This is a genomic window from Pseudoteredinibacter isoporae (assembly GCF_011602085.1).
GTDB classification, from domain to species: Bacteria; Pseudomonadota; Gammaproteobacteria; order Pseudomonadales; family Cellvibrionaceae; genus Pseudoteredinibacter; species Pseudoteredinibacter isoporae.
The window spans coordinates 57,672-115,342 of sequence record NZ_JAAONY010000005.1 but is presented as its reverse complement, the minus strand read 5'-3'; the positions used below and the strand labels follow the sequence as shown (position 1 = coordinate 115,342).

Here is a 57,671-nt window from a genome sequence, read left to right as displayed (position 1 = left end):
AGAACTCAACATACCATATTCCTCTGACGACTCAGGAAAAACCCGCTTTAAACACTGCATCCATAAATGGAATTTACAAATAGGTTAAGCAAGGGAGGCTATCGTTCTCAAGGTAAAAACCGAAACAACATTGAAAAAACATACGAAGATATGAGTTAACAATAAGACGCTGAAATATTTCTCTTCAAGAACAAACTATAGTGTGACTAAAAAACATCGAATAATTACTTTACCTTGAAGAAGGTAGCTTTACAGTGGACAAAAACCGTCAGGGCAGCGGGCTCATCAACCAGTCTGTAACAATTGAGAAACCATATTCGTCTAAGGAAAGTCTTGCTCCAACGACAGGCAGTACTGGGAACACAGCCGCTGAAACCTATCAACCAATATAAGTTCAAGGTAAGCACAATGAAAATACATACAGCGATCCTGCTCGCACTTAGCGCTTCATGGAATTCAGCAAAAGCAGACATTCACACCAAGAATACAAATGAAGAACACACAATGAATATGATGACGCAGGTTGTGAAGGATTATCACTTGCCATCATTCTCCGTGGCGATTGGCATTGGGGATAACGTCGTTTTTGCGGAGGCAGTTGGGTATGCAGACATTGAGAACAATCGGTTTGCAAACATCGAAACGCAATACTCAGTAGGCAGCTTGGCAAAGCCGATGACGGGCCTGGCACTCGCCAAACTTGTCGACAGTGGCAAAGTCCACCTAGATGACAAAGTGAGCAAATACCTCAGCAATCCAGCTTACACAAATTTGTTTACGGTAAAGGAGCTGGCAAGTCATATTGCCGGCGTTCCACATGATACGAAGGAAAGAGACGTTGCTGAATTTGATGCGCCTCGGAATCACGAAAGTCCTTTCGATGCTTTCCATGTTTTTGAGTCGCATCCACTTCTGTTTGCACCGGGCACAGATTATAAGTATTCCTCCAATGGCTACATTCTTCTGTCAGCCGTCATCCAACAATCAGCCGGTATGAGCTACGTCGAATACCTAAAGGAATCGCTGTGGTCTCCCTTTAACATGAGTCATACAGAACACGATACGTCTTTAGCGGGAAAAGAACATGAAGCCAGCTACTACGCTGAACGGCGAAACGATGGAACATACACCCGCGCAACAGCTCAGAGGGATCGAAGCTTTCTATTCGGCGGAGGCGGCTTTCTCTCCACGCCGTCTGATCTGGTTAAGATGGCACAGGCCAGTTACGACAACAATTACCTCGCCAACACAAGCCGAAAAGCACTCTTTGAACCAGCCAAACTGAGAAGCGGAGAGGCAAACCCCGGAAAATATTCTCTGGGCTGGAGAGTAGGCAAGATAAAACTGGACGAGGCCAATAAAGGCAGCTGGACAGCCCTTCATCATGGCGGTGTTACCGATAAGGCTTCAACGGCCTACCTGTTGGTGATTCCGGAATGCCAGGCATCCATTGCTTTTGCGAGCAATTATGTTCCTGATAAATTCTGGAAGATACGTGGCATTGCGGGTCGAGCACTAAAGAAATATATACCAGCAGGCTCCTGCTCAAAGTTAACCAAGCCTTCGAGCTAGCCATTGGATTTGCAGGTCACACCCGCAAACAAGGCGGTATTGCTGACTGATGACTTTTCTTTGAAGCATTCAAGGTATATGATATGTAGCACATTGCTATAAATCATACTCAAGGCTATTCTATGGGCATTGTCAAAATTTCAGACGAGCTGCACGAAGAAGTTCGAAAGAACAGCGCAGTCATGGAACGCTCCATTAATTCACAGGCTGAATTCTGGATCAAAATCGGGCGCTTAGCCGAACAGAACCCCACGCTGACCTTTGAGCAAATTATTGAACGCGAGAAGCAGCTGCAAAACGTCACGACCATCAGGCTGGCCAATGAATAATATCCAGATCAAATCCACCGAAGACATCGAATTGATGCGGGAATCCGGGCGCTTGCTGGCTCAGGTTTTCTCCGCACTGGATGCCTATATACACCGTGGTTTGTCGACAATGGAGATTAACGATTTTGTAGAGCGCTACATTGTTCATACGCTTCATGCCCGCCCGGCCAGCAAAGGCCAATACGGTTATCAATATGTACTCAATTCCTCAGTCAATGAAGTGGTTTGCCACGGTGTCCCCTCTCCGGCTAAAAAGCTTCGGGAAGGTGATATCGTGAACATTGATATCACCCTGGAGAAAAACGGCTTTGTCTCTGACAGCAGCAAAATGTACTGTATTGGCCAAGTATTCCCGGCTGCCAGACAGCTGGTTGATGTGACTTACGAATCGATGTGGAAAGGTATTCTCGCGGTAAAACCCAATGCCACGACCGGTGATATTGGCCATGCCATTCAGACACATGCCGAAAAGCATGGTTATAGTGTCGTGCGCGAATACTGCGGCCATGGCATTGGCCGCGAAATGCATGAAGAGCCACAAATTCTGCATTATGGTATACCGGGCACTGGCATTACGCTGCAAGAGGGCATGACCTTTACTATCGAGCCGATGATCAATCAGGGTACGCATCGCACCAAGGAAAAACGGGACGGCTGGACCGTCGTCACTAAAGATAAAAAGTTATCGGCCCAATGGGAGCACACCATTCTGGTCAGCTCAACCGGGTTTGAGGTATTAACTCTCAGGCCTGAAGAACATATCCCAAAGCCTTAACCGGAGAAGTTTGAATGCAGTTAGTCGTCGGTACGGATTCCACCTGGTCGCTCAGAGCCTGGATATGCAGCCAGATTGCAAACCTTGATATTGATCTCACCGTGATCGATTTGACTCGGGATAATTACAAAGCGGAAATCTGTAAACGTTCAAAAGCGGGTCAGGTTCCTTTTTTGCTGGATGAAGATATCGTCATCCATGATTCACTGGCAATCGCTGAGTATTTCAATGAGATTTCCGACGGTGCCGTGTTTCCCGTATCAAGCTCTGAACGCGCCCTGGCTCGAAGCTTGTGTGCCGAACTCCACTCCGGATTTATGCAACTTCGTTCGCGCTGCCCATTTACACTGAAAGCGACAGAGCCCTTGCAACAATTCGACAACGGTATTCAAACAGAGATCGATCGGCTTGCGTCGATATTTGAATCAGCAAATGGGCCGTTTATGTTTTCCAGAGCCAGCGCAGTGGATGCATTTTATTCCATTCTCGCTTTCAGGTTGCAAAGCTATGGCATCAAACTCGATGGCAAGGCGGGAGAATACCAACAGAACCTTTTGAACTGGGATTTGCTCAACGCCGCCATCCATCAGGCACAGCGTTGGAACCAGAGCACGAATACTTAAAACGCGGAATAAACTTGTGAGCCAGCGCAGCTTTACATCCAAAGACGCCGCCTTGACGATTAATTATATCGGCTTTGTCTTCCGCACTCTGGTGGCCGAAGGTTACGCGGCAGAAGCGCTTTTAAAAAATACAGCACTGAGTGAAGACGACTTATTAAACCCGGACTTTCGCTGCACTTTCGAGCAACATAAAACCTTTGTACTGAACGCCATTAATCTAACGGGCGATCCACACCTCGGCCCACGCATGGCGGCGCGCTTTAACCCTTTGAACATCGGCCTGCCCGCGTCTGCGGCCCTGAGCAGCGATGTTTTTTCAACGGCACTCGATGTGCTTCGACAGTTTGTTTCCCTGAACTTTTCCATCTTGTCCTTTGATTATGAGCAGGAAGGCGAAGAGCTCGTGATTCGCTGGCAACCTGCGGTAGATGTTAGTGATATCGAATATTTTGTGGTGGGCAGCAGCATCGTTGTGACAGAAAACTTCTGGAAATTGCTGCTCGGTGAAGAACAGATAACACTTTTTGCGGAACTGGCCCTGCCTGAACCGGAAGGCTGGGCGGAGTTTGCACCCTCACTGAATTTCCCGATACGTTTCGATGCGCCTTTCAGTCGGGTCGTCATGCCAGCTCATTATCTTCAAAGGCCTCTGAGCGGAACCGATCCGGTATTGCATCAAAATATGCTTCGTCTGTGTGAAAAGCAGCGCGCTGAAAGGTTTTTTGAGGAAGGGCTGGATGCCCGGCTACGCAATTTAATCGTAAAACACCGCTATCAAAACCTTCCGATTGAGCAAGCCGCCGAAGCCTTGGGCTTGTCTGAACGCAGCCTGCGTCGACAACTCAGTCAAGCTGACAGCAGCTACAAGAAGATTGTCGATGAATTGCGCCAATCCCGAGCTCGAGAACTGCTTGCGGTCTCAGGGTTGCCGGTGAGTACAATTGCCTACGACCTGGGTTTTAGCGACCCATCCAACTTTGCTCGCACGTTTAAACGCTGGGCCGGCATGTCACCACTGGAATACCGCGAGCAGCTTGCGGGCAATCGCCAAAACTGACCTGTAAATGGCCGCCAATGATCGGCCAAACACCGTTAACTGCGTTAAGATTGTCTCCTGATCACAATCAATAATAAGGAGATCTATCGTGTCTGCCGTTGTCGATGTCTTTTTTTCCTTTCGCAGTCCCTATTCTTATCTGGTCACACCTGATCTACTGAAGCTCCGGGATGATTACCATGTCGAGGTTAAGCTGCGTCCAGTACTTCCCATCGCGCTCCGCGCCAAAGAAGCCGTGTTTGACGATCCTCAGGGGCAAAAGAAGGTCAGCTACATCCTCACCGATGCCTTTCGCCGAGCTGACTATTTGGGCATGAAAATCACCTGGCCCTCACCCGACCCCATCGTACAAGATCTCAGTACCTTCGAGGTTGCCGAAGAGCAACCCTACATTTATCGATTGAGTGCGCTAGGCGTAGCCGCTGAGCGACTCGGCAAGGGTATTGATCTGGCCTATGTCATTTCCCACTTGATCTTTGGTGGCACTGAGGGTTGGGATAAAGGCGACCATATGAAAAAGGCCTTGGCGTCGGTCGATATCGATCTGGACACACTGGAAGCAAATCTGGACCTTGAGGAATGCCTGAAGGAAGTGGAACACAATCAAACCCTGCTGGACGAATCCGGGCACTGGGGAGTACCCACAATGGCATTCAATGGAGAACCGTTTTTTGGCCAGGATCGTATCGACACCTTGCGCTGGCGATTGGATCAACATGGCTTAAATAAAAACCCATAAAAGGTTAATGCCTAATTAGCAGCCAAGACCAAAAGCTCAAAACAATAAGCACCGTAAGGAGCAAGCGATGGATCTTCAAATCAAAGGTAAAAAAGCACTGATGGCCGGCGGCAGTGCGGGCATGGGGCGCGCAACCGCAGAACGCTTGGCTGAAGCCGGGGTAGAACTGTATATCAGCGCTCGCCGGGAAGCGCGATTAAAACAAGCCGCCCAGGAAATCTCTGAACGTTACCATATTGCCGTTACACCGATCGTGGCTGACTCTTCCACAGAAAGCGGGCGCGAGGCCCTGTTTGCAGCCTGCCCGGATCCGGATATTCTTGGCATTACCATCAAGCCGCCGGCACCCAATGGAGACTTCCTGAAAGTAACACCGGAAATGTGGCGAGATTCCATTGAAACCACCTTGCTCGGCCCGATCGAAATCATGCGTCACTATATTCCTGTCATGAAGGATAAGGGCTGGGGGCGTATTGTGAACATTGCGACCTTTTCCGCCAAGAATCCCATGATTTGGAGATTAATGTCCGGCCCGGCTCGCTCCGCCTTAATTAATTACACGGCGAGTGTTTCCAGGGAAGTGGCGCGTTTCGGGGTAAACATCAATAATCTGCTGCCCGGCATGTTTCAAACAGAAGGGATGAGTGAAAGTCTGGAACCCTACGCCGATGCTTTCGGTTTGGAACCCAATGAAGAAGTCGTGTTCACACACTTTTTGGAAAACAATAAAATCCCGGCAGGCTTTCTGGCCGAAGCCGATGACCTCGCGCCCATGGCGGCATTATTGTGCAGCCCTTTATCCCGTTTTATCGTCGGACAAAACATTGTGATTGACGGCGGACAGCATCATTCATTGTTCTAGGAAGCGTTTTGAAGAGGAATACTGTCGAGCAAATGCTTTTAATGTATTGCTTTGACAGTATCTCTTTAGGCCCAAGCCAAGCCTAAAGAGATTCTTTGCTGATTAACCCACCGACTTTGAGTAGGAATCAATAGCACTCACCACCTCGCTGGAAGCGGATTCAATTTTTGCAATTACCTCACCCGTTTCATTGGCAAGCTCCACCCCACGCATCGCCTGCTCCAGAGTCGTCGCCATGCTATTGGATGCAGAAGAGGTATCTTCCTGAATTGAGTGAATCATGCTGGAAATTTCTGATGTGGATTGCGACGTTCTCGCCGCCAGCTGGCGAACTTCATCAGCCACCACTGCAAAACCACGGCCTTGATCACCTGCACGGGCGGCCTCGATAGCGGCGTTCAGTGCCAGCAAATTAGTCTGGTCGGCAATTTCCTGAATCGTGCTGATGATGGAGTTAATCTGGGTCGACTGCGCGTTCAGGCTTTCAATGTGTTCGGATGATTCTTTCACCGAATCCGCGATATTGGTCATTTCCTTGGCGGCGTTGCCAATCACTTCTCCACCCTGCTGTGCAATGGAATACGTTTCTCCGGAAATTTTGCGCGCGATAACCGCGCTCTCTTCGGTTCGCTGGGATTGTTCGGTCTGCTGAGTAATATCCGAAGCAAATTTCACCACCCGGAATAAACGCCCTTTCATGTCGTAAACCGGGTTATAGGATGCTTCCAGCCAAAGTGTTCGGCCGGAAGAATCAATCCGCTTAAATTGTCCCGCAGCAAACTCGCCGGTGTTCAATTTTTCCCAGAAACGAACGTACTCTTCGCTATTGGCCAGTTCGGGCTCACAGAACATGCGGTGGTGCTGTCCCACAATCTGATCCTTGCTATAGCCCACCGCTTGCAAGAAGTTATTATTGCAGTCAATGATGGTGCCATCGGGTTCAAATTCGATGATTGCCGAAGAACGGCTGAGCGCATCAACTTTCGCGCGAACATTTTGCTCGTCGAGAACCCGGCTGGTGATATCCGCGGCAAACTTAACAACCTTTTCCACCTGGCCTCCCGCGCCGCGAATTGGGTTATAGGTCGCCTCCAACCAGATCACCTCACCGTTTTTATTAACTCGATCGAATTGCCCTGAAACTACCTGACCGGAACGCAAGGTATTCCAAAACTGCTTATATTCCTCTGAGCGGGCGTATTCGGGGGCACAAAAAATCTCATGATGCTTGCCCTGAATTTCTTTAAAAGAATAACCCGTCGTGGACAAAAAGTTCTCATTGGCTTTTAGTATATGGCCGCCGGTATCAAACTCGATAACCGCCATTGAATGATCCAGAGCGCTCAAAATAGCCTGACATGCACCCAATTCCGTCTTTAACGCATTATTTTCATTTTCTAATTCTGAAGATCCAAACCATGACATGGCGATATACCCTGTTAGCCAAATGATATTGACTTAACTATCGTCTAAATTTGCAAAGACTTTAGACCCAGCAAATAAAGTTTGTGCATTTTTTGCTCTGCGACACAGTGGGCTGGAACATTATGTTAAAAACCAGCTAAACCCTTTGCGGGCTGCGGCATAACGTGGACTTATGGCTGGCATTCCCGAGAAGAAAAGTACAAAAAAAGGCCGCAATATTGCGGCCAAGGGTCTTAGGGTGTTCGGTGCGTAAACCAACAAACTTTAGCGGTAACTAACATTGTGCTGAGACTACTATGTGCCAGGCAATGAAAGTTACCCATATAGATTATTGATTTGAAAAAAGGTTCAGCTGATGATCGCCTTCACCGAGGTCTTCCATTTCGTTGGATTCTGTCAGCAATTGATAGGCTCTTCTCGGGGTAAGATAAACCCCATCACTCGTTGGCCCTCTCAGGCATTCGCCGCTGAGCAACCAACAACGCTGCTGAGTATTGTGTGATTCCGCTTGGTCGGCCGTGGAAACTTCTCTCACGCCATAAACCACTTCACCTGTGGTCACATCCATAAATACCGCATGAAATTCCATGTCCTGCACTCCTTTGCGAGGCCGTTCAGCTAGACTACCAAGCTATATCAGGAATCTTAAATATTAGTTAGAAATATCAGCCGTCAATTTATAAGCCTTGGTTATTTTTAAATGCCCGATCAAGCGTATATTTCCAGGAAAATATTACCGAGCAAACATCATTGCTGATTTTTATTGTAAGCATTACAGCTAAAGTTATTCATTCAGCGAAAGTTTTATGACACTTTTATGTCAACAATGCACGGAGCCATGTAAAACAGCAGCAAAGGAAAGGGGAACAATGCAAGGATCAAGATCAGAGTTCAGCTGCGAAGAAAACAATCGGAACCCTGATAGACGTTTAGGCAGATATTCAAGATAAGCGACTATAGATCTTTCGCCATGGAAAGGATAAAAGAGCCGTCACACCAGCTATCGCTTCCACCACACTCAGTTTGATTAAGATCGGTATCGTAATAACCTAAACTGAAATTGATTCCCGAAAACGACTTGTTCAACGTGATATTGTAATCCGTATAAGAGTCGGCATTGCCTCCCAGAAAGACCGCCTCACCCGGTTTGGCGTTCGAGCGGCGGCGATCAAAATCGCTAAAGCCATAATGCAATGCCAGTGAAAAACCTTCAGCGATTTCAAACTCATAGTCACCATAGACATAGAACGCCTCACCGGTTTCATTGTAATAATCGTCACTGTAGTTCCCACCCAGAGTAAACCCCTCAATAGAAAAGCTTGCATACACTTCCGCGAAGTCATCATTACCGGTCGTACCGGGATAGTCGTAGTACAGATACCCGACATCAAAACTCACAGACTCGGATACATGGCCACTGAAACCGGCATAGATGTCCAACTCCAGGCTGTTGGCAAAATCCACATTTGAACCCCAGGTACCCACATAGAATCCGGAGTCAAATGCCACATCAAAGCCACCCTGTATCGCCGGACTGGTATCGGTTTGGGAAATCCCCCGGAACTTGTAATCACTGAGCAAGGCAATGTTCGCACTGCTTTCAGCTGAGATTGCCTGACCGCTATAAAAAATAAGCACAGTAATAAGTGAGATTGATCGAATATCCATATTCTTTCTCCAATTCCTGAATACAAAAAACACTAACCATTTTCAAAAGTGATGTGTTTACGCCCACAATGAACACTTTGAAACCATGCACAAGCTATAGCACAGCGATTCCGTTATGCCAGCCGCGGTCATTCAGCATGACGCCCTAAACATCGTAAACAACAAAAAGCACAAGAAGATACGAAACAGCATGTCGCCTTAAACCCCTGAATTCGATGAGTGAAACGCCAAATAAATAAATTTTGTCGTCACGTTCTTTTTCCACATAAAAATCAGGGAAAAATCCGCCGAACGGATAAACTTTCCATTATTTGAGCCGAAAAACTGAGCAAAGGGATAAGGACTGCCCGGCTCACAGAAAAGGAATTTGACCATGAAAGTAAGATCCAGAGTTTCTATTTTCGCCCTGACTCTATCTTTACTCCCCCTGCTAATCGTCACCCTGGTGTTGGGCTGGTTCTCATACAGCTCGGCGAAAGACGCTCTGGAAAAAGAAATAGAAAACAATTTAATTTCGCGGCGGGATGCCAAGAAGTCCGAGCTGGAAGCCTACTTCCAAACCGTGAATGACCAGCTACTGAGTCAGGCTCAGAGCACGATGTTAATTGAGGCCGCAAAAGGTTTTCGAAACGAGTTTCTCTCGGAGACATTCCAACAGGCTTCACTTTCCAATCTCTCTAGTTTCTCCAATCTTTCTGAATTTTCCGAAACGGCCATTGCAGGTATTCCCGAGTCGGTCAAACAGTCCCTGGACCAGTATTACTACAATGATTTCATTGAGCGTTACAAAGAAAAAAATGTGAATAAGGAAACCGACATCAATGCCATTGTCGGTAACTTGAGCAACCGCGCCAAATGGTTTCAGTACTACTACATCAGTAACAACGAAGAATCCTTGGGTGAAAAAGACAATATGCTCAGCTCTCCGCTCGGCTCTGGCTATGACCAAACGCATGAGAAGTATCACCCGCCCATTCAGGGTTTTTTAAAACGATTCGGATTTTACGACATCTTTATCGTTGATCCCGATAGCGGGCATATTGTTTATTCGGTATTCAAGGAGCTGGACTATGGGACCAGCCTGAAATCCGGTCCCTATCGTAATTCCGGTCTGGCTCAGGCTTTCAAACAAGCCTTGGAGTTGGGGACAAACCGAGAAGTGACGACCGTTGATTTTCGTTCCTATCTACCAAGCTACAACGACAACGCCGCTTTTGCTGCAACACCCATTGTGGAAAACGGAGAGCGTGTGGGCATTCTGGTTTATCAACTTGCCTTGGATAAAATCAATCAGCTGATGACCTTGAAACAGGAATGGCAAGACCACGGCTACGGTAAAACCGGGGAAGTGTACCTGGTCGGCAGTGATTTAAATATGCGCTCCGACAGCCGTTTGTTTGTCGAACGCCCTGAAGATTTTCGGCGCTGGGGAACCCGGAGTAACTTCGGCGCGGAAGCTACCAACACCATCATGGCCAAGGGAACGACCATTGGTTTGCTGCCCGTTTCCACCCAAGCCTCATTAGCATCACGAGAAGGCCAAACCGGTGTTGCACGCTACCGCAATTACACTGGTGAACCCGTTCTCGGTGCCTATGCGCCGCTGTCTATCAATGGATTGTCCTGGGCTATTGTTGCCGAAGTGTATGAATCGGAAGCTTTTTCGGGTGTTGGCGAAATTGCCAGCTTAATTAAACTGTACGGCGGCATAACCTTTTTAGCCGTTATGTTTATCGCAACCGGGGCCGGCCTCTGGTTTGCCCGGGGCATTGCTCGCCCGATTGCGGAACTGAGCGAAACTGTCCGTGCAATTTCTTCACAGAATGATTTAACACTTCACGTCCATGAAATGGGCGGAGAAGAAGTTCGTCAAGCCGCAAAAAGCGTAAATGATCTTATCGAGAGGTTGAGGCAAAACTTTTCGGAGATCAATACTTCCTCATTGAAGCTTGCACAAACCGCCGACAACATGATGGGGCTCATGAAAACCAGCCTGGAAGTGACCGACACCCAAAATGCGGAATGCAGCAAAGTCGCCCAGTCGACAGAACAAATGGAAGTCGCTGCCAATGAAGTGGCCAGAAATGCTGGAGAAACCGCAACGCAGACCCAGGAGGCGAACAAGCTTTCCAATACCTTGGGCGATCTGGTTGAACGAACCGCCAGCTCCACAGAGACCGTCGCTGAAGAAATTGAAAGTGCCAGTGATGCCCTTGAAACTCTCGCCGAAAAAAGCAACGACATCGGCTCCGTACTTGATGTGATTCAGAGCATTGCTGAGCAAACCAATCTGCTCGCGCTCAATGCCGCCATTGAAGCCGCTCGCGCCGGTGACCAGGGGAGAGGTTTTGCGGTAGTCGCAGATGAAGTTCGTGTTTTGGCCCAGCGCACTCAGGATGCCACTGGAGAAATCTCCACCATGATTGAATCGCTGCAGTCCAACTCGAGTACCGCAGTAAAAGCTATGAGACTCGGACATACCACCGTGAAAAACAATGTAGAGATTGCAGAAGAATCTCGCCATTCGCTTTCTGAAACGGTTGCTGTCATCCAGAAAATAGCCTTTATGAATGAACAGGTTGCCACCGCTGCCGAGGAGCAAACCAATATCATTCAAGGCATTACCGAAAGCACCCATGACCTGAATCGCCTCACCGAGAGCAGCAGCGACAAAAGCAGCGAGTTAAGCAATATCAGTTCCCAGCTGCATGATCTCGCGGGCAACTTGAAAACCATGGTTTCGGCGTACAAGGTTTAATGGCTCAAGGGTTGGTTACGTGTCGCGTTGATCCACTTAACGCAGATTATTAACGCGACAGATGCCATTACAAATGGAGACTGTCGTCTCGTGCAATCCGTCTGAAAAGCTTAAGAAATCGACAATGATCAAAGCATTACAGGTAAATTGAATTGCCGGGATTAATAGTCTATAGATTAAGCAACAAACCAGATTGCTAAACTTGTTCCGTAGAGTTATCAGAAACCTGAGTTAGCGAGGATTATTATTTTATATCTATCCGCCTAAAAGGAGTTTCGCGTGATAACAGATGCCTCATGGGTGTTAACGTGTGCAGCCCTCGTATTTCTAATGCAGGCCGGTTTTCTGTGCTTGGAATCAGGTCTCACTCGAAACCGGAATTCGATCAATGTCGCGATGAAAAACATCGCGGATATTTCACTCGCAATTATTCTCTACTGGCTTGTCGGCTATTCGCTTATGTACGGCCCATCCATTGGCGGCATGGTGGGCAGTCTGGCAGCTCCCCTGGAACACACATCAGGTGAAATCAGTTTCTTTATATTCCAGGCCATGTTTTGCGGAACGGCGGTCACCATTTTGTCGGGCGCCATTGCCGAACGCGTTAAATTCCCGGTTTATATTGTGATCACAATCGTTATTGTGTGCTTTATCTACCCCATTGTGGGCCACTGGGTTTGGAACGAAGAAGGCTGGATACGCCAGACCGGATTCGATGATTTCGCAGGGTCTACCGTCGTACACAGCATTGGAGGATGGTGCGCACTCTCCATGCTGTTTATTATCGGAGCGCGCAAGAACCGATTTGATCATAAAGGTAATTTATCTCCGGTTTACCACAGTAACCTGCCCCAGGCGATGCTGGGCGTTTTGATTCTGTGGTTTGGTTGGCTGGGTTTTAATGGTGGCAGCACCCTAGCCTTCAATGACAGCGTTCCACTTATTCTGCTAAACACCATGCTGGCCGGGGGTGCCGGTTTGGTTGCCAGCCTGTTTATCGAACGCCTGGTGTTGAATCACTATACCCCTCGCTCCGCCATTAATGGCGTGCTTTCCGGACTGGTGGCGATTACTGCTTCCTGTAACGTGATCGATCCTGTGTCAGCCGTTATTATTGCGGCGATTTCGGCCTGCATTACCTTCGGCCTGGAAATGCTGTTGATACGATTCCGTATCGACGATGCCGTTTCAGCCATTCCGGTTCACCTTGGCGGAGGCGTCTGGGGCACACTCGCGCTGCCAATCTTCACCTTTGAACCTTCCGAAGGTACCAGTCTGATCACAGCAGTATTCACACAGTTCAGTGGCATTGTTTCTGTGGGTCTTTTCTGCATGACCGTCACCTATGTGGTCTTTCGTTTGATCAATTCAGTGTACCCATTGCGGGTAGACGGCCATAGCGAAGAAATCGGGCTCAATATTTCCGAGCACTCCCAGGGCAATGAGGTATACGATCTGATTAAGGTCATGGAAGAACAGGGAAAACGCAATGACTTGAGTATTCGTGCCTCGGTCAATGAATTTTCGGATACCGGTTTAATTGCGCGTTACTACAATCAAACCATGGACGTACTTGAGGACACCAATCAGGAACTGGAATTCAACAAACTGAAATACGAAGCCATTTCCCAAAATTCGCCGATTGGCATTATCAGTGTCGATCCCAGCGGATGCTGCCTGTTTGCCAACATTGCCATCAATGAAACCATGGGACTGGATGCCGAGTTGCTGACCGGCCTGAACGCCAGCAACTACTCCGGTGAAGACCCTTCTCTTCTGGTTTTGAAAGAGTGGATTCGCCTTCTGCTTGGAAATAAAGAAGCTACAGGTGAGTATGAATTTAAAAATCGGCATGGGGATATCAAATCCGTTTACCTGCAAGTAGGGCTGGAACTTACGCCTGACGAGCAAATAAAGGGTTACATTCTCACCATCAATGACATAACCGAACGCCTGCAACTGGAACGACAGCTGAAACAAGCGCAAAAAATGGAATCCGTGGGGCACATGGCAGCGGGCCTGGCGCATGAAATAAATTCACCGCTTCAGTTCATCAGCTCGAATGTCGACTTTATTAAAAGTTCTTTTTCCAATTTAATTGCCATGCAAAAAGTGTATACCGATTTGCTGTGCAAAATTGATTCACACGCGAACCTGCCAGAAAGTAATGACGATCTGGATTTCATTATGGAAGAAGTGCCCAATGCAATCGATCAAACCCTGGAAGGGGTCGACCGGGTGTCCAATATTATCCGATTCATGAAAGAGCTTGAGCAACCCAGTGGGCGAGAGTTTGCCAGCCAGAATCTGAACAGAACCATAGAGAACTCCGTCGTCGTTACTCGAAACGAATGGAAAGCCAGTGCCGACTTAAAATTGGAATTGGACAAATCTCTGCCAGAAACCCCTTGCATCGAATCCGAAATCAGCCAGGTACTGATGATTCTGATCGTCAACGCCTGCCAGGCGATTCAGGAATCCAGCCCCAATAGCAAGGGCACCATCAAAATCAGCAGTCGCTTTGACGAGGACAACGTAACCATTTGTGTGATGGATAATGGTCCTGGTATCCCAAATACAATTATCGACAAGATCTTTGATCCATTTTTCACAACGAAACCCGTAGGCATGGGCACCGGCCAGGGTCTGTCCGTTGCCTATAAAATCATTAATAACCAACATGGCGGGAAAATTGCTGTGAAGAGCAAGGAGCGAGTTGGCACACAATTCCGAATCACCCTTCCCCGAAAAAGAGAAAATTCCGAATCAGTGAACTTCAATCATGGAGAGTCAGTGACAGCCTCATAAATATGAAATCTGAATGATTTCTGTTTAAAAACTGGTGGCGCGAATTATATCATCACTCTAAATATATTATTTGAGCCGCCGATAATTTCTACAGACAGGATGTAACATTCTATTTTGCTGCCAAATTGGAGGGATTCATAATGGCGCTTTCCCGGCTTCCTATTGTTCACAAGCTTTTGTTGATGGCTGTGCCGCCCCTACTGTTTGCCCTGTACTTTATGGCGGTCAGTATTTTCGATAACCACTATCGGGCTGCAAGGATGGAAGCCTATCTTGAGCTCAGCATAGTATCCCTTCGAACTAACGCTCTGGTTCATGAGCTTCAAAAAGAACGAGGCGCCACCGCAATCTTTATGAGCAGCCAGGGCAATCGTTTTTCTGCCGAGCTTTCAGACCAAAGACGGGAAACCGACGCCAAAGTCAATGCCCTTAATGAAACCCTGGCCAGTTATACGGCACACAGCAATGAAGTCTCCGGTGCTATACAAAAGGTGAATGTGATAACCAGCGGCCTCGGCAATTTGCGTCAAAAGGTCGATGCATTGGATATTCCCGTGGGCACCGCCGTTGAAGAGTACACCAAAGGTAATTCCGTACTGTTATCTATTACCTCGCTTATTGTAAAAGACACCACCGACACGGAGGTATCCAAAGCCGCCTTGGCCTATGTCAATCTTTTGAACGCCAAGGAACGCGCCGGTCAGGAGCGCGCCGTCATCAGCCGGGCATTTTCGCAGGATGAAGTTTCCAGTGAATTGAAAGCCAATTATCTGTCTCTGGCAGTTCTCCAAAGCAAATACTTTGAGTTGGCGATGGAATACAGCACTGACGACGTCATGCAGAAAATATCCCAGCTGATGCATGACAGAATCAGTCCTGAGTTTAACCAGATGCGCAACGCCGCCTGGAACAAATACTCAGATTTTGGTGTAAAACCCGAGGATTGGTTTACGCACTCTACCACCCGAATAAATGCCCTTAAGGATGCCGGACAAATTCTGGAAACCTATTTTGAAGGCCTTCTGGTTCGAAAGGAAGCTGAAGCCTGGGGCACATTCAGAAACTTTATTATTCTCTCTGTCGTATCGGTGTTACTGTCCAGCTTGCTCAGTTGGTACTTTTTACGCTTGATCACACGTCAGTTACGCTCTATCTCCAGCGCCATGAACATTCTGCTCCGGGATTCCGATTTGAATGTCAAAGCGGATGTGTACTCGGAGGACGAGCTGGGCACTCTCGCCGACTCTTTTAATACCACAGTGCAGCACCTCAAAGGTTTGGTGCAGGATATGAAGAGCGCCGATCGCTCACTTCAGGAATCGGTGGAAACTCTGGACAAGGAGTCCGCCAGCGTAAACCATCAGGTGAACGAAGGCGTACAACAATCGGAAATGGCTTCTGAAGCCATGAAGGAAATGGGACACACGGTAAGAGAAGTGGCGGAGAACTGTTCCAATGCGGCCGTCCAATCCAAACAGGCCTCGGATTATGCCGAGCTGGGCAATCAGTCCATTACCCAGGTCCGCACCGAAATGGAAAATCTCGGCAAAGATCTGGACAAAACCAATACCATTATTCAAGAACTGGCCGTAAGCAGCGAAGAGATCGGCAGCATTCTGGATGTGATTGAAGGCATTGCCGAGCAAACTAATCTATTGGCCCTCAATGCCGCTATCGAAGCATCACGTGCCGGTGACGCTGGGCGAGGCTTCTCCGTGGTTGCGGAAGAAGTGCGCTCACTGGCATCCAAAACACAGGAGTCCACCGGACAGATTCAGCGCAATATTGAGCAAATTCAGGAAGGCAGTCGCGGCGCGGTTTCTGCCATTGGCAGCAGCCTTGAACGCGCAGAGAGCACCGACAGCAGCCTGGAAAGCACCCTCGACAGCATTACCAATATTATTCGCCAGATTGCTCACGTGAACGATTTAAACATTCAGGTCGCTACTGCCACTGAAGAACAGTCGTCGACCAGTGAAGAAGTGAATCGCAGCGTTCAGATTATTCGCGACCGGTATATGGAAACCACCGATAGCGCCGGCCGCGTACGTCAGGCAAGTGGCGAGGTGAATAATGTTTCCCAGCGTATCACCGAAAGTGTGAATCGTTTTAAACTGTAGCCGATATGAAATACCCCGGGCTTCTTCGCGCTGGAGTGTAAGCAAGCCCGGGCGTCTCTACGCCGTCCTTGTATATGGCAATTACTGTGTTTGGCAATACGAAAGCCGTCATTTCTGGAGCCACCCCCACGCCCAGCCCTTCCACCTCAGCCTTTTACGACTTATAGTTTCCCAAGTTGAGCGAATGCAATCTCGTGCATCCCGCTGGACAATTAAGAAAACAAACATTGGGAGGGCTCAAAATGTTAGCGAAAAGTATCATCTTGTGGACATTAAGCCTTGGCCTACTCGCCTGCAGTGAAATCCATTCTCAACAGCCCCCGAAAGAGAACACACAACAGCCCTTGAGCACCCTCGCCGCCAGCATTAAGGATAAGCAAAGCTGTCTGGCCCAGGGGGGCACATGGAAGAAATCCGGTCTGGCACAACGCGATAACTGCGTCCTCAATGCCTCTGATGCCGGCAAGGCCTGCCAGGATAGATCAGAGTGTGAAGTTGCCTGCGTGGCCAAGGACAAACGCAACATCGTGCCCGGCAAGAAAATCGAGGGGCAGTGCATGGCCACCACCGAGCAATTTGGATGCAACGCCTATCTTGAAAATGGACAAACCCGCGGCATTCTCTGTATTGATTAACCAGATGGCTGCACGGCACGAAAGCCCCTTCGATATTAACTCTGGCAATATCAGGTATTCCCACGACGGGGATACCCAATCTCATGCTTTTGTGGGCTTAGCCATTAAACGCCCGGTGTCGGGAGCCCGTAAGACAGTTTCTTTATTAGTAGATACACCACTTATGAGAAAAAAATCGAAAGAATAATGTCAAATTTTATAGTCCTGTCACATTTTTCCACTTGGAAATCTTCAATATTATTTATACAAACCATTCGCTCACTAGAACTAGTAATTCCCAAGGCAATTTCCCAGTCTTAATTTTATTTATTACCTCTCCATTCTTACCAGAACTAGTAGTGCCACAAGCCTGTACCCACGTTAGATAATTAGCCCACGCTAATTCGACAACAAAAGCAAAAGCATTAAGCGTCATTCCGCCCTTGGTAACAATTTGTAATCGTCAGAACACCGGGCTCGGGATTATCGTTCACAACATCAAAAAGACATCACATATCAAGGACTGTTTATTATGTGCTCGCAGGGGTTTTCAATTCGCAGGTGTTTTTATTTGCCTGTTGTATTTTTATTAGGGTTAATGAGTTCGACCGCCTTAGCCGAAATTTACCAAACGGACAGTGTGACCATCACAGGTGGAAACAACAAGGTTATTGGTTCTACCATGACGATGAACGTTCAAGTTTCAGCGTCTCCTGGTGGTAATTCACCAAGTCAGGTGCCCGTCAATATCAATACCACTGGCACTGGCAACGTGTTTTGGACATCGGGCGGAAACTGCACGCCAAATTCGACCCCTCCGACAACCGACTTTATGTGTAACGCTCCCACGGTCGGAACCCCCATCAACTACACCTTTACGTCGACTGAAATTGATGCCGCTGGCAACTACAACTCGACGGTTAATATCACAGGGCCCAACTGTACAACCGGTTGTACAGGGAGCACGACCTTCAGTATTTACGAGCCTACCCTCTCTATTGCTCTGGCGGGTGGTGGCAGTACGGTTACCGAAGGCGATTCAGGCAACATGAGTGTTGATGTTGAATTCACGCTCAGCGAGCTTCCCCAGGGGACATTTGCCAATAGTATTTATGAAGTGCAGCTTGTCAGTGCGTTCGGAACCAATGCGGCGGCGACACAGCCAGCTGACTTTACGACCTTGAGTACTTTGCCCTATCTAACCTGGAATTCCAGCAGCGGGTCGACCACACAAACCGCGACTTTTTTAATTACAGGGGACACCGTTGCTGAAGCCACAGAGTCAATTTATATCGGCCCTGGTGACTTTCAGGGTATCGCCTTCACCGGCACACCCCCACGATTTGAATTGGTCATCAATGATAATGACGGCCCCAGTACTCCGACGGTGAGTGTGAATGCCAACAGCAGCATCTCTGAAAGCGGAGGCCCGCTGGTTGCCACAGTGAGCATCGATGTTCTGCCCCCCAGCGTCACCAGCGTAAACATTAACTCTGCCCCGGGCAGCACGAACCCGGCCAGCACCGATGATTTTGAACAGAAATCAGTAACCATTACCTTTGACGGTCCCGGTGCAATTGCCGGCCCAGGCTATACCGTTATTAATCCCACAACGGTGCAAGTTAACTTTGGCGTGTTTGATGATTCCATTACGGAGCCAAACGAAGTCTTTGATGTTTTTCTGGACCAGCAAAGCGGCTTGATTATCAGCAGCACTAATGCCTTTCAGAACGTGACCATTATTGATGATGATACCGTGGCCACTCCGCCGGTTATCAGCGCCAGTCCGCAACGAAGTTTCAGCGAGGATTCCGGCCAGGCTGTGATCACCTTCACCCGCAACGGTGGCCTCGATGATCCCATCAGCTTTGATTTCGCCACCATCGACAGCAGCCCACTCATCAAATCGGCCGCTACCAGTGGCGGCACGGCTACCGCCGGGGCCGACTACAGCAGCACCAGCACAACGGTCAGTTGGTCCGCAGGCGAAGGCGGAACCAAGACCGTTAACATTCCGATTATTAATGACAATCTGTTTGAAGGCGATGAAACCTTCCGCGCACAAGCCAGCAATCTGAGCAGTGGCGCCAGTTTTGATTTTGACCCAACGCTGGTGTTAACCATTGTGGAAGACGATGTCGAGCCCGGCGGCGACATTAATTTCAGCGCAGCGAGCTACGACGTTAATGAAAACGCCGGCACCGCAACCATCACTGCAACACGCAGCGGTGGAAGCAATGGTGCGGTCAGTGTCAGCTATGCCACCAGTGACGATACCGCTACCGCAGGCAGTGACTACAGCGCCAGAGCGGGCACCTTGAGCTGGGCGGCCGGAGACAACAGCGACAAAACCTTCACCGTCCCCATTACGCCGGACATTATCAGTGAGCCCAATGAAACCGTCTTACTTGAATTGTCCAACCCTAGCGGCAGTGCCACATTGGGCAGCCTCGCCAATTCAGTGCTCAACATTATCAATGTTGATGAAGCCGGCGCACCGAGCATCAGCAAAGAGGACATCAGCGTAACGGATTTTGACGGCGATGGTCTCGTTGATGTCGTGCTTGATGCAACCGGAAAGATCGTCAGCGACAACCCCATCAATGATGTCAGCTGGATAAAAGATGGCGAGCCCATCGCCAGCGGCATGGTTACCAGCGCAAAGTTGCCCGTGGGTACGCATCCACTTCGCGTCATCGCCACTGACAACACTGGCAAAAGAGCTGGCGTAGATTTTATTGCCGAAGTTAAAGAACTGGACCCGGAAAGTACTCGTATGTTGAGCGACACACCCGGGCTGAACGGCGAACAGGGAACCGTTGCGGGCGCACTGGATGATCTCTGTCCTCGTCTGTCGGAATTCGGACAACAAAACGGTTTAACTACGGGCCAGGCCAACCTTCGCACTCGTTGTGAACAATTGCGTGATCCGGATTTGAACGACGAAGATATTGTTGATGCCCTGGATCAAATTGCCGGTGAAGAAGCGGAAGCCATTATTATCACCGCCGCGCGCTTTACCAATATGCACCACACCAATCTGCGCAATCGTTTTACCCAATTGCGTCGTGGCAGCAGTGCGATTATCGACGTCAGCGGTTTGAACATGCGCTTTGATGGTGGCAGTTTGAATGGCCATATGTTTGCCTCGGTGGGGCGTGAGCTGCTCGGCGGTGCTGCGAGTGCGGACGACGATCCTGAAATCTACCGCGACTCTCGCCTGGGACTGTTTGTGAACGGTAATATTTCTTACGGTGAGCGTGACCCAACCCAGAATAACAGTGGGTTTAAGCTGGATATCGAAGGCATTACCGCCGGTATGGATTATCGCTTCACGGATAAGTTTATCGGCGGAATCGCCATCGGTTATTCGAGCAGTGATCTGGATTACGCCAACGACGGCGGCGTTCTGGAAGGTTCGAGCACCTTTTATTCGGCCTACACCTCGTTCTACAGTGATAAGAACTACTATGTCGACAGCAGCATCACCTATGCCGATTCGGAATTTGATGTCACTCGCCACATTAAATATAAAGACATGTCCGGCATCGTGGACCTGCGTCGGGGCGGCAGCACCAATGGTGAACAGCTGTTGGCCACTCTGGACTTTGGTTGGGACTACACCAGCGGGCCATGGACGTTCGGCCCCAACGGCAGCCTGAGCTACAGCGATACCAGTATCGATGGCTACGCCGAACAGGGTGATTCCGGGCTGGAGTTGCAATACAGCGGGCAGGACAATATCACCAGCACTGTCGGCCTGGGCTTCCACGGCTCTCGCGTATTCCTGATGAATTGGGGCGTGCTGATTGCCAACATCAACGGTAATTACTATCGTGAGTTTAAAAATCAGAACGGCGTTATCCGCGCAAGCTTTGTGCACGATCCTTTCCGCCTGGACAGCAGTAATCCTACTCAGGAAATGCTGATCATCTCGGATATTCCAGATCGAAACTATTTCAGCCTGGGCCTGGGGTTAGCCGCACAATTCAAGTACGGCTTGTCTGGCTTTATCGATTACCAATCGCTGTTGGCTGCGGACGATATCCGCTCGCGAGAACTGGCCTTTGGCTTACGATACGAAGCCAAATTCTAAACTCCAACGACGGACACAAAAAAGCCAGCATTACGCTGGCTTTTTTGTGTCTTAATTTTCACATTCACTTTCAGAAAGCTTAGCCCCGGCGGTGATACCAATTCACCGGACGAGCATGTTTGTCTACCTGATCGGCCACATCCAGTACCAGCGCAAACAACGCCATCCGCACCAGCACGCCATTATCGGCCTGTCTGAAAATGGCCAGATTAGGGTTCTGATTCAGGTCATTATCCAGCTCATTGGCACTCTCGCGGGAATCTCTGGGCAGCGGGTGCATGATGACTGTATTGGGCTTACAGAACTGGGTATAAACCGCCTGATTCAAGCGAAAACGCCCACGATACAGATCAGCTTCTTCCTGGCTGGAAAAACGCTCTTCCTGAATGCGAGTGGCGTAGGCAATATCCTGATCACCCAGGCTGGCCGCAAGATCATCGGAAACTACCACCGCGTGCCCCGCCGCACGCAGCTGGTCGACAATCCCTTCCGGCATCGCCAGCTCAGGCGGAGAAACCATGGTCAACTGCACATTGCTAAACAGCATCAACAACTTACACAGCGAGTGCACAGTACGACCGTGCTTGAGATCACCGATCATGGCGATACGCAGGCCATCAATACTGCGCTGTTTGGCAGCTAATTCCTTTTTAATGGTGTAGAGATCAAGCAATGCCTGGCTGGGGTGCTCATTGGGACCATCCCCGCCATTGATCACTGGCACTCGGCTCGCAGCGGCAAATTCACCCACTGAACCGGCTTCAGGATGGCGCATACAGATCACATCGCTGTAGCCCGACAAGACCCGAGCGGTATCGTACAGGGATTCCCCCTTGGCAATCGCCGAAGACTCGAAGCCCGTGGTTTCGCGCACCTCTCCCCCAAGCAGGTTAAAAGCACAACCAAAGCTCACCCGGGTGCGGGTACTGGGCTCAAAGAACATATTACCGAGAATCGCGCCTTCCAGAACCCGAGTCACCTTCTGCCTGAGGGCATAGGGTTCCATCTGGTCGGCAACGGCGAATACACGCTCGATATCCTCGCGCTGAAACTGACCGATAGAAACGATATTGGCGCCTTTGAAATCCACAAAACCTCCTAAAATAGCGGGACAAGCCGCCCTGCTGGGGATGCATCCGCGAGGTGCAGGCGGCTTTCAGAAACGGGCGTATTGTAGCCTGTTGCAGCCCGCATCAACAGCATCCTATGTCTACGGGCCTGTGACCGCACAACCCAAAGCAAGCGGGACTCCATAGTCTAATGTTTTCGCTAAAGGCTTGTTTTATATGACCGATATACCTTACACGGCTTTAAAATTCGACAAACGTAGCCTACATTTATAGTGAAACTGCCCAAATTGCGGGCGGTTCCAGGAGCGATAATCCAACAGGCTGCCTGGCAGCATCGTTGAAAGGAACCATAGTGGCTTTGAACCAAGACAATCTCATCAAATTTTGCAGTGCAGGCTGCGCTGGGAGAATATTAAACAATCAGGAATTGCGATGGAGTGCTCCCAACCTGTTTGATGATACGTTTGAGCTGAAACAAAGTTCCATGCTCACCTTCACCCATGGCGAACTGTTAAAGGCCACCATTCAAATGGCCTCTTCCATGATCTTCGCCAAAGACGACCCCAGAGGCACATCACCGCTCGCTAAAGCCATCCGCCGCTGGCGAGACGAAGAGCGTTTTGACAACCCGGAAGAAGCCGAAGAAGTGCTCAGCGAACTGCTGGTGCAAATGGTCGACCTGCGCTACAACGACGTACAAAATATTATTCAGGACTGGCGGGAATACGCACGCTCGGTCCGCATCTGCTGCTTCAGCGCCAAACCCGAGAACATGAGCGCCTGGGAACATTACGCCGCCGCCCACACCGGGGCCGCATTAAAGTTTCGAGGCAGCGATCATGACGACAGTGATTTCAACTATCCGGAAAAAGTGAACTACAAAGGCGTCTGCCCCGAGATCACAACACTGAAGCAACAACTCAACTGCATCGTGACGGCGAACATTAACGATCACAAAGATGAGTTCCGCAGCAAGCTGCTGCACAAGGCTCCCCACCAAAAAGACATTCAGGAATGGCGTTGCTTCCGCTATCAGGAAACTTCAAAAGACAGTGATCCGAAAAGCTGGTTTGAAGACGTGCACTTTGAAACCGAGGATCTGGCGGCCGTGTACCTTGGCGCCTACATGGATGAAAAAGCCAAGGATGTTTTGCTGCGCCTGATTCAAAGCCGTTACCGCCGCACTCGCGTGTTTCAAGCCAAAGTTATCACCGGCAAGTTTGAATTGGAATTCGAACGCGTCGCTACCAGCTAGAATTGTGCCCCCACGGATACCCTGTTGACTCAGGCCAGCAAGGTATCTGCATAGGCTTCCAGCTCATCTAACAAATGTAACTGCTGTTCGTTCAAGCCCGGCTGTTCACGCCACCAGGCGATGCGCTCGAAATAATCTTCCAGTGTGATAGAGCCTCCAGCTTCCGGTTCAGTGAGACGAGCAAAACGAAACGCTTCCCACTCTTCGGTTTCTTCTGCACTCAAGCTGGCAGGAAAATGTCGGGCACGATAACGAAACAATAAAGCTTGAAGGCGCGCATCCTGAAACTGCAATGCACTGCTCGCCAATTGATTGACATCGGCTTCGCGCACCTGAGCCATCACGGTTTTGTCGCCATCCCCGAAAAAGCCGTCGTATAACATGCGCTCCGGGTCCGTTTGCGCTTCAAAATTATTGTGCTCGTAAACGGTTTGCAAATTCGATAGCAAACCGCCCTGCTGTATGACCTGATTAATTTGCGCCCAGTGTTTTCGACACTGCGCCAAATCAATCTGCAATCGCTCTTCCTGAGCCTCTTTAATCACACCCGGAGTGACCAGCATTGGACTTTTGTTCAAATGCACCAACTTCAAAGGAATACGTTCAACGCCTTCGGGCAACTCCGCACTCGGCGTATACAAACGCTGAATAATTTCGTCGGCGGATAAACTTAACAGTGGCTCTGGATCAACCATCAAGTCATAACAGATCACGGCGTTTTTATTTTTCGGGTGCATACTCAGGGGCATCACCAAAGCCGAGCAGTAACGTTCCGCCGGGAACATGGAAGAAATGTGCAGCAAAGGTTTTCGGCTTTGTAAATCGATCTGCTCCATCGCTTTGCGCTTGTCACGCAACGAATAGGCGTACTCGTACAAAGCCCCTTGTTTTTCTTTCAACAGTTTTGCCAAAGCGATGGTGGCATATACATCGGACAAAGCATCATGAGCTGCTTCGTGAGCCAAACCATTCGCCGCCGACAAATGTTCCAGCTTAAAACTGGGCTTACCGTCTTCATGCAGCGGCCACTCAATGCCTTCGGGACGAAGTGCGCAACACAGGCGTACGACGTCGATCAAATCCCAACGTGAATTTCCGTTTTTCCACTCCCGCTCATAGGGATCATAAAAGTTACGATAAAAACCATTGCGACTGACTTCATCATCAAAACGAATGCTGTTGTAGCCCACACCACAGGTTCCCGGAGCCGCCAACTCAGTCGCGATAGCGGCCATAAATTCCGGTTCAGACAAACCCTCGGCCAGGGCTTTTTGGGGACTGATGCCGGTAATCATGCAGGCATCGGGTTTGGGAAGCGTGTCTCTGGCGGGCTTGCAGTAGACCATCAGGGGCTCACCCACAATGTTCAAATCTTCATCGGTGCGGATACCTGCAAACTGACTGGGCTTATCCAGGCTGGGCACTTCACCCCAGGTTTCATAATCGTGCCAGTAAAGGGTGTTCAAGACGTACTCCTGTGACTCAAGGCATTAAACAGCTCATCGCTGTATTTTGCCATGTCCAGGTCGTTTCTGTGTATGCCTTTCACAAAATGCGTGCTCCAGCGCAACTCTACCCGCCGATAAGCCAGCTTGATTTCCGGGTGATGATCGACCGCTTCAGCGGCGGCTGCAACGCAATGCACAAAGCTCACCCCCGCCAGGTAGCGATCAAAAGCGTAACTGCGCACAATCTCCAACGGCTCTCCCGCAGTCGCCAGCAATTGCCAGCCAGTGGCACTCAAACCCCGTTCGAGAAGTTGGGATTCGACGAGGTCTGGCGCGATTGCCTGTTCATCGGATTGATAGGGCTTGAGAACCGGTAACGGCAGGGTTTCAGCGGGAAACAGAAAAGCGTCGTGAGCAGGCATTTGACGATCAGACATGGCATCACCTTTTACACAGAAAAGACATCACACAAAAAGCAAAGCCAGGGGCAAAGGCCCGGAAAGCGTTCCGAGCCTTAAAGGAAAGGGCCTCGTTTAGATAGATTTACCCAGCATACGGCGCAGGGTGCCATCTTTATCAATAATGTGATGTTTCAAAGCGCCGATCACGTGCAGTGCAATCGCAACCAGTAAAATATCACCGCCCCAGCCATGCAGGGAATGCCCCAAGCCGGCCAGAAATTCGTTGATAGGCACAACTTCATCGGGATTAGAAGGGTTCAGGTTCTCGGCCAGCAACTCCAGACCGAACACTGAAATACCGTGCCCACCCATGCCAGACATTAACATACCGGATATTGGCAGCAATAACGTTCCAATGATCAGCAGATAGTGAACAATCTTGGACATCAGATGCTCAATTGCCGTGTAGTCACCCGCCGCTGTGGGCCAGCCATTGCGAATGCGGTGCACAATACGCGGTATCACCACCAGAAGAATAAGAACACCCAGCGATTTGTGGATATCGTAGAGGGAGTAAACTTCGTATTCCTCCATATAAATACCCACGGCCAACAGGCCGATCATCATTAGGCCCACAATCCAATGGAGGGCCACCGTCATGGAACTGAGTTTACTTGCGGTATCAGGCATGGTTACTTCTCTTGTTATAAATAGTTCTGGCTGTAGGCCGAAGGACATGAATCATCGAACCGCGCATTATAAGGCAGTCAATGTAGCGCAAATGTGACTTGAAGATGTCTTCAGCTCAGCCTCATAACGCTTCGTCTCAATGGATACTATGTCGAGCGACCCAATCACTGCCATATTTGATCATAATTTTGGCTCAGCGACGTCATATTTTCTTATTATTTTGTAGCCTCCAAACGCAAATACGCCCAAAGCGCGTCGCATTAATACAAGGAGGCAGCATGCTTAAATCCCCTAGCTTTAAGCTCGTACTGGTGTTTTTTCTCAGTTTGATTCTATTGATTCCCATTCTCATGGTGCAAAGCAAAATCGAGGATCGGGCTGATAGCCAGAGAGAAGCACAATACGCCGTGAGCCAGCACTGGACCGGCGAGCAATGGCTTGGCAACGCCATCATTGCAATCCCCTATCAATCCGCAAGTGTTACCCAGAACGGCGGACGCAAGCTCTACAAGCAATGGAAGCTGTTGATACCCGAAACCATCGACGCCACAGGCGAGATCATTGCCGAAAACCGCAAAAAAGGTATCTATGAGATCCCCATTTACCGAGTGAACATACAGCAACAGGGCCGTTTCAAACGGACCGCCTTGCAGGAAGCGCTGGACACGCTGGCAGCGGACCCTCAAGTTGAGCATATCGGTAAGCCCTTTATCACCCTTGGCATTGCCGATATGCGCGGTCTGGAAAAGCAGACACTGAAGATTAACGGGAAGAATCATCTGTTTCAGGCCGGTAGCGAACTGCCTGCTCTGCCCCAGGGCTTGCATCTGCCACTGCCCGCCGACATCAATACCGCAAACCCGGAATCACCCGATATTCAGTTCCGTGTTGAGTTAGGTTTGAAGGGCATGAGCAACTTTTACTTTCTGCCCATGGCCAAGCAAAGTACGTTGGCTTTGGATTCCAACTGGCCACATCCCAAATACTCCGGCGCCCAATTGCCCGCAAAACATGACACCACCGACAGTGGCTTTTCCGCACACTGGAAGAGCAATCACTATGCGTTGAATGGCGTCAGTCAAATCGAAGAGTGCCTGAAATACAGCAACTGCCATGTGCTCGACAATAAAAATCACTTTATGCTCGGCGTCGACTTGATCAATCCGGTGGATATTTATTTGAAAACCGAACGCGCACTGAAGTACGCCTTCCTGTTGATTGGGTTGAGCTTTATGGTTTTCTTTATCGTCGAGCATATTCGCGCTCTGGCCATGCACCCGATTCAATACGGTTTTGCCGGCCTCGCCATCGCGACTTTTTATTTACTGCTGCTGGCACTGTCCGAGCATCTTGGTTTTGCCCTGTCGTACTTGATTGCCGTGATTGCCTGTTCGATACTCCTGTACAGCTATCTGCACATCGTACTGAAGAATCAACGGCTGGCCGGGGGCTTTGTTGGTGGACTGATCGTCTTGTGGACACTGCTGTATATCATTATCCAGGCCGAAGACTTCGCCTTATTGATGGGCAGTTTGCTGGTGTTCGGATTGCTTTCCATCCTGATGGTGGGAACCCGATCCATTGATTGGTATGCCCTTGGCGGTGACAAAAAGTTACTCGACAGGAAGCCCAGTAATAAAACCATCAACGAACAACAGGCACCCAAGAACCCGGAAGATAATCGATAAGATCTAATCCTGCCAAAACGACCAGGGTTTCTGTATATAGTCTTGCAGAGACCCTGGCTTCGCAAAATAGTAACCCTGCAATTGTTCACAACCGAGTTCACCCAGCAATTGATACTGACCTTCGGTTTCCACACCTTCGGCAACCACTTCAATATTCAGGCTTTTCGCCATGGAAATAATAGCAGACACAATCGCAAGGTCATCCTGATTATCCGGCAGCTGGGCTATAAAACTTCGATCGATCTTCAGAATATCGATCGGTAACTTGTTCAGATAACTCAATGAAGAGTAACCGGTACCAAAATCATCAATCGCAATTCGGAAACCCATCTTTTTTAAGGCATTGAACAAGCGCAAACTCGATTCCACATTATCCATCACCACGCTTTCGGTAATTTCAAACTCGATCCAGGAAGGGTCCACCTCATAATGGGAAACAATAAGTGCGATATCACTCAACAGATTTTTGTCATGCAACTGTTTGGCAGAAAGGTTTACCGCAACGGATAAGCTTGAAGTATGCGCCGCACGCCAATCGACAATAAATTCCATGGCTTTGGTCAGCACCTGTCTGCCGAGATCCAGAATTTGTCCGGTTTCCTCCGCCAGGGCGATAAATTCATCAGGCGGAATCAAACCCAGCTTTGAGTGACGCCAACGCGCCAGCGCCTCAACGGAAAAAGCGCGACTGTCTCGCAGGTTCAGTTTGGGCTGCACATCCAGGAACAGTTCTTTTCCTTTCAACGCCTTGCTCAAATCCGAGGTCATCTGCAATCGACGACGCAACATATGCCCGACATTATCACTGTAGTGCTCAAAGCCATCTTTGCCATTGGCCTTGGCTTCATACATTGCCTGATCCGCTTTTTTGATTAGCTCCAAGGGTTCCAGGCCATCGCGCGGACAACAGGTAATGCCGACACTCGCACTGATACTGACACTGATTTCGGCAAACTCTTTGTGCAAACGCAAACAGTGAATGATCTTTCGAGCAAGAAGCTCGGCATCCTGATCTTTTGAAAAATCACAGACAACGGCAAATTCATCGCCGCCCAGTCGAGACACAAAGGCATCATCAGGCACGCAATGGCGCAACTGCTCGGCAACCTCGTACAGCAACTCATCACCCGCACTGTGGCCCTGACTGTCATTGATCTGTTTAAAGCCATCCAGATCAATGTATAAGAGATAAAGACTGGAGGAATCGGTAAAAGTCTGAGCGGTTCTTTTCGCCAGTTCCCTCAGCAAAGAGGTGCGATTTGGCAATCGCGTCAATTGGTCGTAGTGAGCCAGAAAATCCAACTGGGCTTCATTGAGTTTCAACTTGGAGATGTCAGTGACCGTGACAATATAGCCATCTTCTCGCCCGTCGCTGCTTTGAATCGTCGCCACCGAGACCATCACCGGAATGTCAGGCGCATTCTTGATAAACAGTTCTGACTCGCCCCGCCAAGCCCCCTCTTCATTGACCACCCGCCTGACTTCCCTGGACAAATCCACTTCGGCATACTGTGGCACCAAACTTAAAATCGATTTTCCAATTAACTGTTCCTGTGTGCAGGCACAGAGCTTCTCAATCACCGGATTGGCAGAAATAATGTTCAGATCGGCATCCGTTGCCAGAATGCCGTCATTGGCATTTTCAAAAATGGTTTGAGAAAGCTGCAACTGACGTCGGCGCTCATGCTCTTTGCTGATATCCTGGGTTGTCCCCAGCATCCGGACCATCTCACCTTGAGCGTTGTAAAACGCTTCGCCGTTTTGACGAACATAGCACAGAGAACCATCTATACGGCGAGCCCGATGTTCAAAGGCAAATGCGGTTTGTTCGCGTGTTGCAGAAGAAATATAGTGTCTGAAATGCGCTTCGTCTTCAGGAAGCACCATCTCGTAAATGGCCTGAATACCCTCGATTTTGTAGTTCTGGGGCAGGCCAAAAATATTGTAGATTTCCGCAGACCAGGTCACGGTGTCTTCAAGGATATTCCAATCCCAGGTACCAATTTTGGCAATGGCCTGGGAACGCCGGAGTCGTTCTTCGTTTTCACGAAGCAAAGTCTGTTGTTCGGCTTCTTGAGCGAGCTTGGTCAATCGGCAGCGAATCACTGCCGCAACACAGCGTTCGCCATGCCAGCTCAATGGTGCCAGCTCAATATCCACAGGCACCTGTCGTCCACCTTTGGCCAGCGCAAAAAGCTCCTGGGCATTTCCCATAGGGCGTAGCGTGGGTTCTTTCGCATAATCTACGCGATGACTTTGGTGAATTTCTCGCAGGGAGGCAGGCAGCAATATTTCGACCTTGTGGCCTATCAGTTCTTCAGGGCGATACCCCAGAAGGTTGCGCACCTGCCCATTGCACCACAGGATTTCTCCCTGGTGATTACAGACAATCAGACTATCCGGTATGGCATCCAGCAGAGCCGGGTCAGCAATCATCAATCCTTCCTCGATCGCCCTTCAACAGATCCATCGGCGCACACAGGCGCGGGACTGGTGGCTCCAATTGGCTGTTAACCGCAGATATCAGCAGCCAGAGCCCGGTATTTTCGTAACAACTCATATACGAACAGTTCAGCATAAATATTGAAAGCTTCGACGAGACTCAAATTAGCGCAAGCTTCATTAGCCTCACTCAATATAGGGTTAATTATTCATAGCCCCGTCCATTAATCAAGCTGATTGACTTTAAATTTAGCTTTTAGGCTCAGTAATTCAAGCTTTCCTGATGGAGAAACCCCATTCTATTGCTTAGTAAACTTTGACAAAGAACCCGCTTAAGTCAGCTGAGTCATCGACAAATTGCTCAAGCAACTAACAGCCATTAATCAGGAAAGTTGTCGAGGCAAGCCCGAAATCAGTGCGTTTCCCCTGTTTCGTCCCTGAAAGCAAAGTCCCTGAGGAGCAAACCAGGGAATGACTCCTATACTCATTCTTGAAAATAAAAAAATTATATTTCCGCAAGCAATGTCTTGCTGCCAGCGTTAATAAAGGAAGTTTTATTATGACGAACAATAGGGTGCTTATTTGTGATGACTCGCGTTCCATACGCTTAATCACTAAACGTTTACTGCAAGACAATGGTTATCAAGTTGTCGGTGAAGCCAGCAATGGGCAGGAAGCAACCGAAGCGTTTATTCACCACAAACCTGATCTGGTATTGCTCGATTTGGTGATGCCCGAAACCGATGGCCAAACCGCCTTGCGACAAATCGTTGAACATAACCCCTCCGCAAAAGTGGTCATTTTAAGTTCTCTGGGTTCCGAATCCGATGTTGAAGAATGTCTGCGCAGCGGTGCGTCTTCTTATATCCAAAAGCCGTTTGAAGAAGACATTTTACTCAGCACTCTAAACGAGCTGCAGTAGCACAGGGAGAATAAAATGGCGACGAAATTCTTTGGTCAATATTTATTGGAACACCGACACATCAACAAGCATCAGCTGTTGGAAGCGCTTGCGTTTCAAAGAGCCAACAATCCGATCCTCGGAGAGCTTGCCGTTGAACATGGATTTTTAAATAGCGAACAGGCTCGGAAAATCAATCAACGGCAACAAGCGGAAGACGCCCGCTTTGGTGACATTGCCGTAGCCATGAAACTGATTACAGTAGAGCAACTGCAACAGCTCATCAGCCTGCAAAAGCAAGGCAGAAAATTCTTTGGCGAAATTCTGGTAGAACTCGGGCACCTGAGTCAGCAACAGCTTGATGAGCAATTGGACATTCACAGCAATGAACAAGCGGCAGCCCAGGCGCAAATTCAGTCCGCTATAAAAAAACACGGAAACACTTACAATATTAATGCACTGGCAGGCATTCTGTGTCGTTTGAGCCAGCGTTCGCTTGCGACCACGGCTCATTTTCAAGGCCTGAGCACACTGCAAGAGAGTACACCGACCGACAGCGATCTCTATCTGAGCAGCATCACCATAGAAAGCGTACGCGACTTGACCATCAGCATTGCCTGCAGCAAAGAAGCCATGACCGAAATCGCCTGCCGTTTGATTAAAATTCCCGCCGATGAGGTTGATGAAGAATTGGCCTGGGATGCCTCAGGTGAATTCCTGAATCTTGTGGCCGGTTATTTTGCGAAAGAAACCATTCCCGACGACTGCAGCTACAAAGCTCGACCACCCGTATTCAGTAACGACCTTGGTTCACTGGAAACCATTTACGAAAACGTCACCTACCTGAGAATCGACACAGATATTGGCAGCCTGATTGTCTGCCTGAGTTCCTGAGCAGGAACCCAGGCCGGACACCCTACCTAAGCAACACCCAAGGTGCGCTGGGAAATCAGCGGGGTGAGTTTCATCAGCAGCTCGCCCCGTTTACCATCCAGCAAATCCTGATTCTTACTGGCCAGCAGCAACATTCCTCGACGCTTACCGACATCGCCAAGCGGAATACCCAATACTGAATGTGCGTGGGTATTGCGCATGAGTTCACGCATTAAACGGCTGTCGCGAATTTGCAGTGAAAAACTGTCGATATCCGATTCCAGCCACAAGCGCTTTTCTACGATATGCTGGCAGATGAACTCGGCCAGATTACCTTCTTCTGCCACCGCCGATTTTGCGAACCAACGCTTTAAACTGCTTGCCGGGCTTGCGGCATTCAAACGCAGATTTTTGTCCTTCTCCAGCAGAATCATGCCTACCCAATCAACATTGAAATATTCACCACAGATGTCCATCACCGCATCCACAGCCTGCTGTTCTCCGGCACCCTCTTCCAGCTGGTCGAGCAGTTTTAAAATCAAATCGATACGCACCGACAGGGAGTTGAATGCGCCGGTTACCTCGGCGACCTCATCAGAGCCTCTGGCACTCAACTGCAAGCCGAAATTACCCTCTGCAACCTTATTAGTAGTTTCCGCCAGGCGTTTTACCGGCTTGATGACCGAGATAAAAAACCACACCGTAAACATTAGACTCACCGCTATCACCGCCAGCGCGAGGGCCAGCGCAAATTTTTGCTGATTGCTTTGTCGAAGCTGGTTGTACTCATCGGCGTTTTTTAACAGCGTTCCAGCCAAGGCTTCCAGTGATTCGCCTTGTTCGCGAATTCTTTGCGCTGCCCATTCCAGACGCGGCTCATTTAAGTCCTCACCTATGGCCTCGTGATAGCTGTTGAGGAAATTACTGAAGCGCTCATTCCATTGCCGATAGCTGGTATCAATATTCTGTGCCGACAGTTGCAACAGTGCCGAACCACCATTCAAGTCTTCCAGGTTTCGGGCAATATTGCTGTTATCGTTTTCCAGAGCCGCAATCGTTTGTTGAAATTCTTTGTGATACAGAGCGACATCACGATAATAGGATTGATAATCCCGCGGAGCATTCGCACCGTACGCGCGGGCCTTTTCCTGCAGATTTTGAATATCGCGTTCAAGTGATTCCGCAGAGGCCAACATCAAGGTGGACTGCTGCTCCAGGCGGGCAGTTTGATTGTGAAAAATAAGATTGACCAATGCGATCAGAATCAGTAACAAGCCAAATAGTGTTGCCTTCGTACCCAGTTTCATAAGACCTCCCCAGCATATGTTATTTGACAGATGCTAAACAGATCTCGGGGCAACTTATCACAAATCTATATCGACAAAGTCATTTTACTGTGAAAGCTTTATTCGCTGGCTGGATCATCCTGCAACGCGTTCACAACCGCTTGCTCGGCATGAATCAACGTGGTGTCCAATAGAGGCACAGCCGTATCTTCTTGAGTTATTAACATACCGATTTCGGTACAACCCAGAATTACCGCTTCGGCACCTTGCGCGGCCAGCAGCTCGACAATGCGAAGATATTCACGCTTGGAGTTTTCCAGAATCTGCCCCTGACAAAGCTCTTCGTAAATAACCTTATGAACAATTGTTCTATCGTCCTGATTGGGCACCAGCACATCAAAACCAAATTTTTCGGCCAGACGATCTTTATAAAAAGCCTGCTCCATTGTGAATGCGGTACCCAACAGTCCAACGCGCGATATTCCACGGGCCTTCAGAGCTTCGGCGGTAGCATCGGCAATATGGAGAAGAGGGATATCAATTGCTGCTGCAATATCGTCGGCCACTTTGTGCATGGTGTTGGTACAGATCAACAGGAAGTCGGCACCGGCCGCTTCCACTTGACGAGCCGCATTACTCAACAGCTCAGCCGTTGCCGGCCAATCGCCGCGATGCTGACATTGCTCAATCGGTGCAAAATCTACGCTGACCATGGCGATTTTTCCAGAATGCAAACCACCCAGCTTTTGTTTTACCGATTCATTGATTACACGATAGTAAAGCGTGGTGCTCTCCCAACTCATGCCACCCAACAGGCCGATTGTTTTCATTTCCCTGGTTCCCTGCCATTGATTTTTAGTAAACGCGAATTGACACACATTTAATAGTGACATCAAGGGAAAAGCAAGGCGGCTACATCCTTGCAGCCACTTCAACGCTTACTGAACAAAAGCCGGTAAAACCTCCGTTGCGGCAAAATGCATAATTTTATTACCCCGTCCATGCGTCGTGGTCACCACGATAAGATCAAGCTCTTCGATGATAATAATGTACTGACCACCCCCACCCTGTCCGGACGTCGTGAAGTAATATTGATCACCGACTTTCATATCCGCCTGCCAAAAGTAATAGCCATAGCCGGGCTTGGAAACATGTGAACCAGTAAAGAAAATGTCTTCCTCAGCCAGACGGACAAGCCGGCTGTTTGCCTTGTCGATAAACGCCGCCGGAATCAACTGCTCGCCATTCCACATCCCCCTGTTCATGACCAGAGTGCCCCACTTAATCATTGCACGCGAAGTCATGCTCGAGCCCCAAGGCCCCCGGATAAATCCACTGTCATCATTACTCCAGGCATAATCGTCGATCGCCAGCTTCCTGAGCAACTCGTTCTCAATAAACGCCCTTGCCGTACCGGGAACCACCGCATTCAACACCTGCATGATCAATTTAGGGTCTTCACCTTTGTAGTCGAAGATCCGGGTCTTTGCATTGATGGGTAAGCTGTGTTCAAGATAGGTCTGCACTTGCCCCTGACCTTTTAGCTGAGCGGGTTGTTTTTCAAAGGCTTCTGTCTGCTCATCTGAAATGGTAATGCCCGAACTCATCGTCATGGCACTGTGCAGCGTAATGTTCTCTACCCCTTCAACGAAGCGAGTCGGATTCAGCTCATCCAGAAAGCTCACCACAGGCTTATCCAGATCGGCCATGCTCAAGTAACCCAACTGAATGGCACGACCGATAGCCAGGCTCAGATACGCTTTGGTGGTAGACGCCTGGGGATGGGGTAAATTGGCCCGCCCACGCCGATAGTAAGACTCAAACAGGAGCTTTCCCTTATGGGCAATCAGCAGACTGTCGAACTTGCCGTGCTGACCTTCGGCCACTTCCCTGGCCAGTTTAAGCAGCCGCTCTCGGTCACCGCCATCAACACCGAGCTGTCCTACCGGTACCGCATCGTTATTGTCTTGGGGGCTCGCACTGAAATACGCATTCTCCAACAGCGGAATTTCCCGGAAGGGCAGCTTGGCTTCTTCGGCCGTTGCGAGTGGAACAGTCCTTGGTGGTCTTGGGAAATTCCCGGAGCGGGATTCAGCTTGAGATTTGAGGGCGTCAATAATCTTTGCGTCCACCCAGTAGATGTCGGTATTGTCACTTTCTACTCCGCGATTAAAGAGTATGTATTTGCCGTCTGGCGTGACAGCCGCATAGGCTTCCCACTTATCGCTATTCACACTTTCGCCCATATTAATGGCCGCCCCCCAGGAACCATCGTCTCTCCGGAAACTGATATACAAATCCGAGTCGCCATAACCTCCTTCTCGCTTGCTATCCCAAATCAAGTAACTTTCATCGGGCGCAATAAAAGGATGAGCCGTATACGCGCCTGAATTCACCACCGGTCCCATCATCTTGGGTGCCTGGCGTTTACCGTTGATTAATCTCGATATACGAATCACATCCTTGCTTTTATAGTCATCGAACACATAAGTGCCCTGCTCCGAAGCCGTCAGGCGCATGATTCCCCAATCCTTTCGATCAAACAGGGGGCCAAGGCTTTTTCGTTCTGACCAGCTATGCCCGAGTCGGTCTTTATATCCTTCGGCCATATGCATACGTTGGCCATCCGGCGAAAATGCAATCTCTCCACGTCGCTCAAATTCCAGGTGCTTCTTCCACACCCCGGCTTCCTGGCGAAAGCCTATGACCGTTGGACGTGTACGGCCACGACGATCGGTCGTGAAATAGAATTCGTTCATACCGGGAGCAAACACTCCCTCAACCTCCCAACTGCCCTTGGAAATAATCCCTGGCGCAAAAGGTTCCGCTGTCATGCCCGGTGGTTTCTGTCCCATATAAGGGCCCCTCAACAGCGGAAACTCATCATCGCTGTAGCTCTGGCCGCTGAACGCAATGACGGAACACAGTAGCATTGAAACGGCAGTCTTCATTTTTCAGCGCCCTCTTGCTCAGAGCCAGATAACCCTTTCAGTTCAGACAACCAAGCCACGGCTTGAACCCCGGTTAAAGGGGCGGCCCTTTGATGGTTCCCTTCGATCACCCGCTGTTCAAGTACCAGGCTCTTGTCGTTTCGGTTTTTCAAAAGGTTGACAAATTCTTCGCCATATTCCGCCAGCTCTTTTTCAAGCGAGCCATAAGACACAAAGACGTTGGCATTCAGGCTTTTAGGGGAAGATGCGGCCAACTTACTTATCGCGGGGATATCGCCATCCAAGGCCGGGCTGCCAAGAATGTAGTTTTTAAAGGTGTCCGGCTGAGCCAATAGAACATAGGCACCAAACACACCGCCCATCGAATAGCCGAAGTAGCTGCGATTATCCGTTTGTGTACGATAGTTACGTTCAACATAGGGGATCACATCCTTGCGGATAAACGCCATATGATTACCTGCCTGGCCAAATTTGTATTTGGCCTGACGTTTCGGATCACTCGCTGGTCTTACCGAGTAATCCCAGGCACGGCTGATATGAGCGCCTTTCTTTTTGAGCTCTTCACTCATGTCTTTCTGCCAGGAGATGCCGACCAGAATGGCATTTTCCATCAAAAATACCGTCGCCGCAGAAAGCAAATCGATATGCCATACTGCATCCGTGTAGTAGATCACGGGATGACGAGCTTCCGGATCTTCGCCATAATTCTCAGGCAACCTTACATACAGCTCATACTGCTTCCCGGCCTGTGTATCCTGAATGGGAATAACCTGGGTTCGTGGCATCTCATAGGACACAAACTCCGCAGCTTCAACCCTGGCACCAGACAGCCAAAACAAGAAAACCAAGATTAAATATTTCTTCATATCGCCCTGCTCCTCACATGAGGTTTGTTTAAAGAATAGTGAGCGTGCAAGCGTTAATGATTCGAAATGGAAATGCTTGATGTTCTTCTGATTTTTCCCTGAATTTTGCCTGACAAAGACAAAACCTTTTCCTATCAACAACTTGGAAACTGATGCATTGCTGAAATCAAGGGTTGTGCTAGGATGACGTCCTTTGCTTATTCTGATTTACGACAGCAGCTGTATCTTGGCAGAGGTAATATGACGGCACAGTATTGGGTGGGCGGTTTTTTTATCGATCCATCCAGAAATCAAATAACACAGAATAATAATTCCCAAACCATTGCCCCCAAAGCACTGGCCGTTCTTACCTATCTGGCCGAGCATCAAGGCAAAGTGGTGAGCCACGAAGAACTGCTCGCCAAGGTTTGGCCCGACACCGTTGCCTCCCCCAATACCCTGCAACGCAATATTGCTCAGCTGAGAAAAGCACTGGGGGACGATGGCAAAGTTCAGGTTTATATCAAAACCCACGCCAAACAGGGTTACAGCTTGGAGTGCGATGTTCGCTGGCAGAAACATTTACCCCCCGTCTCAGCTGATGAATCGTCGGAAAACGAGAACGCGGACGAAATTCGCAGCCAACATAGCCACACCGAAACGCCGACCACAGAAGCTTCCCACTCTCAATCAGCCCAATCCCCCCAATCACGGCTGCCTGTATTCTCTGTCGTTGCTGGCATATTGGCTCTGGCCATTATTGGCTATCAGTTTTTGCTTCCTAAGCCAAACGCGACACTTAAGTTTGAGACATTGCGATCCCTTACCGCGACAGATGACAAAGAATTCGACGCGAATTATTCACCTGACGGTGAGTACATTGTTTTCCACCGTTATCTGGATAAGCAGTGCGTTAATAAAGTGTGGGCTAAAAACATCCGAACCCAACAGGAAACCCAACTGACCAAAGACTGGGGCGCCTATGGCCCCCACAGTTTTTCTCCCGATGGCAAACAGTTGGTTTTTTTGGCGACAGGAGCCTGCAATCAACCCGTTATCGAAAGCAACTGCTACAACCTGGTTAGCCTGGATTTTGAAAAAGCGCTGGCCAGCCCTCAACAACCTGAAGTTATATTGCAGTGCAAGAATTCGAGCGTCAAAAAGCCCACCTGGTTAAATGACGGTAATATTGCACTGCTGCAAAGAGAATCAGACCGCTGGGACCTGATCAAGTACGACACAAAGAAAGGTCGAAGCAGCGACATCTACTCCCTGCAGGAAGGTAATATTGTCCACTACGCCTATTCACCGCAGGAAGACCTGATCGCCCTCACACGCTTCCACCCTGATGGCTCACAGCACCTGGATATGCTCAAACCCGACGGACATCTTGTGTCCAGCCACCCGATCAGCGTTCCATCCGAGATTCCCAAAACTCGGCCACTGTATCCAAACTTCAGCCCCCTGGAAAATCAACTGGTCTTCAGCACAGGGCGGCAACTTTTTACGCTGTCGTACGAAGGGAACATTGAAAAAGTCAGCCTGCCTTTCGCAGAGCGAATGGTTCAACCCGAGTTCCATCCCAAAGGCAAACGCCTGCTCATGATCAAAGGGCCTTACGACAGTGACATCAGCCAGCTTTCCCTTGAACAGCTTACCCAATTGCCACAAGGCTACCCGAGCATCGAACGCTCAAACCTCGGCGAGGGATACGCCAGCTTCCAACCCAATGGGAACTTGATTGCGTTCTGGTCTGAACGCTCTGGAGACAATCAGCTTTGGGTCAGCGATGGAAAAAACCCTCGGCAGCTTACGCAATTTCCAATGGATACCTATATTCGGGGCATAGAATGGGCCAAAGACGGTCAGAGCTTACTGGTCAACGCCAATAATCAACTCACCCAGGTATTTCTGGATGCCCGCCAAAAAACCTTGCCCATGAAATACCCAGCCGTTTTATTCTACGACTGGGACAGCGAAAGTAACCACGCCTTAATACTGGCTCGAATAGAGGGCCTGCTGAAACTGGCCGAATACAATTTAAACAGCGACGAATATCAAGTCATCAATGACAAAGCCGTGCTGTGGGCGCAAAAAAGCAAAGACGGCGAGATTATCTACAAAGACGTGCGCGACCAATATTGGCGCCCCGGCGCCATTGAAGACCAGCACATAAGCGCACTCGACAACCTGCGTGGAGACGCCAAATCATTTGTGATGGATGGCAACACCCTTTACGCCATAAGCAGCCAAGAACAATTGTGGTCTTATGATCTGGATACCGACACTTTTTTAATTCTGGGCAAAGTCGGGAAAGAGGTTGATTCCTTAAGCGATGTTCGCGATGGCCAGGTTTTGATGGAGATTCAGGTTGCGGCCAAGAAGGAAGTGGTGGAGTTGGTTTTGGGGGAGTAAGTACGCCCCCAAGGCAATACCACCCCTCATCACGCTTCCACACCAGCCATAAAGTTATCGATCAACTCATAGTAGCCAGGAAGAATCTTTTTCAGAAATTTCCTTCCTTTCTCGGTCAGAAAAACCTGCTTGGCCCGACCATCATGCTTATCGGCCTTGATAGCAATAAAATTGTCACCCTCCAAACTTTGCAGAGTGCGAGTCATCACCGGGCGAGAGACGTCGATGCGCTCAGAAATTTCACTCACCAGTAAACTTCTACGCTCCGGCTCACGATCAATGACCAGCAGAATAAGAAATCTCAGCTGGGAACTGTTATGACTGGAAAAATAGGCTTCCAACTCGCGAATCAACAAACTGGCCTGGCGCATCATCAGCAACGCTGCCTCAACGGAATCCACATTCTTTATAGGGTAACGATCTGCGTATCCTTGAATCATCTGCTTTGATGGAAGCTCTTTAAGAAAGAACATCGTATTACCTATACCAGCTTGGACAACTTATTGATTTCGACCGGTTCAGCCAACCACTCCTGATACGACTCAAATACCGGAACGATATAGGGCATTGCATAGTGCTGATCCAACGCGGCCTGGTCATCCCATTCCTCATAAAGATATATCGAAGTATCGTCCTGATGTACTGCGAACTGATGGCACCCCATCTCTTTTAGGGTTTGTGGCACAACGCCTAAAATGGCATGTTTTGCAGATTCGAAGAATTCCGGCTTCGGTGTGATTTTGGCGATAATGAAGAGGTTTTTGTTCATTTGGGTGCTCCCATGAAATTTAATTATCATGGTAACCATATAGGTAGCAAAAATCAAAACCAGCTGAAAAGGCCGATATCTAAAGCCTGGTTGAAACTTGGAAGATTAAGGTAAACAGACGTCAATTAATCCTGAAGCAGCACTCTTAAGCGTCGAATTTCTTCCAAAAGACGTGGAACATCTTGCCGAGAATGAGCGATAAAGTCTTGATCTGCTGTAGTTGCACCAGACAACTCAATATCGTCCCCCCTATTTTCCCCTTCTCCTGTCATTATAAAGTCAGAACCACTCACGTGATCGCGCCCCTCAACATAAGAAACCCAAGGGCCGCAGGTTGCAGCATTACATCTATCTTGTATTTCCTGTAGTTCCTTATCGTTCATAAGACTTCACCTGTTAGGATTACGTACTGTTGGTGTCATCCACTGCTCAGCTTGTGCCGGTGTTAGTCCTGACAGAGTAGCATGATTGGGGTTATTCTTTGTTGTAGATGGAATAACATCACCACCATTCTAATTCGAGACGAAAAATTTTTAGCACAATACGGGAACATTTAAAAAATACGCCTCTATGCCTAGCTCAATCACCAGATTTCACTATGCCTTGAATCGCTGTATTTTTGAGTTACCCAAAGAACAAGCTAGCCACGCACTTAGATACACTTTTTGCAAGCCACGTCATTGTGCAAAACGAGGACTTATTAACATTGAAAAGGACATTTGGACAAACACGGAGTTGAGAGTTTTGACCCATTCCTTAGTACCTCTTCAATTTAGACCTATCTACGGTACAGTGCATTTTCAAGTTATAACGCCTTTATAAACGGCGCGAACTTTTTGCTTGTGCTTCGTTGCTTGGCCTTTTTAAGCGCGAATTGACACCTCACTTTTTAACCGCTAAATCTGATAACCAATTATATAGTCCGTCAATTAGTTTGGAAAATAGAGTGGGTAAGTAATACCACCAAAGACTACCCAAGACGCCGAAATAGAGAGCAGGTAAGTACAGATTGTTCCATTCAGGACTACCCTCAACATGTAATATTGGAGTGAGAACCCCAAGGCTAACGGGAAAATCGATAAGCATAAATATCAGCCAAGTCATTTCAGCATCGGTGGCTTTAACAATATTGGCATGCAATACAAAAACATACAAAATTGTATGGACACTGAGAAAAACCAGCCCTAGCACTATTCTAATTTTCACAGTTTTTTACTCATAACGCCTCAAGCAGGGGCAAGCAAAGCGCGTAACGCTGCCAACTGCGGCCGAACATATCTTGTAAGGCCCAGCACAAGCGTCTTTTGCTTGTGCTCCGCTGCCTGGCCTTTTTATACGCCTTGCTAATAGGTTCGAAAATATACTGCTTCCAATTTCTACTGAATCATCATGATGCGAGCAGAAATCGTCATAATCAAATATCAGCGTCATCAAAATGCTCGGATGGTTGACTCAGCCTCCTAGGATTACTCCGGGCTATCGAAGCAGCAAGCTCCAAGTTTTGAATTAGCTCTTCGTCTACTTTATTCACTAGGGTATATAACGCTTTGCTAATGGGCAGCCGAAGCTTAGCGCGGGCTGTCCCGTTGAGGACGCGCTTTTTGCGGCCGGAACGTAATTGAGCAACTTGTTAAATGTTTTTCTGCCACACATTTAGAATACCCTTTGTAGAGAGGCTTGAGTCCATTTCATAAATGCCTTTCACGACTTCACTGAGACTTGTCTGATTAAGCTTACAAGCAAAAGGCAGTTTCCCGTGAGATTGGCTGACGACACATATTCGCATTTGACCAACTTGCTCATCTAGCCATGAATAGCAAACTTATCTAAGCCTTCAACCTTACTCTTATGCAGATCAGCACAGCTGGCAGCGTTGGCCCTTAGTGAATAATCGTGACATGAATTGGTACAAAATGAACGATGCAGGCTCAAATAGCATCAAGATTGTTGAACCACCAAGTGTTAGAAAGCGGTAAGCTGTTGATTTTAAAGTACTTTATTTTCTTTGGCATGTTCTTAGTGTACCAAAAATGTGTCCCATTTTGCAGTATTTATAGCGACGAAAGCGCTCAAAATGAGCGCTCCCATGTAGAAAGATAAGGCAGAGCTAAACTAGGTTCAACTCCCTGTCTGGACGCGAGTTCAGTTTCTTTATGGCAGTTTTTGAGTGTCTTTGGTTTTACTAGCCCCTTATGAATGAAGGCTTGCCTAAAGAGTGTAAGTTATGAATTAATCTCTCCAAGATCAAATTCGATATCTTCGCCAAGTATTCCTAGCTCGCCTTTATAATTCTTTCTCTCTTCGTATGGAATTGTTGTGTCTTTGGCTAGAGTCTTAAGGCACTTTGTTCTAATCCCTTTGTATTGGGTTGAGCTTTTATCAATGTAGCCTTCTGTAATATGTAGAGCTTTTTCGGGGTGCCCCTTTTCTAGTTCAAGGCTAGCTTGAAGAGAGACTTTTAAGTCATTTTTACTTTTAGGATAATCCGATCTGATCTTACTTAGTTCTTGATCTGCTTCGATTAGCTCTTTGGATTTTATTAGAGATTTGACGAGAGCTACTCGGCCAGAGAAGAATCTAGGGCCTCCCAGATCGACTGCTTCCCTTGCGTGGTTTAATGCAAGGCCATTGTTTCCAAATGAAAGGTGATAATCAGAAAGCCTAAGCTTGTAGTGTTCCGGCGTGTCGAGGAGTTCAAGTTGACTGATATACTTTTCAGCAGACGACTTTTCTTTTCTTTTGATGGCTATTCGTGCTGCCATATCGATGACTTGATTATTGTTTGGTTGGATTTTTAGAGCTTCTCCAATATTTTTCTCGGCCGAATCTAAATCTCCAATCATTAAATAACAGTGAGAGAACTCTCGATAAAGAGCAAATCCTTTTCTGCCATGCTTTTTTGCCTTTACGTATGATTCAATGGCTCTTTTTATATCCCCTTTCTTTCGTTGCAAAAAGCCCTCCAAGTAATATACATTACGGTACTCGTCCAGTGGATAAAGGTTGTTTAGATGCTCGTTTGCTGAATCCCACTTTTCCTCTTGAATGAAAGCTTTAATAAGAAATGTTCTAGCTTTTGCGCTATTGGGGTTTGCGTTGACGGCCTCTAACCCGATCTCTATGGCCTCCTTAAACTTTCTTTGGTGATAAGCGTTCTCTAAAAGCTTTATATAATCTGAGTTTAGTTTTATGCCTGCTTCTCTAGCACCTTCATCACCAAGAACAAAACCTAATCGAAATAAAACTCGTGAGATGTCGAGTTTGTGATCGTCATCTGCTGAATCGACGTATTCATTTAAAGTTTCTTTAATTACCGATAAGTCTTTGTTTTTGGGATATCCAAAGACTTCGTTCACAGCCACTTTAATTGGATCGGCAATTCTGTATAGTTTTCCATCCTGAATCCTTACTAATGAGCAGTCAATAAGTTCGTAGACTCGGTCATGAGACTCAGAGTCTTCGCAATCATATAGAGACAAAATGCACTTAAGAGGAAGTGGAGAATAGTTTGACAAAACCTGAAGAACCTTAATGTCTTCTTCTGTTAGATCGTGATCTTGTACATGTGTTATGAATCTCTTCTGGCTGAATTGCGTTAATTTCCTCTTGTCGCTCATCAATGCATCGACAGAGTATGTAGAAGCCTGCTTAACTGCAAAATACGCAGCAGGCGGGTAGCCGTTTATATAGTCCATTAAATCTCTTATACTTTCTTGAGAAAGTGAGATGGATGATCGTGAACTTAATCTGGTAAGGAGTTGAGATGATGCTTTGCTGCTAAGCTGGTCAACGGGAACGCATTCTACCTTTATATCATTATCTCGACTGATTCTTCTGCTAAGAATTAGGCAGATATATGCATCTGAAAGTTGATCAATACTTTCAATGACTTTATTCATGGTGCTAGAAAGGCAGCCGTTATCCAGTGTTAATCCCCCTGAGTCTACAAAAATAGGAAGCTCATTGGCAGATATTATGGACTGGATATTACTTGTTATGCGGAGTAGAGCTTGGGCGTCCGATAAGTCATTTATCTCGCTGACAATGTCCCTCAGTTCCTCTTGGCATGAATAGGGCTCAATAATATCCGCCAGCTTAGCGCATAGGGAATTAAGAGTTTCTCCTGCCTCAATTTCAATCTCTACACATTTGTGAAGTGAGAATAGATCTTTTGTTACATTTCGTACTAATGATCGCCTGCCGATTCCTGGCAGGCCAAAGACTGCGAGTGTTTTTGGTGGGGGAGAGCCATCTATAGGGTTTAGTGACTCTTCTAGTAACTCTCTCTCTTTTGACCTACCCAGGAATACGGGTCTTTGGAACTCATCTGCAGCTTCTTCGAGCCTGTGTTTCACATCTCTCGCTATGGTGCTTGGAGAGTTAACTTTCTTTACTAATGCGGTTCTCAACCAGCTAGGTAAATCGGTTACACTTACATCATCATTAAGGATAAAAACAATGGATCGCTTCAAAACTCCTTTTAGTTTTGCGTAGAAAGCTTGCTCAAGCTCAAATTGGCACCATACAGAGCCCAGCGAGTTGCGCGTTGCAAAAAATACAAAGACCGTTGAAAGTTGAAGTTTTTCCTCAATTGACTTCTGAAATTCTTTCCCGTTATCAAAAGATCTTTCATCAAATATGCAGTTATAACGGTTTAGTTGATTCGCAACCTCTCTTACAATTTCTTTATCAATAGATGAGTGGGAAAGAAAAGCTTTCATCATGTACGTCCTTGTATCTAATTTGTTTTGGGGCTGATTTTGCGTAGTTGGTTGTGCTTTAATTCATGGCTCGAAAAATCAATAGTACCCATATTTATTGCTAATATATAGCCTGAATTTGTGAATAGGCTTCTTAGCCTAGGTTTTAAAATCGGAGATTTATCAAAGTAACCAAAAATGCAGAAGCGATCTGGTTAATCCCGAAACAATCATTCAATGGATCTCCCCAAAACCAAAAAGGGCCTATCCCTCGCTATCATTTAGAGCATAAATTGACAAAAATTTAGCTCATAAAGTGTCATTGTCGCTCAGCGGTGTAATTTCCGCACAGGATTTTAGCTGAAACGGAGGGAGGTCTGTCCACTCACCTCGAGGGTGGACAGACCTCCCTGCCAGATTCGTCAAAATAATTCTAACTAATGCTTTTCTATACACCCCCAACAATATTGCGCGCATTTCTGCGCTTAGGGAGGATGACTCTCCTAGGCACAACCCGCTTCATTCACAACTGCCAAGTGTAAATGCTGTACGAGTGTTTGCTTATTGCTGATTTATCCGCTCAATGAGCAATCGATCTGCTATTTGGATGGCTTGATCCTGAAGCATTTTCCGTCAGCTTTCCAAGCTTATTGTAGGTGTAGGTATTTGATTTTTAGCTAAGCAAACGGTACTGCTCGTCATATTGGACCACTTCAACACCATTTTCATGGGTACGGTTACCTATAACGCCTAAAGCAGGCGTTCGCTTTTTGCGTCACCTTGCCTTTGATTGTTAACATTTTCCCGGATATGCCGAAATGCTCGAGTTCTAACCTCTCGAATATATGCAGCCTTATCAAGACACGCTTCTCCTGACCTTGCCAAAGAATTCATTTCTCTTTCTGCCTTTGTGAAGGCTGAAACAATAACAGTATTACGGGAAACTAAATATGAATGTTTATATTTTTTTAATTCCTCGTTTACTTCGATGTACCTCTTGGTAATTTCAAATAACTCTGGGAAAACAGCGGCTGTTTCAGACTCACTCATTTCATCGAGCTTATGGCTCTCAAACTCTGTAAGAATGGTATTCGCCTTTTCTTCTAGGTCTCGAGCTACGCTAGCTAATACCTTTTCAGATACGTAAGGCTTTACTTCAGGCCATTCTGCAGCTTTTTCGGAGAATAGAGCGGACGAATACTTCCAATTTGTATTCTGCGTATAGCACTCCGACTCCTTTGTCACTGAAGTAGAGCAACCCCCAAGGACTATAACTAATGTTGTGATAGCCAATTTGTGCATAATGATGCTAAAACCTCAAACACCGAAGGCAAAACCATAGCGACGGAAAAGTTGCCCCGCTTGAACAACTTGTTACATGCCGTGAACTGCCTGACCCACAAACATAGCGACAAGTGAAGATATAGCTGCTGAATACAGCATATCTTTTGGTAGACCTGGATTTTCACTGAGCAAACCAACAATGCCAAATAAGATGGCCGCGCCACAGTACAGGGAACTTGAAACCGACCACTTAACTGATATAAGAAGCAAGCCTAACAATGTAACTGCAAATACAACGACTAGTCTAATTTTTTCATGGCGCGACTTAGCCCCATATTTTTTCTCATGCCCGCGACGAGAAAGCCTTGCCGCCACGAAGAGACCAATGCCGATTGCAACAACAATACCTAGCTGTATTATTAGATCATTCATTTTCTATACGCATGTAACAGCTTACTCAACAGACAGGTATAAAAAAACCAAAAAACGGACGCCTCTTAATAATTCGGGGATATCAGAAATAATAGGATGGTGTCCGTTTAAATACCTGGCTGCATTCCTTTGTCTAAAGCTCTAATTTATTGTTTTAGTAGAGTTTTTTCAAGCATTAGTAAAATTATACCGAGCTCACGAGACCTGGCGTTTAAATCGCCTTTATTTGGCTACCCCCTTGTTTTTTCTCTTGCGTGGCTTTTTTTGAGAGGCAATTTTTGATATGTAAGCCATTGATATAAAAACGCCTATGTTTTATGAATTGTTAATTCCCCAATTATTAGGAATGTGTCGAAATCGTGCCATTAAAATTATGGCTGTATATCCGTGCGGCCTTCTTGCTGCAGGCTTTAGTTTAAGGATGACACTTTCATTAACAAAATTGTATTTTCCAGGGCTGTCCCTCTCAGATTTAATGCCTGTAACAAATAAGGAGTAAAGCTAAAGAACAAAAAAATATTTAAGAGATTGCTTTGATCAAAAATCTCAAGCAGTCAGCCGCTCTCAACTCCTTGCTCTGAAAGTCTTTCCGTTAAGTGAAAAACTCAATCCATCAAATACGCTTTTCCATAGACGTGCACTACTGTCGGCTGAATATAAACATGGCTTCCGGCAAGACCCAACAACCTGAATTTGTGAATAGGTCTCTTGGTCCAGACTTTAAAATCGGAAATTTATCAAAGTAACGGAAATGCAGAGGCGATCTTGTGAATCCCGAAACATTCATTCAATGGATCTCCCAAAACCAAAAAGGGCCTATCCCTCACGGGATAGGCCCTTTTTGGTTTTGGTGGAGCCGGCGGGATTTGAACCCGCGTCCGTCAGCACTCCGCCAGAGGATCTACATGCTTAGTTCCGTCTATTGATTTAACCGGAATCAGCCCAACGGGCAGGACGATTCAAGCGAGCCTGGTAAAAGTTTTAACAGCGCCACCCCAGACGTGCTTTGCTGCGATCCCATTCTAAGTGACAGTCAGTAGCGCGGTATGGGCACCTTGCTAATGACCGCTAGCGGGCTTAAGCCGCTAGAGCGTAGTTGTCGTCGTTGGCAACTATAAAGTTACAGCTTTGGATTAACGTGATTGGCTGCCATCACGGCATGCACCAAAGGTTTTGTCACCGGCGTCGAATCCTAATCGGCCCCGAAGTTTTAAGTGCTTGAACGACCAAGCCTTAAAACCCTCGCTGTGCGAACGCCAATTATAGCCTGATTTGGGGAACTATTTCACCTGGGAATTTCTAAGAGCTGGATTAAGAATCGTAAGCTCGGGTCATGCCCTTTGCCCGGTGGCGCAAAGCGTTTACACTCTGGCTTTTATTTGGGCAACGCCCTTTAACGCCTTTAAGAACCATAATGGAGATGCCAATGAAGCGTTTTATCGCTCTTTTTGCGGGCCTCACTCTGGGTCTGCTCAGCAGCCTGGCAAGTGCCCAAGCCAAGTTTCAGGAACACAAGCACTATGAAGACGTTGCCCCGGATGTTGCGGCCAAAGACCTGCCACGAACTGTAACCGGCTTCTTCTGGTACGGCTGCAGCCATTGCTACGCCTTTGAGCCTACGCTGGACAAGTGGCTGGAGCACAAATCCGATAATATCGAGTTTGTTCGTGTACCGGCGGTATTGGGCCGCAATTGGGTGCCTCATGCCCAGGCCTTCTACGCCACCGAGAAGATGGGCATCAGCGATAAAACCCACCGTGCGCTGTTTGATGCCATTCACAAGGATCGCAAACCCCTGTTTGCCCCGGCCGACATTGCTCAGTTTTTGGCCGACACCAGCGGTGCCGATGCCGCCGAAATCCTGATGAATATGAACTCTCAGGAAAGTCGCGACGCCATTGCGCAATCCATCGATACTGCACAGAAGTACCGTTTACGCGGTGTGCCGGCCCTGCTGGTTGGCGGTAAGTATTTGGTCGACCCGGGTTCCGTGGGTGAAGAGCTGCCGGAGGTGATTGAGTTTTTACTGGATCAGTAAACTCAACACAAGCCCATAAAAAAGCCGGAGTGGATGCTCCGGCTTTTTTGTTTCTGCATGGCGTTTTCGAAGGCGCCTGCAAATCCCTCTTGCGCCTCATCATTCCTCGACCACATCGCCTTTGACTTCGATACGATTGGGTATGTCTTGCCTGGCTTCACGCAGTTGATCCCCCTGCCGGCGCACAATGTGCTGGATCAGAACTTCTTGATCGTGTTCGCTCATATTGGCGAAGTCCATGCGGATGTAAAATTTCTGGTTTTCTTCATTCATGCTGCACGACACGACGGTCGCGTAGCACTGTACCAAGTGGTTACCCGGCTTCAGGGACATTTCCAAACTGATGGTGGCACCCTCAGGAAGAGATTCATCAGCAAAGAGCGCCATGCCGCATGCGCTGATGTTCACCTCGTGAACCTTATACGCCACTTTGCGAACCAGATAGCTGTCCATTTCCAGCTGATTGATAACGGCGCTGAGCTTGGCGTTCAGGGTTTCCATCAGCTCGGCAATCAAGGGGTCGCGCGTATGCAACTGACCACAAAGGTTAGCGATTTTATTGTCGTAGGAAGCGATCAGGTTCAGGGAATCTACCGGCGTAATATCGCCTTCGACCTGATTGGCCAATTCCTCTTCCGTGAGCAGGCGATAAGCTACCCCGATGCTGTCATCGATGCGGAAAAAACGGCGGCGTTCCTGACTCATAGTGAATGTCCAATCTGGATGACGCTTTCACGCCATCGTGTTTAAAAAATTTCGTTAGGCTTTAAGTCAAATTGATATTTCGGTGGTTCAAGATCCAGATTGCGCAGCAGGTCTTGCCCGTCCTGATTTTGCAGTAACTTCTTATCGTCTTCGTTCAACTCATCGTCCAGGCCCTGGCTGATCATGATTTCAACCCGGCGGTTCTTCGCACGATTTTTGCGGCTGCTGTTTTCTACCAACGGTTTAGTTGCCGCATAACCGGCCACTTCAAAACGGTTTTCGGCTACCCGTTTGCCCACCATCAGCGCATGGGCAACTGATACGGCGCGCGCAGTGGAAAGCTCCCAGTTGGAGCGGAAGCGCTTGGTGCGAATCGGCACATCGTCGGTATGGCCCTGTACTTGTATTTTACCGGGTTGCTTGGCCAATACAGCGGACACTTCTTCCAGCACTTGGAAGTATTTTTCGCTCAGTGTTGCAGAGCCGGATCTGAAGGAACCTTTCTCACGTATTCGGATAATAATTTTCCGGCCGATGGTTTCGATCTCGATTTCACCGGTAACGATCTGAGCCTGGAGCGCTTGCGCCAGGACGGCCGCGTCGCGCTCGGTTTCTTTAATCAGCTCTTCGAGCTTTTCTTCCAACCGTTCCTGTAACTCTTTGTCACTGGCTTTTTCAACACCGGCTTCCAGGTCTTCCTGGCCTTTTTCAATATCAAACTCATTGGTCTGATCAAATTCCAAACTCGATTGCGTGATGTCTTCGGTCTTCTGCCAGATCTCATTGATCGGCGTCGGCTCCGGAATCGCCGGGCTGAATTCCCGGGCGATGATGCTGGTGCCTTTCGGTGGGTCTGTAACTGCCAATTTGGTTTGCACACCAAAGGCCTGGGACAGGGAACCCGCAAGACGTTTAAATTTTTGTGCATCCATCTCCGAGAACGACAACAGCAATACGAAGAAACACATCAACAAGGACATCAAGTCGGCGAAGGTTCCCATCCACGGGGGGAGGCCTTCGACGCAATCACAACTTTGCTCTTCTTCATCACTCATGGTTCACCCCCAATCAGTCCGCCGCTTCGCGCTGGCCTTCCGGCAAATAAGTGCGCAGCATGGATTCAATCACTCGAGGGTTTTGCCCGCCTTGAATGGCAAGCAGTGCGTCGATGACAAGGCTTTTAATCATGGCTTCTTCAGCGGCACGCAGCTTGAGCTTGTCGGCCATAGGCTCACAGAAGGCGTTCGCCATAACGGCGCCGTATAGGGTGGTCAACAGAGCAACCGCCATTGCGGGACCAATCGATTTGGGGTCATCCATGTTGGCCAGCATCGCTACCAGACCAATCAAGGTTCCGATCATTCCCATTGCCGGTGCCATACTCGACATGGACATCATGATGCTGGCGCCGACCTGATGACGCTCTTCAGCCAGCTTGCGGTCATTACTGAGCAGTTGTTTGACCACATCGGCATCGTGGCCATCCACCAAAAGCTGGATGCCCTTTTGCAGAAAGTCACTGCTGACTTCTTTACCTTCCAGAGAGAGCAAACCACCTTTGCGGGCTGCGTCGGCCAATTCAACAATTTCGTCGATCAGGGGGCCAGGCTGCTCCAGCTTGTTGCTCATGCCTTTGCCAATTACCTTACCCACGCCCAGGAACTGCCCCAGGCCGAATTTGGCCATAACCGCGAAGATACTTCCGCCCACTACGATCACCAGCGAAGGGATGTTCACGAACATACCCAAATCGCCACTCATGAGCATGGTGACAATGATAAGACCGAAGGCGCCGATAATACCGACTATGGTTGCTAAATCCACAGATTGCTCCTTAGCGTGCACCCTGATTTGGCTTGCGGGTGCTTATGATGTTTATCCACTAAGGCTTATATCGGCCGTTCCCAAGACAAGTTAACCCCTTATCTTTAAAATGTAGTACGACCACCAACTGAACCCGCTGGTTTGGCGTAGCAATATCCTTTTTAGCGGCTAAACGCGCATTGACCCAGCCATTGGGCTCAGGTAGGGTGGCGCCATTCTTAATTAGCGGCAGCGAGCAGCATGACAAAAGACAAAAGCCCGAGTTTTGAATCCTCACTGGCCGAGCTGGAATCCCTCGTGGAAGCCATGGAAGCTGGTGATATGAGCCTGGAAGATTCCCTGGCAGCCTTTGAGAAAGGGGTCAAACTGACCCGCCAATGCCAGCAGCAACTCAGTGCCGCCGAGCAGAAGGTTGAGCTACTGATGGAACAGCAGGGCGAATTGATCAGCCAGCCATTTGAAGACGGCAGCGAAGGCTAATTACTCGCTGAATAAGGTACCCCTACCGTGAGCTTTGATTTCCCCGCCTATGTGCAGCAGTGCCGCGAACGTGCTGATTCAGCCATCGCCAAGGCTCTGACGAAGAGCCATTGCCCCCAGAAGCGCCTGCTGGAAGCCATGTCCTACAGTGCCACCAATGGCGGTAAGCGTGTGCGACCTCTGCTGGTTATGGCCGGTGCCGAAGCTTGCGGCAACAGCGCCAGCCCGGCCGTCGACAGCGCAGCGGCGGCTATTGAGATGATGCACGCTTACAGCCTGGTTCATGATGATTTGCCTGCCATGGACGACGACAAGCTCCGACGCGGACTGCCCACTTGCCATATCGCCTTTGATGAAGCCACCGCCATCCTGGCCGGAGATGCCCTGCAGAGCCAGGCGTTCAGCGAGCTGGCCGAGTTGCCCAACTGCCCGGACAAGATCAAACTACAACTGATTCAGGAACTGGCCAGTGCCGCCGGTGCCGCCGGCATGGTGGCGGGCCAGGCCATTGATCTGGCCTCGGTCAATCAGCGCATCAGTCTGGCCCAGTTAGAACAGATGCATCAGCTGAAAACCGGCCGAATCATCCGTGCAGCCATCCGCATGGGCGCCATTGCCTCCGGGCGCAGCCAGCCAGATCAGCTGCGCGCGCTTGACGACTACGCCGACGCCATCGGACTGGCCTTTCAGGTCCAGGACGACATTCTGGATGTCACCGCCGATACCGCCACCCTGGGCAAGCAACAGGGCGCGGATGAGGAACTCAACAAACCCACCTACGTCTCCCTGCTGGGCCTGGATGCGGCCAAAACCAAGGCCGAGCAATTGCGCCAGGATGCCCATCAGGCACTGGCGGCCTTTGGCCCCGAAGCCCTGGCCCTGAGAGCCCTGGCCGACTATATAGTGCAGAGAGCACATTGATCGCCTGATCGTCTAATAAAGGGCGACCGCGCTTTGCTTTGCCGGGCCTGGCCGAATACAATGGGCGATCCTCCGCGCCAGCTCAAATAAGGCTTGGCCGTGACAACCCTGATAGCTTGACGATGTGGTTGCCCAGCAACCTAGAGACCCTGTACTGAATGTTTAAAGAAATCCCCCTAGAGCGGCCTTCAACGCCCTTATTGGACAGCGTTGATTCGCCAGAACAATTGCGCCAGCTCGATGAAGATCAGCTGCCGGAACTGGCCCTGCAATTGCGCGAGTTTCTTTTGTACAGCGTCGGTAAAACCGGCGGGCATTTTGGTGCGGGGCTGGGTGTTGTCGAACTGACCATCGCCCTGCACTACATCTACAACACGCCCGACGATCGCCTGGTGTGGGATGTGGGCCACCAGACTTATCCCCATAAGATTCTCACCGGTCGTCGCGAAGAGATGGCGAGCATTCGTCAGCTGGGTGGTTTGGCCGGTTTCCCGAAACGGGAAGAAAGCGAATTCGATACCTTTGGCGTGGGCCACTCCAGTACATCCATCAGCGCCGCTCTCGGTATGGCTCTGGGTGCAGAACAGGAAGCCCTCCAGAACGATCAGGATCCGGAACAACGTCGCAAAGCGGTAGCGATTATCGGCGACGGCGCGATGACGGCCGGCATGGCCTTCGAAGCACTGAACCACGCCGCACACACCGAAACCGATATGCTGGTGGTACTGAACGATAACAATATGTCGATCAGTAAAAACGTCGGCGGCCTCGCAACCTATTTCTCAAGAATCTGGGCCAGCAAAACCTACAACCAAATGCGCGCCGGCAGCAAAAAAGTGTTGAGCGCCATTCCCCAGGCCTGGGAGTTTGCCCGCCGCACCGAAGAACATATGAAAGGCATGGTGTCACCGGGCACCTTGTTTGAAGAGCTGGGTTTTAATTACATTGGCCCGATTGATGGTCACGATCTGCCGCGCCTGGTTCACGATTTGCGTAATCTGCGCGAAATAGAAGGCCCTAAGCTTCTCCATATCGTTACCCAAAAAGGTAAAGGTTTTAGCCCTGCCGAAGAAGACCCCGTGGGTTATCACGCGCTGAATAAAATTGAAGCGCCCAGCACTGCGCCGGTAAGCGCAACACCCAAAGCGCCCAAGTATCAGGACGTGTTCGGCGCCTGGCTCTGCGACCAAGCCGCCGAAGATGAACGCCTGATCGGTATTACGCCAGCTATGTGCGAAGGCTCGGGCATGGTGAAATTTTCACAGGAATACAGCGAGCGTTTTCACGACGTCGCCATTGCCGAACAACATGCGGTCACTCTGGCGGCCGGTATTGCCTGTGAAGGCCAAAAGCCGGTTGTTGCCATCTACTCCACTTTTTTACAGCGCGCTTACGATCAATTAATTCACGACGTGGCCTTGCAAAATCTGGACGTAACCTTCGCCATCGACCGCGCCGGTCTGGTGGGCGAAGATGGTCCGACTCACGCGGGCAGTTTTGATTTAACGTTTATGCGCTGCATTCCCAACCTGGTGATTGCCGCACCGTCGGATGAAAACGAATGTCGCAAATTGCTGAGCAGTGCCTATCAATATGAAGGCCCTTCGGCGGTTCGTTATCCTCGCGGTGCAGGTATTGGCGTAGCCATTGAACAAGACCTCGGTACAGTGACCATTGGCAAAGGCGTTCAGATCAGTCGCAGTAAAAACAACAGCATTGCGATTCTGAACTTTGGTACCCGCTTGCAGGCGGTGAAAGAAGCCGCTCTCGAACTGGATGCCAGCATTTGTGATATGCGCTGGGTAAAACCCATTGATGAAGAACTGGTATTAAAAATGGCCGAGCAGCATGAGATGCTGGTCACCGTTGAAGAAAATGCCATAGCCGGTGGTGCCGGCAGCGCAGTTACCGAATTCTTGAACAGCAAAGGTTTGAATATTCCTGTGCTGCAACTCGGTCTGGATGACCGCTATGTGGAGCACGGCAAGCCGCAACAGTTGTTGCAGGTTGAACAATTGGACGCCGACGGCATTCGTCAATCCATTGAGCAACGCTGGGCTGAACTGAACCACAAAGAACAACACGATAATAAGCCCCGCAATCTGGCCTGAGTCATAACTAAAAGACGGCTGAAACAACCAAACCAAGCGGGCAATAAAACAAACAACAAGGAACTGTGTTGAATACGCTACACGCCCCTCCAAGTTTTTTGCGTGCCTGTTTTCTGCATGCCAGCTATGAACTCAAACGACGCTTCAGCAGTTTAAAGTGGCTGCTGTTTGGTGGCAGTTTTGTACTGGCCTGGGGATTGGTACTGCGCTATGTCATTCTCGCCAGCACACGCCTTATCGAAGAAGGGGAAGAAAACGGTCTTAGCCAACTGATATTGCATCGACTTGAACTGTTGCAGCGTTTTGACTGGCCGAGCTATGAGCTAGCCATTTGCTGGTACATTCTTGAACTTTTTCTTGCACCTTTGGTTATGTTGCTTAGCGCGGACATGTTAATTCAGGACCGTGAGGCGAGACGCTTACGCTTTTGGCAAGCCCGCAGTCATCGATTAAGCATTGTGCTTGGGCGTTGCCTGGCGAAAGCCGCGATTCTTGCCAGCCTTGTGGGCATTGCCGTTTTCAGCACTCTGGCACTCACCCTCTTCAGACAATCCGGCACTGTAGAAGCCAGTCTGGGAGCCGCGATCGTGATGTGCCTGCTACTGTTTTGTCTGGGACTGCCCTACATCGCCTTGATGTTGTTGAGCGGTCTTTTTTGTTCGAGCGCTATACGCTCGTTGCTCTGCGCTTTTATTGGCTTGCTGCTGGCCGGCTGGGCTTTGTCTTTTCTCAGCAATTTTTTAAGTCCCCTGGGCCTGCTTGATTATTTACTGCCGGGCACTCACAGCCCGGTTCTGGACCAATGCTCAGCCAGTGAATGCCTGCCAGCCATTGGGCTGCCCCTGATTCAAACCACTTGGGTGTTGCTGCTTGCTCTGTGGTTTTGGCGGAGGCAGGACATATGAGTCTATTAGAGTGCAAAAATCTCAGTAAACGTTTTGGACAGTTTGAAGCCCTTAAGCCAACAAATTTGACGCTGGAAAAAGGCAGCCCAATCGCATTAATTGGGCCCAACGGCGCAGGCAAAACGACCTTTTTCAGCTTGCTTTGCAATTACATTCAGGCCAGCAGCGGCGAGATTCGCATTCTGGGCGAACCGATTGATAGCCGGAGCATTCAGGGGCGTCTTGGCAGCCTTCCCCAAGATGCTCAACTCGACAGAGAACTGAATATTGTGCAGCAGTTGAGCTTTTTGGCCCGCCTGCAAGGATTCAGCAAAGCCGCTGCAACACAGGAAGCCGAACGTGTTTTAACACTGGTTGATCTGGGCGATTCACTGACGAAAAAGCCCCAGGAACTCAGCCACGGAATGAACAAACGTGTGCTGTTTGCCCAGGCCTTGATTGGGAATCCAGAACTGGTGCTGCTGGACGAACCCACGGCTGGTGTCGACCCTAATAATGCACGCATGATTCGCAACATCATTGAGCAGCAGTCCCAACAGCAAACCTTTATCATCAGCTCTCACAATATCGCGGAGCTGGAAAAGCTTTGCCAGCGTGTCTTGTATATCGAACAAGGGATTTTGCGAGAACATCAGAGTCAGGAACAAAGCACTGGAAACCGCGCGATCATTGAACTGGAACTTTGCAGTGATCAAGCTCAACTCGTACAGGACCAGCTGCATAAGCTGGCAGCTTTCCAATCGGCCAGCAGCCGAAATCCGCGCCAGCTCAGTATTCGTTACGACGCTTTTGAAAACACCTTCGACCAAAAGCTGCTTGCTCTATTGGCCCAGCAAGGCATCGAGTATCAACAGTTGAAGAAAGGCTTGAGCCTGGAAGAACAGCTGTTCGCTGAAAAAAATTAGAACGTACTGGAATCGCAATGTAACGATGAAACACATCATCATCGTTACACCACAACTTAAGTCTGAGAAAAATGGCCGTTAGCTGCCCTTGTGGGAAGCGGCAACACAAGCGGCTTGATCATACATACCGACCATTAAATTCAATGCCTGGGTAGCGCCATTGAGTTTGCTTTCAAAACCGGCAATGGAATTGGTCAGACTCAACAACAATTCCTGTCGGTAACGCGCATAGCGGTCAGTAACCTCCATCCCCTGCTCGGTCACTTGATAGGTAACGCCTTTCTTGCTGTCGCCTTTCGCTTTTTCAATCAAACCAGCCTTACTCATTTTGCGCAGGCTGTATTGTAAATTGGAAAGGTCATCGCGATTCAGCAGGCGGGCCAGGTCAGAAATACTTTTGGGGCGATCATGCATGCGAATCATGTGCAGCAGGGCATTATCAGTGCCACTGAAATTACCTTCTACACAACAGGCAAGGCAATCCGATTGCCAGCGCTCAAATGCCTCGGAGATCCGAAAGAGTGCAAACTCCAACTCCGTCAGAGAGACCTCGTGAGCATCCGTAGCCAGGTGCCATTTTTTATCTAATATCTCGTTACTGGCTCGATTTATTTCATTGTTATTATTCATTAGCATCCTTAGTGTAAATACCACCGCCCTAGAATAACCAAAAAGCACAACAGAGGCACCTTCTGTTGTGCTTTTTTGCACATCGTTCGACCTTTTAGGCCCAGCCCTCCTCCGGAGAGCTGTTGGCATTATTGATCATTATGCAACTAACCGTCGGTATTCACGGGCATGCGAATGCCTTTGCGTTCCAGGCGAGGTACAACTTCCTGAATAAAGTAAGGCATCTCTTTCACGTAATCGACAAAGCCCAGTACGC

The 57,671-nt window shown here is 48.8% G+C and carries 46 protein-coding genes and 1 other RNA gene (1 of these 47 only partly in view); 23 read left to right on the top strand and 24 right to left on the bottom strand.

All coding sequences use genetic code 11. The features are described 5' to 3' along the window. Positions 1 to 408 precede the first annotated feature (408 nt). The 7 genes from G8768_RS20495 to G8768_RS20465 all read left to right on the top strand — a co-directional run bounded on the left by G8768_RS20495 (position 409) and on the right by G8768_RS20465 (position 5,957). Positions 409 to 1,572, top strand: a complete 1,164-nt coding sequence (locus G8768_RS20495) for a serine hydrolase domain-containing protein (RefSeq protein WP_166843562.1) — start codon at positions 409 to 411, stop codon at positions 1,570 to 1,572. Positions 1,573 to 1,694: 122 nt separating this feature from the next. Continuing rightward, positions 1,695 to 1,901, top strand: a complete 207-nt coding sequence (locus tag G8768_RS20490; RefSeq protein ID WP_166843561.1) for a ParD-like family protein — start codon at positions 1,695 to 1,697, stop codon at positions 1,899 to 1,901. Further along, the gene (map, locus tag G8768_RS20485) at positions 1,894 to 2,676 is read left to right on the top strand and encodes a type I methionyl aminopeptidase (RefSeq protein ID WP_166843560.1); all 783 of its coding nucleotides are present in this window, start codon (positions 1,894 to 1,896) and stop codon (positions 2,674 to 2,676) included. The genes G8768_RS20490 and map overlap by 8 nt, the downstream gene beginning before the upstream one ends. Before the next feature lie 14 nt (positions 2,677 to 2,690). Continuing rightward, positions 2,691 to 3,299, top strand: coding sequence for a glutathione S-transferase family protein (locus G8768_RS20480; RefSeq protein ID WP_166843559.1), 609 nt, complete (start codon positions 2,691 to 2,693; stop codon positions 3,297 to 3,299). A gap of 16 nt (positions 3,300 to 3,315) precedes the next feature. Beyond that, positions 3,316 to 4,356, top strand: coding sequence for an AraC family transcriptional regulator ligand-binding domain-containing protein (locus G8768_RS20475; RefSeq protein WP_166843558.1), 1,041 nt, complete (start codon positions 3,316 to 3,318; stop codon positions 4,354 to 4,356). A gap of 88 nt (positions 4,357 to 4,444) precedes the next feature. Next, a complete protein-coding gene (locus G8768_RS20470; protein WP_166843557.1) occupies positions 4,445 to 5,095 on the top strand; it encodes a DsbA family protein in 651 nt (216 codons plus the stop codon). A 67-nt stretch (positions 5,096 to 5,162) separates the two neighbouring features. Continuing rightward, the gene (locus G8768_RS20465; protein WP_166843556.1) at positions 5,163 to 5,957 is read left to right on the top strand and encodes an SDR family oxidoreductase; all 795 of its coding nucleotides are present in this window, start codon (positions 5,163 to 5,165) and stop codon (positions 5,955 to 5,957) included. 102 nt (positions 5,958 to 6,059) lie between these two features. On the opposite strand, the gene G8768_RS20460 is transcribed toward G8768_RS20465, so the two are convergent. The 3 genes from G8768_RS20460 to G8768_RS20450 form a co-directional block, all read right to left on the bottom strand. Further along, entirely contained in the window at positions 6,060 to 7,382 is a 1,323-nt protein-coding gene (locus G8768_RS20460; protein ID WP_166843555.1) for a methyl-accepting chemotaxis protein, read from the bottom strand. Positions 7,383 to 7,710: 328 nt separating this feature from the next. Continuing rightward, complete coding sequence (locus G8768_RS20455; protein ID WP_166843554.1) at positions 7,711 to 7,971, bottom strand: hypothetical protein; 261 nt, start codon at positions 7,969 to 7,971, stop codon at positions 7,711 to 7,713. Between the two features lie 365 nt (positions 7,972 to 8,336). Beyond that, positions 8,337 to 9,050 (bottom strand): TorF family putative porin, encoded by a 714-nt coding sequence (locus G8768_RS20450; protein WP_166843553.1) that lies wholly within the window; start codon positions 9,048 to 9,050, stop codon positions 8,337 to 8,339. A 373-nt stretch (positions 9,051 to 9,423) separates the two neighbouring features. Between G8768_RS20450 and G8768_RS20445 the strand changes: the two genes are divergently transcribed. The 5 genes from G8768_RS20445 (at position 9,424) to G8768_RS20425 (ending at position 21,446) form a co-directional block, all read left to right on the top strand. After that, positions 9,424 to 11,808, top strand: coding sequence for a methyl-accepting chemotaxis protein (locus G8768_RS20445; RefSeq protein ID WP_166843552.1), 2,385 nt, complete (start codon positions 9,424 to 9,426; stop codon positions 11,806 to 11,808). A gap of 279 nt (positions 11,809 to 12,087) precedes the next feature. Next, positions 12,088 to 14,616: an ammonium transporter gene (amt, locus tag G8768_RS21305; RefSeq protein ID WP_166843551.1), complete on the top strand. Its 2,529-nt coding sequence runs from the start codon at positions 12,088 to 12,090 to the stop codon at positions 14,614 to 14,616. Between the two features lie 140 nt (positions 14,617 to 14,756). Further along, on the top strand, positions 14,757 to 16,736 hold the full coding sequence (locus tag G8768_RS20435; protein ID WP_166843550.1) for a methyl-accepting chemotaxis protein: 1,980 nt from the start codon (positions 14,757 to 14,759) through the stop codon (positions 16,734 to 16,736). 242 nt (positions 16,737 to 16,978) lie between these two features. Further along, positions 16,979 to 17,371 (top strand): hypothetical protein, encoded by a 393-nt coding sequence (locus tag G8768_RS20430; protein ID WP_166843549.1) that lies wholly within the window; start codon positions 16,979 to 16,981, stop codon positions 17,369 to 17,371. 577 nt (positions 17,372 to 17,948) lie between these two features. After that, a complete protein-coding gene (locus G8768_RS20425; protein WP_167202811.1) occupies positions 17,949 to 21,446 on the top strand; it encodes an autotransporter family protein in 3,498 nt (1,165 codons plus the stop codon). Positions 21,447 to 21,525: 79 nt separating this feature from the next. Here the strand turns inward: G8768_RS20425 and G8768_RS20420 are convergent, their stop codons facing one another. Next, complete coding sequence (locus G8768_RS20420) at positions 21,526 to 22,536, bottom strand: aspartate carbamoyltransferase (protein WP_166843547.1); 1,011 nt, start codon at positions 22,534 to 22,536, stop codon at positions 21,526 to 21,528. 332 nt (positions 22,537 to 22,868) lie between these two features. Between G8768_RS20420 and G8768_RS20415 the strand changes: the two genes are divergently transcribed. Continuing rightward, positions 22,869 to 23,771 (top strand): DUF2971 domain-containing protein, encoded by a 903-nt coding sequence (locus tag G8768_RS20415; protein ID WP_166843546.1) that lies wholly within the window; start codon positions 22,869 to 22,871, stop codon positions 23,769 to 23,771. 29 nt (positions 23,772 to 23,800) lie between these two features. Here the strand turns inward: G8768_RS20415 and sbcB are convergent, their stop codons facing one another. From sbcB to G8768_RS20400, 3 genes are all read right to left on the bottom strand, one after another. Further along, a complete protein-coding gene (gene sbcB / locus G8768_RS20410) occupies positions 23,801 to 25,237 on the bottom strand; it encodes an exodeoxyribonuclease I (RefSeq protein ID WP_166843545.1) in 1,437 nt (478 codons plus the stop codon). Next, a complete protein-coding gene (locus G8768_RS20405) occupies positions 25,234 to 25,656 on the bottom strand; it encodes a 4a-hydroxytetrahydrobiopterin dehydratase (protein ID WP_166843544.1) in 423 nt (140 codons plus the stop codon). Before G8768_RS20405 ends, sbcB begins: the two co-directional genes overlap by 4 nt. Positions 25,657 to 25,752: 96 nt before the next feature. Further along, on the bottom strand, positions 25,753 to 26,310 hold the full coding sequence (locus G8768_RS20400; protein WP_166843543.1) for a cytochrome b: 558 nt from the start codon (positions 26,308 to 26,310) through the stop codon (positions 25,753 to 25,755). Between the two features lie 278 nt (positions 26,311 to 26,588). Here G8768_RS20400 and creD point away from each other — a divergent pair, with 278 nt between their 5' ends. After that, on the top strand, positions 26,589 to 27,998 hold the full coding sequence (creD, locus tag G8768_RS20395) for a cell envelope integrity protein CreD (protein ID WP_166843542.1): 1,410 nt from the start codon (positions 26,589 to 26,591) through the stop codon (positions 27,996 to 27,998). A 3-nt stretch (positions 27,999 to 28,001) separates the two neighbouring features. On the opposite strand, the gene G8768_RS20390 is transcribed toward creD, so the two are convergent. Further along, the gene (locus G8768_RS20390) at positions 28,002 to 30,434 is read right to left on the bottom strand and encodes a sensor domain-containing protein (RefSeq protein WP_166843541.1); all 2,433 of its coding nucleotides are present in this window, start codon (positions 30,432 to 30,434) and stop codon (positions 28,002 to 28,004) included. 565 nt (positions 30,435 to 30,999) lie between these two features. On the opposite strand from G8768_RS20390, the gene G8768_RS20385 reads away from it, so the two are divergent. Beyond that, on the top strand, positions 31,000 to 31,362 hold the full coding sequence (locus G8768_RS20385; protein WP_166843540.1) for a response regulator: 363 nt from the start codon (positions 31,000 to 31,002) through the stop codon (positions 31,360 to 31,362). Between the two features lie 15 nt (positions 31,363 to 31,377). Next, positions 31,378 to 32,235: a cyclic di-GMP-binding domain-containing protein, MshE-related gene (locus G8768_RS20380; RefSeq protein ID WP_166843539.1), complete on the top strand. Its 858-nt coding sequence runs from the start codon at positions 31,378 to 31,380 to the stop codon at positions 32,233 to 32,235. 26 nt (positions 32,236 to 32,261) lie between these two features. On the opposite strand, the gene G8768_RS20375 is transcribed toward G8768_RS20380, so the two are convergent. From G8768_RS20375 to G8768_RS20360, 4 genes are all read right to left on the bottom strand, one after another. Then, complete coding sequence (locus G8768_RS20375) at positions 32,262 to 33,521, bottom strand: HAMP domain-containing protein (RefSeq protein ID WP_166843538.1); 1,260 nt, start codon at positions 33,519 to 33,521, stop codon at positions 32,262 to 32,264. A gap of 98 nt (positions 33,522 to 33,619) precedes the next feature. After that, positions 33,620 to 34,330, bottom strand: a complete 711-nt coding sequence (locus G8768_RS20370; RefSeq protein ID WP_166843537.1) for an aspartate/glutamate racemase family protein — start codon at positions 34,328 to 34,330, stop codon at positions 33,620 to 33,622. A 108-nt stretch (positions 34,331 to 34,438) separates the two neighbouring features. Then, on the bottom strand, positions 34,439 to 36,451 hold the full coding sequence (locus G8768_RS20365; protein ID WP_166843536.1) for a serine hydrolase: 2,013 nt from the start codon (positions 36,449 to 36,451) through the stop codon (positions 34,439 to 34,441). After that, a complete protein-coding gene (locus G8768_RS20360; protein WP_166843535.1) occupies positions 36,448 to 37,317 on the bottom strand; it encodes an alpha/beta hydrolase in 870 nt (289 codons plus the stop codon). Before G8768_RS20360 ends, G8768_RS20365 begins: the two co-directional genes overlap by 4 nt. Positions 37,318 to 37,557: 240 nt before the next feature. Between G8768_RS20360 and G8768_RS20355 the strand changes: the two genes are divergently transcribed. After that, positions 37,558 to 39,711, top strand: coding sequence for a winged helix-turn-helix domain-containing protein (locus G8768_RS20355; protein WP_166843534.1), 2,154 nt, complete (start codon positions 37,558 to 37,560; stop codon positions 39,709 to 39,711). Between the two features lie 29 nt (positions 39,712 to 39,740). On the opposite strand, the gene G8768_RS20350 is transcribed toward G8768_RS20355, so the two are convergent. From G8768_RS20350 to ssrA, 7 genes are all read right to left on the bottom strand, one after another. Further along, on the bottom strand, positions 39,741 to 40,184 hold the full coding sequence (locus tag G8768_RS20350; RefSeq protein ID WP_166843533.1) for a MarR family winged helix-turn-helix transcriptional regulator: 444 nt from the start codon (positions 40,182 to 40,184) through the stop codon (positions 39,741 to 39,743). Between the two features lie 8 nt (positions 40,185 to 40,192). Then, positions 40,193 to 40,480 (bottom strand): putative quinol monooxygenase, encoded by a 288-nt coding sequence (locus tag G8768_RS20345; protein WP_166843532.1) that lies wholly within the window; start codon positions 40,478 to 40,480, stop codon positions 40,193 to 40,195. Positions 40,481 to 40,605: 125 nt separating this feature from the next. Further along, a complete protein-coding gene (locus G8768_RS20340; RefSeq protein ID WP_166843531.1) occupies positions 40,606 to 40,863 on the bottom strand; it encodes a hypothetical protein in 258 nt (85 codons plus the stop codon). A gap of 1,839 nt (positions 40,864 to 42,702) precedes the next feature. Then, on the bottom strand, positions 42,703 to 45,204 hold the full coding sequence (locus G8768_RS20330; RefSeq protein WP_167202808.1) for a TIR domain-containing protein: 2,502 nt from the start codon (positions 45,202 to 45,204) through the stop codon (positions 42,703 to 42,705). Between the two features lie 726 nt (positions 45,205 to 45,930). After that, complete coding sequence (locus tag G8768_RS20325; protein WP_166843529.1) at positions 45,931 to 46,425, bottom strand: hypothetical protein; 495 nt, start codon at positions 46,423 to 46,425, stop codon at positions 45,931 to 45,933. 129 nt (positions 46,426 to 46,554) lie between these two features. Continuing rightward, a complete protein-coding gene (locus G8768_RS20320) occupies positions 46,555 to 46,896 on the bottom strand; it encodes a hypothetical protein (RefSeq protein WP_166843528.1) in 342 nt (113 codons plus the stop codon). Positions 46,897 to 47,744: 848 nt separating this feature from the next. Further along, positions 47,745 to 48,100: a transfer-messenger RNA gene (ssrA, locus tag G8768_RS20315) on the bottom strand. 222 nt (positions 48,101 to 48,322) lie between these two features. On the opposite strand from ssrA, the gene G8768_RS20310 reads away from it, so the two are divergent. Continuing rightward, the gene (locus G8768_RS20310; protein WP_166843527.1) at positions 48,323 to 48,934 is read left to right on the top strand and encodes a thiol:disulfide interchange protein DsbA/DsbL; all 612 of its coding nucleotides are present in this window, start codon (positions 48,323 to 48,325) and stop codon (positions 48,932 to 48,934) included. Between the two features lie 99 nt (positions 48,935 to 49,033). Here G8768_RS20310 and G8768_RS20305 read toward each other — a convergent pair whose 3' ends face one another. From G8768_RS20305 to pomA, 3 genes are read right to left on the bottom strand one after another with little or no spacing between them, the layout of a single operon-like run. Beyond that, on the bottom strand, positions 49,034 to 49,639 hold the full coding sequence (locus G8768_RS20305; RefSeq protein WP_166843526.1) for a PilZ domain-containing protein: 606 nt from the start codon (positions 49,637 to 49,639) through the stop codon (positions 49,034 to 49,036). Between the two features lie 41 nt (positions 49,640 to 49,680). Further along, on the bottom strand, positions 49,681 to 50,694 hold the full coding sequence (locus tag G8768_RS20300) for a MotB family protein (RefSeq protein WP_166843525.1): 1,014 nt from the start codon (positions 50,692 to 50,694) through the stop codon (positions 49,681 to 49,683). Positions 50,695 to 50,707: 13 nt separating this feature from the next. Beyond that, the gene (gene pomA, locus G8768_RS20295) at positions 50,708 to 51,463 is read right to left on the bottom strand and encodes a flagellar motor protein PomA (RefSeq protein WP_166843524.1); all 756 of its coding nucleotides are present in this window, start codon (positions 51,461 to 51,463) and stop codon (positions 50,708 to 50,710) included. A gap of 240 nt (positions 51,464 to 51,703) precedes the next feature. Here pomA and G8768_RS20290 point away from each other — a divergent pair, with 240 nt between their 5' ends. From G8768_RS20290 to G8768_RS20270, 5 genes are all read left to right on the top strand, one after another. After that, entirely contained in the window at positions 51,704 to 51,943 is a 240-nt protein-coding gene (locus G8768_RS20290; RefSeq protein WP_166843523.1) for an exodeoxyribonuclease VII small subunit, read from the top strand. Between the two features lie 27 nt (positions 51,944 to 51,970). Beyond that, positions 51,971 to 52,864, top strand: coding sequence for a (2E,6E)-farnesyl diphosphate synthase (ispA, locus tag G8768_RS20285; RefSeq protein ID WP_166843522.1), 894 nt, complete (start codon positions 51,971 to 51,973; stop codon positions 52,862 to 52,864). A gap of 158 nt (positions 52,865 to 53,022) precedes the next feature. After that, positions 53,023 to 54,975, top strand: coding sequence for a 1-deoxy-D-xylulose-5-phosphate synthase (dxs, locus tag G8768_RS20280; RefSeq protein WP_166843521.1), 1,953 nt, complete (start codon positions 53,023 to 53,025; stop codon positions 54,973 to 54,975). Between the two features lie 68 nt (positions 54,976 to 55,043). Continuing rightward, positions 55,044 to 55,880 (top strand): hypothetical protein, encoded by an 837-nt coding sequence (locus G8768_RS20275; protein ID WP_166843520.1) that lies wholly within the window; start codon positions 55,044 to 55,046, stop codon positions 55,878 to 55,880. Next, a complete protein-coding gene (locus G8768_RS20270; protein WP_166843519.1) occupies positions 55,877 to 56,785 on the top strand; it encodes an ABC transporter ATP-binding protein in 909 nt (302 codons plus the stop codon). Before G8768_RS20275 ends, G8768_RS20270 begins: the two co-directional genes overlap by 4 nt. Positions 56,786 to 56,863: 78 nt before the next feature. On the opposite strand, the gene G8768_RS20265 is transcribed toward G8768_RS20270, so the two are convergent. Then, complete coding sequence (locus G8768_RS20265; RefSeq protein ID WP_166843518.1) at positions 56,864 to 57,415, bottom strand: winged helix DNA-binding protein; 552 nt, start codon at positions 57,413 to 57,415, stop codon at positions 56,864 to 56,866. 146 nt (positions 57,416 to 57,561) lie between these two features. Beyond that, positions 57,562 to 57,671, bottom strand: the 3' end of a protein-coding gene (locus G8768_RS20260) for an LLM class flavin-dependent oxidoreductase (RefSeq protein WP_166843517.1). It continues 1,003 nt past the right edge of the window; 110 of the gene's 1,113 nt are visible here — the last part of the coding sequence; the start codon falls outside the window, past its right edge — the gene reads right to left on this strand; it ends in the stop codon at positions 57,562 to 57,564.

Coding starts and splice junctions, on each gene's coding strand:
- creD (WP_166843542.1), top strand. CDS start 26,589: ATGCTTAAATCCCCTAGCTTTAAGCTCGTACTGGTGTTTTTTCTCAGT.
- G8768_RS20380 (WP_166843539.1), top strand. CDS start 31,378: ATGGCGACGAAATTCTTTGGTCAATATTTATTGGAACACCGACACATC.
- G8768_RS20305 (WP_166843526.1), bottom strand. CDS start 49,639: ATGAGTCAGGAACGCCGCCGTTTTTTCCGCATCGATGACAGCATCGGG.
- G8768_RS20425 (WP_167202811.1), top strand. CDS start 17,949: ATGAGTTCGACCGCCTTAGCCGAAATTTACCAAACGGACAGTGTGACC.
- G8768_RS20480 (WP_166843559.1), top strand. CDS start 2,691: ATGCAGTTAGTCGTCGGTACGGATTCCACCTGGTCGCTCAGAGCCTGG.
- G8768_RS20350 (WP_166843533.1), bottom strand. CDS start 40,184: ATGTTCTTTCTTAAAGAGCTTCCATCAAAGCAGATGATTCAAGGATAC.
- G8768_RS20360 (WP_166843535.1), bottom strand. CDS start 37,317: ATGAAGAAATATTTAATCTTGGTTTTCTTGTTTTGGCTGTCTGGTGCC.
- G8768_RS20340 (WP_166843531.1), bottom strand. CDS start 40,863: ATGAACGATAAGGAACTACAGGAAATACAAGATAGATGTAATGCTGCA.
- G8768_RS20455 (WP_166843554.1), bottom strand. CDS start 7,971: ATGGAATTTCATGCGGTATTTATGGATGTGACCACAGGTGAAGTGGTT.
- G8768_RS20465 (WP_166843556.1), top strand. CDS start 5,163: ATGGATCTTCAAATCAAAGGTAAAAAAGCACTGATGGCCGGCGGCAGT.
- G8768_RS20490 (WP_166843561.1), top strand. CDS start 1,695: ATGGGCATTGTCAAAATTTCAGACGAGCTGCACGAAGAAGTTCGAAAG.
- G8768_RS20330 (WP_167202808.1), bottom strand. CDS start 45,204: ATGATGAAAGCTTTTCTTTCCCACTCATCTATTGATAAAGAAATTGTA.
- G8768_RS20495 (WP_166843562.1), top strand. CDS start 409: ATGAAAATACATACAGCGATCCTGCTCGCACTTAGCGCTTCATGGAAT.
- G8768_RS20300 (WP_166843525.1), bottom strand. CDS start 50,694: ATGAGTGATGAAGAAGAGCAAAGTTGTGATTGCGTCGAAGGCCTCCCC.
- G8768_RS20460 (WP_166843555.1), bottom strand. CDS start 7,382: ATGTCATGGTTTGGATCTTCAGAATTAGAAAATGAAAATAATGCGTTA.
- G8768_RS20390 (WP_166843541.1), bottom strand. CDS start 30,434: ATGATTGCTGACCCGGCTCTGCTGGATGCCATACCGGATAGTCTGATT.
- G8768_RS20435 (WP_166843550.1), top strand. CDS start 14,757: ATGGCGCTTTCCCGGCTTCCTATTGTTCACAAGCTTTTGTTGATGGCT.
- G8768_RS20375 (WP_166843538.1), bottom strand. CDS start 33,521: ATGAAACTGGGTACGAAGGCAACACTATTTGGCTTGTTACTGATTCTG.
- G8768_RS20430 (WP_166843549.1), top strand. CDS start 16,979: ATGTTAGCGAAAAGTATCATCTTGTGGACATTAAGCCTTGGCCTACTC.
- G8768_RS20445 (WP_166843552.1), top strand. CDS start 9,424: ATGAAAGTAAGATCCAGAGTTTCTATTTTCGCCCTGACTCTATCTTTA.
- G8768_RS20265 (WP_166843518.1), bottom strand. CDS start 57,415: ATGAATAATAACAATGAAATAAATCGAGCCAGTAACGAGATATTAGAT.
- G8768_RS20365 (WP_166843536.1), bottom strand. CDS start 36,451: ATGAAGACTGCCGTTTCAATGCTACTGTGTTCCGTCATTGCGTTCAGC.
- G8768_RS20355 (WP_166843534.1), top strand. CDS start 37,558: ATGACGGCACAGTATTGGGTGGGCGGTTTTTTTATCGATCCATCCAGA.
- G8768_RS20270 (WP_166843519.1), top strand. CDS start 55,877: ATGAGTCTATTAGAGTGCAAAAATCTCAGTAAACGTTTTGGACAGTTT.
- map (WP_166843560.1), top strand. CDS start 1,894: ATGAATAATATCCAGATCAAATCCACCGAAGACATCGAATTGATGCGG.
- G8768_RS20400 (WP_166843543.1), bottom strand. CDS start 26,310: ATGCCTGATACCGCAAGTAAACTCAGTTCCATGACGGTGGCCCTCCAT.
- G8768_RS20385 (WP_166843540.1), top strand. CDS start 31,000: ATGACGAACAATAGGGTGCTTATTTGTGATGACTCGCGTTCCATACGC.
- dxs (WP_166843521.1), top strand. CDS start 53,023: ATGTTTAAAGAAATCCCCCTAGAGCGGCCTTCAACGCCCTTATTGGAC.
- G8768_RS20370 (WP_166843537.1), bottom strand. CDS start 34,330: ATGAAAACAATCGGCCTGTTGGGTGGCATGAGTTGGGAGAGCACCACG.
- G8768_RS20450 (WP_166843553.1), bottom strand. CDS start 9,050: ATGGATATTCGATCAATCTCACTTATTACTGTGCTTATTTTTTATAGC.
- G8768_RS20320 (WP_166843528.1), bottom strand. CDS start 46,896: ATGAATGATCTAATAATACAGCTAGGTATTGTTGTTGCAATCGGCATT.
- G8768_RS20345 (WP_166843532.1), bottom strand. CDS start 40,480: ATGAACAAAAACCTCTTCATTATCGCCAAAATCACACCGAAGCCGGAA.
- G8768_RS20290 (WP_166843523.1), top strand. CDS start 51,704: ATGACAAAAGACAAAAGCCCGAGTTTTGAATCCTCACTGGCCGAGCTG.
- G8768_RS20310 (WP_166843527.1), top strand. CDS start 48,323: ATGAAGCGTTTTATCGCTCTTTTTGCGGGCCTCACTCTGGGTCTGCTC.
- G8768_RS20405 (WP_166843544.1), bottom strand. CDS start 25,656: ATGTCTGATCGTCAAATGCCTGCTCACGACGCTTTTCTGTTTCCCGCT.